Here is a 55,156-nt window from a genome sequence, read left to right on the forward strand (position 1 = left end):
CTGCTCACCTGAAAGGTTGGTCGCGACCTTTCGAATCGTACAAAAGCAAACGCCCCGAACAATGTCGGGGCGTCTGATGGGATCACTACCTGCATCAGCGACTTTTCACACGCTCTGAAAGGCCGCGATTTTATTATGAGCGGAGCGGGCTCGACCAGGTTGCTGCGGCCGAGCCTGGCTTGCGTCAGAAGCGGTAGGTCAGAGAAGCGCCCAGACCATGGGCACTGTTCTTGTAGGTGGCGTTGTAGCTACCGCGAGCCGGGCTCGCGCGGTTGATCTCGACTTCTTCTTCCTTGAGGTAGGAGTAGGCCAGGTCGATGGTCATGTCGTCGGTCGGGCTCCAGCCGGCGCCCAGGCTGAAGATCGTCCGGTCGCCGGATGGGATACGCGGCGAACGATCGGTGTTGTTGGTCGGCGTCTGATCGATGGCGATACCGGTGCGCAGCACCCACTGCGGGTTGACCTTGTAGGACAGGCCGACGGCGTGAGCCCAGGTATCGTGCCACTCCTGCTCTTCGACGATGGTGCCGAGCGAGCCGGCAAATGCACCGCCTACGCCTTCGTTCTCGATGCGCAGCTCCTTGAAGCGGCTCCAGCGCGTCCAGGTGCTACCTGCGTAAAGCGTCCAGGCATCGTTGAGTTCATGAGTGAAGGACACATCCACCGACTCGGGGGTCGTTACATCCAGCGACGCATCATACTTGCCCGCCGATGTACCGATTGCCGGGCCTGGTCCCGAAACACGGGTGTCACCTTCCAGTTCATATTTGACCCGCGAGCGATAGGTCACGCCAACGCGGGTTTGCGGGGTGAATTCGTAGAGCACGCCGGCGTTGAAGCCGACCGCGGTATCGTCACCCTTGATCTTGACCTTGCCGTCATTGGCGCCGGCCGGGCCGAACGGATTGGTCAGCGAGGAGCTCAGTTCGCCTTCGATATGGTTGAACGTCGGGCCGAAACCTACCGACAGCTTGTCGTTGAAGCGATAGCTCAGGGTCGGTTGTACGGTGATGACCCGTACATAACTCTTGTCGGCAAAGTAGCGGCCCTGAAAGCCGTTTTCATACTCGGTGGCGAGGCCGAACGGGACGTAGACGCCAATACCGAATGCCACTTTTTCATCCAGTGGTTTGACGTAGTAGCCCATGGGTACGCCAGTGGTGGGGACCATGTCGCCATCGTTACTACCGCCATTTGCGCCACCGCCGCCCGCAGCCGGTGCGGTGGTGCTGCTGGTGTTGCTGATACGGCTCTTGGCATGAATGGCTGCGACGCCGAAATTGACCTGTTCGCGCTGGATGCGCGCCATGCCGGCCGGGTTGCCGAATACCGTACTGGCGTCTTCCGCCGAAGACGAACGACCGGCGAACGACATGCCCATGCCGGCGATGCTTTGCTCGTTGAGCGCGAAGCCGCTGGCCAGGCCGTAGGTGGAGGTGGATGCGATGGCGATTGCCAGACCGGTTCTTAGGATTGTTTTACTCACGGGGTGCTCCATGGCTGGGTCGGGGAACTCTCGCTTGCTGACTAAGCGGCAATTCGGAAAGTTCAGGGTAAACACGATCCTTCGAGGTTGATGCTGTCCCTGAAATGCAGGATATAGAGCCTTTCGTGACTTGGCACCTGTGACTCTGCAGTCATTTTTTTCAGGCGACGGCTGCCAGTTCCAGGATGCAGCGTTGCCAGGCGCGGACGAATTCGCTCGGTTGGCGACAAGGCGCGAAGACCTGTTGCCAGATCAGCGCCTGGGCGCCCAGATCATCCGCGGCGGGCAGTTCCTGGTACCGTTGCTCGATAAGCAGCCAGGCGATGGCCGTGGCGTAGCGCAGGTTGACGGTCAGCTCGAAGTGCGGTGCGCCGAGAAACGCATGCTGGCTGGCCAGGCCACGGACCCGACTGGCGAGGTCAGAGCTGCCGGCCAGGTGGTCGTCCCACAGGTGCTGGTGGTGGCGCGCCGAAATTCGGTACAGGCCGTAGCCGTTGTGGTTGTCCAGTTCGGCGCCCAATGAAGACTGACACGCGGCAATGCCCAGCAGCAGCGCTTCGGCGGCGACGGACTGACTGTTCAGATACAGCAAGGTCGGGCGGATCACATGTTGGTTCAGGTCACTGGCGGCGATTCCCATACGAGCCTCTACGGGGGAGGTGACCGGTGGGGGAGGGCGCGGGTAGCAGGGCGATGGCTGCCAGAGGCGTCGTTGTTCAGATTCGATGACCGAAAATCCCACTGGGAGCAGCGCTTAGCCGCCCAACTTGAAGCGTAGTGGGATATTCATGCTGTAAAAGGCTGTTTTTAAATCGTTTGAGGATTTAGCTCGGCCTGCATATAGCCAATTGGAACTGCCAGGCCTCCTGAAGCTGCGCTGCTGCGAGATTGACACCGTTGCTTCGGGTTCGGCAGTATCGGGGCCTGATCGCCTTGCCGAGCGCCCCATGTTCACCATCTCCCCGCCCATGCTTGCTGCCCGTAGCCTCGTCGCTACGGCTCAGTGCGTGTGCCTGGACGCTGGCAAGTCGAAGAAACAGTCGCTCATTTGACCGGGGCGCGCTGTCCCGTCAGATGGGCTGACAGGACAGAGGCGCTGAGTCGAAGCATCCCTTCGCTACACTCCCTTCCCGCGCTCCATCGACGGTGACCAGACGGTCTATACCGAGGAGTTGCAAGCATGTCTACATTTTCTGGTATCTGGGTTGCGTTGGTAACGCCGTTTCGCGGCGGGCAGGTGGATCTGCCGGCATTGCGATCCCTGGCCGCGCACCTGATCGAAAGCGGTGCGGCCGGGCTGGTGGTCTGCGGCACCAGCGGCGAGGCGGCAGCCCTGGATGAACAAGAGCAGTTGGCGGTGCTTGATGCGGTGCTCGAAGTGGTACCGGCCGGCCGCGTGGTGATGGGCCTTGCCGGCAACAACCAGGCGGCAGTGCTGGCCCGCCTGCAGCGGATTCAGCGTCGCCCGCTGGCCGGCATCCTGGTGCCGACACCTTATTACATAAGGCCGTCGCAAGACGGCTTGCAGGCGTTCTTCCTGGCTATCGCCGAGGCCTCGCGGTTGCCGATCATCCTTTACGACATTCCCTATCGCAGCGCCGTGATTCTTGAACTGCAGACCCTTCGGCAACTGGCCCGGCACCCACGCATCGTGGCGATCAAGGATTGCGGCGGTGATAGCCGCAAGACCCAGGCGCTGATCGCCGATGGCGTGCTCGATGTGCTCACCGGCGAGGACGAGCAGATCTTCGCCACCCTGTGCCTGGGCGGCAGCGGCGCCATTTCCGCAGCCGCGCACCTGCGTACCGGCGACTTCGCCAGAGTGGTCAGCCTGCTGCGCAAGGGCAACCTGCTTGCCGGGCGTGCGCTGTTTGTTGAGCTGTTACCGTGGATACGCCTGGCCTTCAGCGAGCCGAACCCCGCGCCGGTCAAGGCCGCGTTGGCGTTGCAGGGCATGATCGCGGATGAACTGCGCGAGCCCATGCTGTGCGTTTCCGATGGCTTGAGGGCGCAGTTGCGCGATGAATTGCCATGAGCGCACGGCAGGGGCTCACGGGATATACTGCGCAGCAATCTTTACGGGAGAGCCGCGTGACCATCGAAATTGTCTGGATTCGAGACGACGCCAGCCTGGCAGCGCAGTGCGCTGTCTGGCGCAAACAGCCCTTTGTGGCGCTGGACACCGAGTTCATGCGTGTCGATACCTTCTACCCGATCGCCGGTCTGCTGCAGGTCAGCGAGGGCGAGCGTGCCTACCTGATCGATCCCTTGCTGATCGGCGACTGGGCACCATTCGCCGCGCTGCTCGAAGACCCGCAGGTGATCAAGGTAGTACACGCCTGCAGCGAGGATCTGGAGGTGTTCCTGCGCCTGACCGGCAGCCTGCCGGCACCGCTTTTCGACTCGCAACTGGCCGCCGGCTACCTCAACCTCGGTTTCTCCATGGGCTATTCGCGTCTGGTGCAGGCGGTGCTGGAGATCGAGCTGCCCAAGGGCGAGACCCGCTCCGACTGGTTGCAGCGTCCGTTGTCCGAGACCCAGGTCAGCTACGCCGCCGAAGATGTCGTGCACCTGGCCGAACTCTATCGTCGCCTGCAGGCCAGGCTGTCCGCCGAGAAGAACGCCTGGGTGCTCGAGGATGGCGCTGAGTTGGCCGCCGGCTTGCGCCGCGAGACGTTGCCCGAAGACGCATACCGCGAAGCCAAGCTGGCCTGGAAACTGTCCCGCGCGCAACTGGCCGTATTGCGTGCTTTGTGTGCCTGGCGTGAGCGTCAGGCGCGGGCGCGCAATCAGCCGCGCAACCGTATCCTGCGCGAGCATTCGCTGTGGCCGCTGGCGCGCCATCAACCGAACGACCTGGTCAGCCTGGCGCGCATCGAGGACATGCACCCGAAAACCGTGCGCCAGGACGGTGAGACCATCCTGCAGTTGATCCGCGAGGCCGCCGCACTGCCACCGGCCGAGTGGCCGCCGGCGATGCCCGAGCCGTTGCCGATCGAAGCCTCGGGGCTGCTCAAGAAGCTGCGCGCGATCGGCCAGCGTGAAGGCGAGCGCCTGGAAATCGTCCCCGAACTGATGCTGCGCAAGAAGACCCTCGAGGCGCTGCTCAAGAGCGGCTACCCGAACGGCCCCTACCGCCTGCCCGACAGCCTGCGCGGCTGGCGTCGCGAATTGATGGGCCAGGCGCTGCTCGACTGCCTGGCCGATGAAGGAGAAGCTGCTTGAAACGTATCTGCTCGATCTACCGCAGCCCGCGCAAGCACGAGATGTACCTCTACGTGCTGCGTGCCGACGCGCTGAGCCGGGTGCCCGAGCCGCTGCTGAATGCCTTCGGCGCGCCCGTGCATGCCTTCGACATGGTGCTCACGCCCGAGCGCGTCCTGGCGCGCGAGGACATCACCAAGGTGCTGGAGAACCTCGACAACCAGGGCTATCACCTGCAGATGCCCCCGCCGGAAGAGGATTACATCCAGCATCTTCCTGAGGAACTGCTGCGCCGTAACGATCCGGTCTGACGGGAGAACGATGCCATGCGCGTACTGATCGCCGAGCAGGATCACGCCGAGTACCAGCGGTTGCTGCGGCAGGCTGCGCCACAGCTCGAACTCGTCGTGGGCGAGGGCGCGGCGCTGGCCGAGCAGGCCGCCCGTTGCCCGGTCTGGCTGGGTGAACCCGACCTGTTCGCCAGCCTGCTGCGCGCCGGCCACAAGCCGGCCTGGCTGCAGTCGACTTGGGCGGGCATCACACCGCTGCTGGCGGACGATCTGCCCCGCGATTATCGGTTGACCCGTGCGGTCGGCGTGTTCGGGCAGATCATGGCCGAGTACGTGTTGTGCCATATGCTCGCCCATGAGCGCGAGCTGGTCGCCCGCCAGCAGGCGCAGCGCGAACGACGCTGGGATGGCCGCCTGCCGGGCAGCCTGGCAGGGCGCCGGGTGCTGATCGTCGGCACCGGCGAAATCGGCGCGGCGGTCGCCCGCTTCCTGCAGCCGTTTAACGTCGAATTGAGCGGCGTTGCCAGCAGCCCGCGAACCCTGGCGCCGTTCACTGAAGTGGCTACGCTCGAGGAATTGCCGCGGCTGGTGGCCCAGGCCGATTACGTCGTCAACCTGCTGCCCAACACGCCCGCCACCCGGGATATCTATGACGCCGCCTTGCTCGCTCGCTTCCAGCCCTCGGCGGTGCTGATCAACGCCGGGCGTGGTACGTCGGTGGTCGATGAGGATCTGGTCGCCGCGCTGGCTGCTGGCCGACTGGCCGCGGCGGTGATCGACGTCTGCCGCGAAGAACCGTTGCCGGCCGGCCATTCGTTCTGGAATGCGCGCAACCTCACGCTGACCGGGCACAGCGCAGCGCCGACCCTGCCGCACCTGCTGGTCGAGTTGTTCCTGGCCAACCTGCAGCGTTATCAGGCTGACGCCGAGTTGCATGGTCTGGTGGATTTCGCCCGCGGCTATTGAGCGCGCCGTCGCGCGCGGCTTGTACTGTGCGGTCGGCAGACCTAGACTGCCGGCCTTTTCGTGCCCTCCCTGCAAGCTCGACCATGGCCGCACCTGCGTATCCCTTCTGGCAACACAAGACCCTCGATCAGCTCGACCATCAGGAGTGGGAGTCGCTGTGCGATGGCTGCGGCCTGTGCTGCCTGCAGAAGCTGGAGGATGAGGACGACGGCGCGGTGTATTACACGCGCATCGCCTGCAAGCTGCTCGATCTGCAGACCTGCCGCTGCAGCGACTACCCGAGCCGCAAGACCTTCGTGCCCGACTGCATCCAGCTCACCCCGGCCCAGGCCGATCAGTTCCAGTGGCTGCCGCCGACCTGCGGCTATCGGCTGGTCAGCGAGGGCAAGGAGTTGCCGTCCTGGCATCACCTGGTGTGCGGTGACCCCGATGCCGTGCACCGCGAGCGCGTTTCCCAGGCCGGGCGCATGCTCAGCGAAAACGCCGTGGCCGAGGACGATTGGGAAGATCACCTGATCTTTCGCGCCGGCTGAGTGTCTGTGATGAGCCGTTAAGGCTCGTTTAAGCACGCTGGTGTTTGATGACGCCATTGCGCATAGTCTTGTGCGCTGATCCCCGTGACGCATCGCTTGCCCGTTCTGGAGTCTCCCGTATGTCGATTCGCTGCCTGCTGCTGTCCGCTGTTCTGTTGAGTACCGGCACACCCTTGTGGGCCGCCGAGAAGGTCGATCTGGATTACAAGGTCAAATTCCTGCCGCAGAGCGACGAGGCAGAGGTGAGCATCACCCTGGAAAAGGGCGAGCGTGTGCGCGGGCTGAATTTCAACCTCGGCGACGAAGGTTATTACCGCGACTTCAAGGCCGACGGCGAGTGGAAGCCCGAAGGCGATAACCGCGGCCTGTGGGTGCCCGGCAAGGGCAAGCGCACACTGAGCTACAAGGTGCGTGTCGATCACCCGCGCGGGGAAGGCCGCTTCGATGCACGCATGGCCGAAGACTGGGCGTTGCTGCGCGGTGACGACCTGATTCCCAGCGCAGTCCTCAATCAGATCGATGGCACCGACCTGGTCGCACGCCTGGAGTTCGACCTGCCCAAGGGCTGGAGCAGCGTCGAGACCGGCTGGCCGCGGGTCGGCAAGAACAAGTTCCGCATCGACAACCCGCAGCGCAAGTTCGACCGGCCCACTGGCTGGATCCTGGCCGGCAAGATCGGCACTCGCCGGGCCAAGCTCGGCGAAACCCAGGTGACCATCGCCGCGCCAGTGGGCGAGGGCATGCGCCGGATGGATGCGCTGACCCTGCTGACCTTCGTCTGGCCGGAAATGCAGGCAGTGTTCCCGCGCGATCCCGCCAAACTGCTGGTGGTTGGCGCCGGTGACCCGATGTGGCGCGGCGGCCTGTCGGCGCCCAACTCCTATTTCATGCATGCCGATCGCCCGCTGGTCAGCGAGAACGGCACCAGTTCACTGGTACACGAGCTGGTGCATGTGTTCAGCCGCATCAGCGACACCGACAAGAGCGACTGGATCAGCGAAGGCATCGCCGAGTACTACGCCATCGAGGTGATGCGTCGCGCCGGTGGGCTGAGCGAAGACCGCTACCAGAAGGTTCGTGAGCACCTGATCAAATGGAGCAAGCCGGTCAAGTCGCTGCGTACCGAAAACTCCACCGGGCCGGTTACCGCCCGTGCGGTGTTGTTGTTGCAGGAGCTCGATCGTGAGATTCGCCAGGCCACCAAGGACGGCCAGCAGCGCTCTCTGGACGACGTGGCCCGCGGCCTGATGCGCCTGGACAAGGCCAGCACCAAGGACTTCATCGAAATCACCGAGAACGTCATGGGCCGCAGCTCCAAGGTGCTCGATACACGCCTGCTGCGCTGACCGCGCAGTCCCCTGCGCGGCGCTTGCGCAGGGGGCTTCGCGATCCTAAGCTCGCGAAAATTCTGCCGCGAGTACCCTGCATGTTTGGTATCGAACACTTCGCCCTGTTTCTCACCGCCACCCTGGCGCTCAACCTGACGCCAGGCCCTGACATGATCTATATCGCGTCGCGCTCCAGCGCCCAGGGCACCACGGCGGGCCTGGTGTCCAGTCTCGGGATCGGTGCAGGTTGCCTGGTTCATGTGCTGGCCGCTGCCTTCGGCTTGTCCGCCCTGCTGATGATGTCGGCGGTGGCGTTCAGCGTGGTCAAGTGGGTCGGCGTGATCTATCTGATCTGGCTAGGCCTGCAGTTGATCCGCTCCGGCTGGCGCGCGCAGGAGCAGGTGAGCCTGCAGCCGGTGGGGCTGCGCCAGGTGTTCGTGCAAGGCGTGCTGGTCAATGTGTTCAACCCCAAGGTGGCATTGTTCTTCATCGCCTTTCTACCGCAGTTCGCCCATCCGGAATCCGAGTCTTTCGTCTGGGAAGTGCTGTTCCTGGGGCTGATCTTCAGCCTCTGCGGCATCTCGGTAAACGCCGGTGTGGCGGTGCTGAGCGGGCATTTCGGTGGCCGGCTCGGCCACAACCCGACGTGGCGTCGCTGGCAACAGAGCCTGTCGGGCAGCGTGATCATGGCAATGGGCATCGGCCTTGCGTTCAGTGAGCGAAAAGCCTGATCTATCGACTTTATAGATAATTTATCATCGAAGTGAAAACACCCGGCACGGTATCTAAACCGACCGGGTGTTTTGCTTGTAAGCCCCGTCATTGCTGGATTTGGTTGAGATATCAATAGAGTCGATCTTTACTATTCTCGCGATCGAGTTTTTCATCAAATTTTCTTGAGTAACATGAGCCCCATACCCACTTATTGCCTCCCAAGGAGCTCATCATGAAAACTGAATTCATCGCCAGCCTGTTCATCGCCACGCTTGCCAGCGCCGCCTTCGCCTTGCCGCAAGGCCCGATAGAAGCCACTACTTCGCATTCGATCAGCACTCAGAAAGTGGCTGAAGACGGTTACAAGCGTACCGGGGGCAAAATTGCCGAAAGCGGTTTCGAGCGCGTTGGTGGCAAACTGGTCGCCGAAGATGGCTACAAGCGTACTGGCGGCAAGATCGCCGAGAGCGGCTACGAGCGTGTCGGTGGCAAACTGGTCGCCGAAGATGGCTACAAGCGCACTGGCGGCAAGATCGCCGAGAGCGGTTATGAGCGCGTCGGTGGCAAGTTGGTTGCCGAAGATGGTTACAGCCGTACAGGTGGCAAGGTCGGAATGTCCTGATCGGTCAGCCGCGAAACGAAGCCCGGCGTCGTCCGGGCTTTATTTTGCCTGAGATTCAGTACTTGGCGCCGGTGCGGGTGTTGCTGCCTTTGGCGAGGCGATCATAGAGCACCACGTTGACCGTGGCCGCCAGATTCATGCAGCCCTCGGTGGGGATGTAGACCACTTCCTCGCACCAGTCGCGGATGCTCTTGTCGAGCGAGCCGTCTTCGGGGCCGAAGATGTAGAAGGCGCGATCCGGGTGGGTATAGCTGGGCAGGGGTCGTGCGCCATCGACCAGCTCCACGGCGACCGGCGTACAACCCAGGGGGATGACCTTTTGCAGGTCGTCGATACCGATCAGCGGAATGTCCAGGTGCACGCGTTTGGTGTCGGTGACGAAATCGCGGGCACGCTCGTAGCGTTTACCGGTGTAAAACACCGAGGCCACGCCATAACAGCCGGCGGCGCGCATCACGGCGCCGACGTTTTCCGGCGATTTGGGGTTGTAGAGACCGATGCAGCTGTATCGTTTGTTGCCCACGGATCAGGCCTCGAGAAAAGGGCCGGCATTATACGTTCTGTGGACCCCGTGCGCTGCTCAGGACTTTTTCTGCAGCAGCTCGGCCAGGTTGGCGAACGCCTTGTGGGTGGTCTTGGGGCCGGTCTGGCTGGCCGTGGAGCCTTCGCTGAAATACTGTTGATCGGTGTAGCGCGCGTGTTCGTTGTCGTGACAGAACAGGCACAGCAGTTCCCAGTTGGAACCGTCTTGGGGGTTGTTGTCGTGGTTGTGGTCGCGATGGTGCACGGTGAGTTCGCTCAGGCGCTTGCCGGAAAATTCGCGAGCGCAGCGACCACAGACGTGCGGATACATGCGCAGGGCCTTGTCCCGGTAGCCTTCTTCACGGCTGCGTTGGGCCTCGGCGAGGATGCGGTCGAGTTTGGAGGTAGGCGTGGACGGGCTGCTCATGGTCGTTCCTTGCTGGTGGACCTGGGCAGTATATAGGCAGGGCTGCGGATTCAGTCTGCACTTTCCGTCGGCATGCGCTGCCCAATGCAGCACGTCCCATTGCCTCTTGGAGTACAGAGCATGCGCACACCGTCACTCTTGCTGATCAGCCTGCTGTCGCTGGCCGGTATCGCCCAGGCCCAGCAGCAACAGCTGGCATCGTCCGAACCCGCTGGCGCCGTCCAGACGCCGCAGGTGCCTGACCCGTCCAAGGTCGACCCTGAAACGCCGCCGGTGATCCGTGATGGGCGTGACAACGATGAGTCCACCAAAGAGGCCGACGATGCCGCCGAGCATCAGCAGGAGCTGACGCCCGAGCAGCCGGGCGAGCAGATTCCAGACTGATACTTGTGCGTTGTCTGCGCCGGCAGCTGGCTAATGGCCTGCCGCGCGCAGGCCGAGCACCTTGAACACGAAGGCATATTCCAGCGCCACATCGCGGATCGCCTGGTAACGACCGCTCATGCCGCCATGGCCTGCGCCCAGGTCGGTCTTGAGCAGCAGCAGATTGTCATCGGTCTTCAGCTCGCGCAGCCGCGCCACCCATTTGGCCGCCTCCCAATACTGCACCCGGCTGTCGTTGTAACCGGCTACCGCCAGGATCGCCGGATAGCGCTGCGCGCGCACGTTCTCGTAAGGCGCGTAGCCCTTGATTCGCGCGTGCACCTCCGGTTGGTTGGGGTCGCCCCATTCGTCGTATTCGGTGACCGTTAGCGGCAGCTCCGGGTTGAGCATGGTGTTGAGCACGTCGACGAAGGGCACCTCGGCAATGGCCGCAGCGAACAGCTCCGGTCGTTGGTTGAGTGTCGCGCCGATCAGCAGGCCGCCGGCGCTGCCGCCGCTGATGGCCAGTTGCGACGGGCTGGTGAAGCCCTGGGCGATCAGGTGTTCGGCGCAGGCGATGAAGTCGCTGAAGCTGTTCTGCTTGTGGGCGAGCTTGCCGGCGCGGTACCAGGCTTCGCCCAGCTCGCCGCCACCACGAACATGGGCGATGGCGAACACCACGCCGCGATCGAGCAGGCTTAGCCGCGCGTGGGAAAACCACGGGTCGAGGCTTTCACCGTAAGCGCCATAGCCATACAGATAAAGCGGCGCTGCCTGGCCCAGGGCGTCACGACGTGCCACCAGGCTGATCGGCACCTGGGTGCCATCCGCCGCGGTCGCCCACAGGCGCTGGCTGAGGTAGTCGTCGGCGGCGAAGTCGCCGAGCACCGGGGTTTCCTTGAGCACCCGTTGAGTGCCATCGGCCAGATTCAGTTCGCGGATCTGCGCCGGACGATTGAGCGCCTCGTAGCGCAGGCGGATCACCGGGCTGGTGAACGCCAGGTTGTCCTGCACGTACAGGCTGTAAGCCGCATCCGGCAGGCTGACCCGGTAGCCGGCCATGGCCTGTGGGCGCACGTCGATCACCGGCAGGCCGCCTTCGCGCAGGCTGAGCACCAGCGCCGACTCTGCCAGGCTGACGCCTTCGAGCATGATGTGCTCGTCGTGTGCCACCAGCTCCTGCCAATCGGGCCGCGTGGGCTGCTCGGGCGTCGCGCTGTACAACGCGAAGTTGATGCCGCTCTGGTTGCTGCGGATCAGCCAGGCCCACTGGCCGTCCAGTTTGCCGTGGTCGGCGTAGTACTCGTGGCCTTCCTCGCGCGGGGCCAGGCACTGAAAGGCCTGGTCGGGGGTGTCGGCATCCAGTACCCAGGATTCCGTGGTGGTCTTGCTGCCGAGCAGCAGCACCAGTTGGCGCTCGGAACTACTGCGATAACAGCTGAGAAAGAAGCGCTCGTCGGCTTCGTGGAAAACCTGGGTGCTGCGCCCATCGCCGAGACGGAAGCGGTGCAGGGTGGCAGGGCGGTGCGTGTCGTCCAGCTCGCCGTAGAACAGGGTCTGGCTGTCGTTGGCCCAGGTCATGCTGCCGTCACAGTCTTCGAATGGCAGCTCGGTGACGGCGCCGCTGGCCAACTCCTTGACGAACAGCCGATAGATCTCGTCGCCGCTGGTGTCCAGACTATAGGCCAGGCGCTGCTGATCCGGGCTTATGCTGAATGCACCGAGGGACAGAAAGCCACCGGCGGCAATCTCGTTGGGATCCAGCAGCAGCTGCTCGGCGTTGTCGTCGAGGTTCAGGCTGCCATCGGTCGGGCGAGGGCAGCGATAATGGCGGGAATACTCGTCGCCAGCGGTGGTGCGCTGGTAATAGAGGTAATCGCCCCAGGGCGTGGGCAGCGACAGGTCGGTCTCGCGGATGCGCGCCTTGATTTCCTGGAACAGCTGTTCGCGTAGCGGCAGGTCGTCCAACTGGCTTTCCAGGTAGGCGTTCTCGGCACGCAAGTGCTCGAGCACCTCGTCGCTGTCACGCGCTTCGAGCCAGTGGTAGGGGTCGCGGCCAGGGGCCTTGCGGGCGATAGGGGCGGTGGTCATGGGCGTCTCCAGAGCGCGGGGCGGCCGACGGGTGCACTTCGAAAAGCGTTGGTGTGCGCTCGTTTAGAAATGTCCCGAAGGCGCCTAACCGGGTAAAAGCCGTTATCATAAGCGTCTTTGCCGTTCGGCAAGCGCGCAAATGCGCACGCGTCCGCACGAGCCCAGTCAAGCCAGGGAACACCGCCCGCATGATCGAAAACGACTATTTACTTGCCTGGGGCGCCTATGCAATAGCTGCGCTGGGCTGCCTGCTGGTGTGGTTCAGGATTACCAGCTGGATGTGGCGCTACCTGCGCGAGCCATTGCGGGTACTGGTGGCGATCCTGTTGTTCTGCCCGACCATCGTCGACCCGGCCAAGGAGCTGTTTGCCCCGGCCGTGGCGATCGTCGCTCTCGACCTGTTGTTCAAGGTCGGCAGCAATGCCTGGCGCGCGGTGGCGGATCTGGCCATGTACGGGATGATCGCGTTCGCCGTCTACCTGGTGTTCGTGGCCATTCGCTGGCCGTTCCTGAGCCGCGCGAAGGCGCGCAAGGCAGCGCGTGAAGAGCAGCAGGGCGAGGACAGCGACCTGACCCTGCGCGAACGCCTGCAGCAGGAACAGGAGCCGACTTATTCGGCGCCCCGCAGCAATCGTGGCACGCGCGTCGGACCGCGTCTGTAAGCCCGATCAACCGAGAACCCGGCCATGTGTGAATTGCTCGGCATGAGCGCCAACGTCCCCACCGACATCGTCTTCAGCTTTACCGGGCTGATGCAGCGGGGCGGGCGTACCGGGCCGCATCGCGATGGCTGGGGTATCGGCTTCTATGAAGGGCGTGGCCTGCGCCTGTTCCAGGATCCGCGAGCGAGCAGCGAGTCGGAGGTGGCGCAACTGGTGCAGCGCTACCCGATCAAGAGCGAGGTGGTGATCGGCCATATCCGCCAGGCCAACGTCGGCCGTGTGTGCCTGGCCAACACCCATCCTTTCGTACGCGAGCTGTGGGGGCGCAACTGGTGTTTCGCCCATAACGGCCAGCTGGCCGACTTCCGCCCGGCCCTGAGCTTCTACCGTGCAGTGGGCGACACCGACAGCGAGTCGGCCTTCTGCGACTTGCTCAACCGTATTCGTAGCGCCTTCCCGGAAGCGGTGCCGGTCGAGGTGCTGTTGCCTGAACTTGTCGCGGCCTGCGCGGCCTATCGACAGCATGGCGTATTCAACTGCCTGCTCAGTGACGGCGATTGGCTGTTCAGCTTCTGCTCCACCAAGCTGGCGCACATCACCCGGCGCGCACCCTTCGGGCCTGCGCACCTGCGTGACGCCGACATGAGCGTGGATTTTCATGCCGAAACCACGCCCGACGACGTGGTTTCGGTGCTGGCGACCGAGCCGCTGACCGACAACGAGCAGTGGTCGCTGTACCAGCCGGGCGAATGGCGCCTGTGGCGCGGGGGCGAATGCATCGCCCAGGGCCTGAGCAACTGACTGATGTCCCGCGTGGCGGGGCCACGAGGGAAGGATGATAAGAAGCTATCTGCGTCTGGCGTTGTTCGCCCTCGGCCTGTTGCTGGGCGTTCAGGTGCCGGGGTTCATCGACGATTACGCCAAGCGCGTCGAGGCCCATCGTCTGGAGTCCGAGCAGAGCCTGAGCGGCTTTCGCGACACCGCCCGGCGTTTCTTCGATGGTGATTTGCAGCGGCTGGTCGGCCATTACCGCAACAGCAGCGACCCGGTGATGCAGAGCGATGCACGCAGCGTCGGCCTGCTGGTCGAGCGCTCGGCGCTGCTGGAACAGGAATCGTTGGCCATGCAGGGGGCCTGGTACCGGCAGGTCTGGCACCTGGCGACCGCGGCCGATGCACAGTTGCTGGCAGAAACCCGCGCCGCTTATCGCTACCAGGTGCTGCTGGCGCCAGAGGCCATCGCCTGGGGCATCGCTTGCGCGCTGTTCCTGGCCTGGGTGGTGGAAAGCATTCTGCTATTGTTGGCTTTACCGTTCCGCCGCCGCGAACGCCGCCGCGTGCCCGAGCGGCAGACGCCGCGCATGCGCTAAGCGCTTGAATCCTGGGGTGGGTTAACGACGCTATACCCTGAAGGTCAGGGCGCATCTTTTTCGGCGCGTCGCGTAACCCAGCAAGCGACATTCGGCATTGCCTAAGATGCGTAGCCTGGGTTGAGCGAAGCGATACCCAGGTTGCCAATCTCCCGGGTGTCGCTGCGCTCGACCCAGGCTACAGACGGCCAGTTACTTGGCCAGAAAGCGCATGCCGTCTTCCAGGCCCTGCAGGGTCAGCGGGAACATCTGGTCGCTGATCAGATCGCGGATGATGCGCGTCGAGCTGGTGTAGTCCCAGGCTTCACGCGGGTAGGGGTTGATCCAGATGAGCTTCTTGTAGGTTTCCATGAAGCGCTGCAGCCACAGGTAACCCGCTTCCTCGTTCCAGTGCTCGACGCTGCCACCCGGCTGGGTGATCTCGTAAGGCGCCATGGCCGCATCGCCGATGAACACCACCTTGTAGTCGGCTCCGTACTTGTGCAGCAGATCATGGGTGGAAACGCGTTCGGCATTACGGCGCAGGTTGTTCTTCCACACCGATTCGTACACGCAGTTGTGAAAGTAGAAATACTCCATGTGCTTGAACTCGGTACGGCAGGCCGAGAACAGCTCCTCGCAGACCTTCACGTGGGCATCCATGGAGCCGCCGATATCGAACAACAGGAGCAGCTTGACCGTGTTGCGACGCTCTGGGCGCATCTGGATGTTCAAAAGCCCGCCATCGCGGGCGGTGTGGTCGATGGTGCCGTCCAGATCCAGCTCCTCCTGGGCGCCCTGGCGGGCGAACTTGCGCAAGCGGCGCAGGGCGACCTTGATATTGCGCGTGCCGATCTCCACCGAGTCGTCGAGGTTCTTGTACTCGCGCTGATCCCACACCTTGACTGCCTTGCCCTGGCGCTCGCCGGCATCACCCACGCGGATGCCCTCGGGGTTGTAGCCGCCCGAGCCGAAGGGGCTGGTGCCGCCGGTGCCGATCCACTTGTTGCCGCCGGCGTGGCGTTCCTTCTGTTCTTCCAGGCGTTTCTTGAATGCCTCGATCAACTTGTCGAGGCCGCCTAATGACTGAATCTGCGCACGTTCCTCGGCGCTCAGCGAGCGTTCGAACTCCTTGCGCAACCAGTCCTCGGGAATCAGCGCTTCGAGGTGCTGATCGAGGTTTTGCAAACCGTCGAAGTAGGCGGCGAAGGCCCGGTCGAACTTGTCGAAATGGCGCTCGTCCTTCACCAGAATGGCGCGCGCCAGGTAATAGAACTCGTCCATGTCGGCGAACACGACCTTGCGCTCGAGCGCACTGATCAGGTCGAGCAACTCGCGCAGAGATACCGGCACCTTGGCCGCGCGCATTTCGTTGAACAGGTTGAGCAGCATGGCTGCACCCTCGTTTGTTAATCAGCCCTGATGCATTGCGTCAGCGCCATTTGCCGGTAACGGCTATTGGATCACTCGGTGCAAGGGCTCGCGAGCTAGAGCCAGGCAAGGCGGAATCAGGTGAGCAAGCGGAGTGTACTTTTGTACATGAGCATTGCGAACCTGATTCCAACGCAGCATGGCCGACGCGCAGCAGCCCGGTTTTTTACCGAGAAGTGCGGCGGGCCATGAAGGCGAGACGCTCGAGCAACTGCACATCCTGCTCGTTCTTCACCAGCGCGCCGGCCAGCGGTGGAATGGCCTTGGTCGGGTCGCGCTCGCGCAGCACCGCCTCGCCGATGTTGTCGGCCATCAGCAGTTTGAGCCAGTCGACCAGCTCGCTGGTCGAGGGCTTCTTCTTCAAGCCCGGCACCTTGCGTACGTCGAAGAACACGTCCAGCGCTTCGGCCACCAGGCTGTTGCTGATGCCGGGGTAGTGCACGTCGACGATCTTCTGCAGGGTCTGGCGATCCGGGAAGGCGATGTAGTGGAAGAAGCAGCGGCGCAGGAAGGCGTCCGGCAGCTCCTTTTCGTTGTTCGAGGTGATGATGATGATCGGCCGGTGCCTGGCCTTGATCGTCTCATCGGTCTCGTAAACGTAGAACTCCATCTTGTCGAGTTCCTGCAACAGGTCGTTGGGAAACTCGATGTCGGCCTTGTCGATCTCGTCGATCAGCAGGACCACGCGCTCCTCGGCTTCGAAGGCCTCCCAAAGCTTGCCCTTCTTGATGTAGTTGCGAACATCGTGAACCTTGTCGGCGCTCAATTGCGAGTCGCGCAGGCGGCTGACCGCATCGTACTCGTAGAGGCCCTGGTGCGCCTTGGTGGTCGACTTGATGTGCCAGGTGATCAGCCGTGTGCCGAAGGATTCGGCCAGTTGCTCGGCGAGCAGGGTCTTGCCGGTGCCCGGTTCGCCCTTGACCAGCAGCGGGCGCTGCAGGGTGATGGCGGCATTGACCGCGAGCTTGAGGTCATCGGTGGCGACATAGTGCTCGGTGCCTTCGAACTTCATCGGGAATCCTCACGCGGCAGGCAAATGCGAAAGAGGCGACTATAGCGCGCCCGGCGCATGGGTGTGAACGCGCCTGGGGTATTCAGTCATTGAATGGACGCGCTCAGGGTTCTTCAGCAGCGTCGCGTTCGAAACCACTGTTGAAGGCCTGCACGAAGCCGTTGCGCAGAATGCCGATGAATGCCTGGAAGGCGCTGACGTCTTGCTGTTTGGTGCTGCCGCGTAGCTCCACGCGGGTGGCGATCTGGTCCTGCGGGCGATTCTTCAGCACCTTCTCGCTGCCAGCGACCACCGCCTCCCAGATCGAGCGGAAGAAGCCCTTGTCGGCGTTCTCGACATCCTGCTGCCAGTCGAACACTTCGACGTTGCGCAGCAGTGGTTTGATGTAGCCGCTGAGCTGGGAGTCTTCGGCAAAGGCCTCGATGACGATATCGCCGGTGCCCGATTTGAAGTCGAACTTGCCGTACGCGTTGGCCAGGTCGTTCAGGCGCGGCAGTTCGATATTGGTGGCCCGCACGCGGAACTCGAAATCCTGGAAGTTGTGGAAGGGGTCGAACACCGCACTGGCTTCCAGCGGCGCCTGATCCATCAGCTTGGCCTTGCCCTCGAAGCGCGCCACGCGATCGCCCTGTTCGTCGGCCACGTTGGTCAGGTTGTAGAGGCTGGCCTGGATATCGTTGGCCTTGAGCTTCACTGGCGGCGAGGCGTTGAAGTTGTAGAAACCCAGGGTGCCGTCGTTGACGCGTACCTCGTTGAGGGTGATGGGCAGCAGCTTGTCGAGCTGCTCGCGCCAGTCGGTGCCTTCACCGGTCTGCGAGTCTTCGCGGCTCTTGCCGTCGACGAAGTTCACCGCTGGCCGTTCGAACACCACTTGAGCAACCACGGCCCGTTTTTCCAGCAGCTCGTTCCAGCTTACCGAGATATCGATCTGCGGGGCGTCGACGAACGGCACCGGCAGCTCCTGGGTGACCTTGACGATGCGCAGGCCATTGATGCGATAGCCGCCGCGCCACAGCGCCACGTCGATATCGTCGATATGCCCACGGTAGTCGCCCATCTCGGCCAGCTTGTCGTTCAGGTAGTTGCGCACCATGTAAGGCAGGGCGATGTGCACGACCAGTATCAGGGCGAGCAGGCCGAGGCAGATCCACAGGGGCAGGCTGTAGCGACGTTTCATCATGGGCGTCCGGTTACACGGTGTGTGGAGTGGACTGCTGCCGATCCGCCGGAGTTCGAATTTCCAGACGCTGGACGCGCCTGGGCTTGAGGCATAGGCTGACGAGCTCAGTCATGACAAGGAACCGATACACCATGAGCCGCATATACGCAGACAACGCACAGGCTATCGGCAACACGCCCCTGGTGATGATCAACCGCCTCGGCCCCAAGGGCGTGACCATTCTGGCCAAGATCGAAGGCCGCAACCCGGCCTATTCGGTGAAGTGCCGGATCGGCGCCAGCATGGTCTGGGACGCCGAGTCCCGTGGCGTACTCAAGCCGGGCATGACCCTGGTCGAGCCGACTTCCGGCAATACCGGCATCGGTCTGGCCTTCGTGGCCGCCGCCCGGGGCTACAAACTGATGCTGACCATGCCGGCCTCCATGAGCCTGGAGCGTCGCAAGGTATTGAAGGCGCTCGGCGCCGAATTGGTCCTGACCGAGCCGGCCAAAGGCATGAAGGGCGCGATCGAGAAGGCCGCCGAAATCGCTGCTTCCAACCCCGAGCAGTACTACATGCCCCAGCAGTTCGAGAACCCGGCGAACCCGGCGATCCACGAGAAGACCACCGGCCCGGAAATCTGGAACGACACCGAGGGCGCCATCGATGTGCTGGTGTCGGGTGTCGGCACGGGCGGCACCATCACCGGTATTTCCCGTTACATCAAGCGGACCCAGGGCAAGGCGATCCTGTCCGTGGCGGTCGAGCCGGTTTCCTCGCCGGTGATCAGCCAGACCATCGCCGGAGCTGAAGTCAAACCCAGCCCCCACAAGATCCAGGGCATCGGCGCCGGCTTCGTACCGAAGAACCTCGACCTGTCGCTGGTCGATCGCGTCGAGCAGGTCACCGATGAGGATGCCAAAACCATGGCCCTGCGCCTGATGCGTGAAGAAGGCATTCTCTGCGGGATTTCCTGCGGCGCGGCCATGGCCGCAGCGGTACGCCTGGCCGAACAGCCGGAGATGCAGGGCAAGACCCTCGTGGTGATTCTGCCGGACTCCGGCGAGCGCTACCTGACCAGCATGCTGTTCAGCGACCTGTTCACCGAGCAGGAGTTGCAGCAGTAGATTTGCGCGACCAGATCGTTCCCGGTGCTCCGCGTGGGAACGCCTTACGGGACGTTGGGTGGTCTGCCAATTGGTGGGCTTCAGCCCACCAAAACCGCGCCTGCATCAAGCCGGCACCTTTGCTCCAGGTCGAACCACCAGCCACAACGCGATGGCGATCAGCACACCGCCGTACAGGTGCGCCCAGGACAGCGGCTCGCCGAGCAGCAGCGCACCCCAGAGCACGCCGAAGATCGGGATCAAAAAGGTGGTGGTCGACGCTTTGATCGGCCCGATGTCGTTGAGCAGGCGGAAATACAGCACATAGGCGAAGGCCGTGCAGCCCAGTCCCAGGCCCAACAGCGATGCCCATTCCAGCCAGCCACCCCAACTGTGCGGAGCCTGCAGCGCCAGCGAGCCGGCGAACAGCGGCAGCAGAAACAGGCTGGCGCCCAGCAAACTGCCGAACGCGGTTAGGCGATTGTCCAGGCGTCCCGCTATCCAGCGCCGCGTCAGAAAACCCGCCACGCCGTAGCAGGCGGTCGCCAGCAGGCAGGCGAGGGCGCCCAGCAGCAAGCCCGTGTCCAGCTCTGCCGGCCCGCTGCGGGTCAGCACGGCGACACCGAACAGGCCCAGGGCGACACCGGCTGCGCGGCTCATCGTCATCGCTTCGGCGAAGAACAGGGTGCCGATCAGCACGCCCATCATCGGCGTGGTGGCATTGATGATCGCCGAGTAACCCGCCGGCAGCACCAGCGCGGCCATGCTGTACATGGCCGATGGAATGCCGGCATTGATTATTCCGAGTATCAGGCACAGGCCCAGCTTGCCTTGGAAATCCCACTTGACCCGCATCAGCAACAGGATCGCCAGCAGGCCCAGCATGGCGATCGAGGCGCGAAAGAACGCCGTCGGCATGCTGCCGATGACCGGCGCGACGATCCGCATGAACAGGAAGCTGGCGCCCCAGATCGCAGCGAGCAGCAGGAGGCGCAGCATGTCGGCAGGGCGCAAGGCAGGCTCCCATCGAAGAATGAAGGGCGGCAGTGTTGCTGGATGATGCACGCAAGGCAAGCTCACCGTTGGCCGGTATGGGCTGACCGTCGCACTGCGCGGCGTGCCCAGGGTTGCGCGTCCGGGCGTGCGGCAGTCATCCGGCACTACTGTTTGAACGACCGCGTTGGCCTACGGGTCGCACCTCAGGCCTGCAACGGTCACAATGGCGGACTTTGCGACCGTGTGGCTGAGCTGGCCAGCGGTCAGGTCTCCCGCCATGCCCGGACCATCCGATCCGGGTTACTGCGCCACGGGGTACCGAGTCGAACTATTAAAGGATCTTCCATGAGCTGTAGCCCCCCATCGCGCACCTTCGAACTTTCCCGTCTGAGTAGGGCCATCGTGCTGTGCAGCTGCGCGGCTGCTGGTACAACGCAAGCGCAGGAGGCTGCTGGCAGCCTGGTGCTCGAACCCAGCGTGATAAGTGGTTCGCGCAGCGCGGCGCAGCGTTTCGACCTGCCGTTCTCGGTGGACAGCATCGACCGCGAGCAGATCAGCGACGGCCAGTTGGGCATCAATGCTTCCGAGGTGCTGACGCGGGTGCCTGGGCTGGTTGTGCAGAATCGCCAGAACTATGCCCAGGATCTGCAGATATCTTCCCGTGGTTTCGGTGCGCGCTCGGCCTTTGGCGTGCGTGGGCTGAAGTTGATCAGCGACGGCATTCCCGCCAGCACCCCGGACGGCCAGGGCCAGGCGGCGACCTTCAACCTCGACACCGCAGAGCGCATCGAGGTACTGCGCGGGCCGGCTTCCACGTTGTACGGCAGTAACGCCGGTGGGGTGATCCAGGTGTTCTCCAGGGACGGTGTCGGCCGACCGCGGGTGGGCGCCGAGACATTGATCGGCAGCGATGGCATGACTCGCAATCATCTTACCGCCGAAGGCGAGGCGGACGGCGTCGGCTTCGTGCTCGATGCCTCGCGCATGGACACCGATGGCTATCGTGACCACAGCTCGGCGCGCCGCGATCAGACCTTCGCCAAGCTCAACTTCAAGCCCGATGAAGACAGCAAGCTGGCGCTGATCTACAGCAGCCTGGAGCAGAACGGTACGCAGGATCCGCTTGGACAGGCTTGGGAGGCTTACAAGGCGGATCCGCGGTCGGTTGCTTCAAATGCTACTCGGTACAATACGCGTAAGAGTATCGATCACCAGCAGATGGGCGCGAATTATGAGCGCTATTTTGATGACTCCACATTGCAACTAACGGCGTATGCAGGTAAACGCCGTGTCGTTCAATATCTGGCCATTCCGATCGAACTCCCTTCTGGGCCGGGTGCAAACCCCGTCAATCCGCAAGCCAATCCTCGTCATAGTGGTGGGGTCGTCGGTTTCGAGCGGGAGTTTCATGGTGGCAGCGTACGCTGGCTTCAACCAGTGGACGGCGTTACCGGCAACCTTCAACTAGTCTTTGGTTTGGACTACGACCAGAGTCGGGATGATCGAAAGGGCTACGAAAACTTCGTTGGCACCCTGCCTGATGTCACTCGTGGAGTTAAAGGCAACTTGCGCCGCGATGAAGTGGATACCGTTACCAGCCTGGATCCCTACGCCCAGGCCACCTGGACCATCGGCGACTGGACCCTGCAGGGTGGCTTGCGCTACAGCACCGTTGAGGTGGATGTCGATGACAAGTACATCGTCGGTGCCAATGGTGACGACAGCGGCACCAGGCGTTACGAGAAGGCCACGCCATCGGTCAGCATCGGCTACGCCTTCACGCCTGACCTGAACGGCTACATCAGTGTCGGCAAGGGCTTCGAGACGCCCAGCCAGGCAGAGCTGGCCTATTCCCAAGGAAACGCAGGTTTCAACTACGGCCTCGAACCTTCGGAAAGCACCCAATATGAAGTCGGCCTGAAGGCTCGCGTCGCAGGTGATACCCGTATCAACGCTGCGATCTTCCAGATCAATACCGATGACGAGATCGTCGTGCTGGAAAACAGCGGCGGCCGCACCAGCTACCAGAACGCCAGCAAAACCCTGCGCCGCGGTTTCGAGCTGGGCGTCGAGAGCCAGCTCAATGAGCAGTGGTCGGCAGCACTGGCCTACACCTATCTGGCTGCGACTTATGATTCGCGCTTCGTCGCAGGGAGCAACACCATCGACAAGGGTAACAACCTGCCCGGCGTGCCGCGCACCACGTTGTTTGGCGAGCTGGCCTGGAAGCCGGTCGATGGCATCAGCACCGCGCTCGAGGGGCTTTATCGCAGCAAGGTGTATGTGGAAGACACCAATACCGAAAGAGCTGCGCCGAGCTATGCGGTATTCAACTGGCGGACTCGCTTCGAGCAGCGCTTCGGCCCCTGGAAGACCCATCAGACCCTGCGGTTGGACAACCTTGCCGACAAGCACTATGTCGGCTCGGTAATCGTTGGTGACGGTAATGGCCGTTTTTACGAAGCAGCGCCAGGGCGCTCCTGGTACGCCGGTGCTGGCGTCGAGTATCAGTTTTGAGTACGGCGGCGCGAGCATCCCGGTAAGGCGACGCCGCTGCGTTCGCGGCGTTCCTTAGGAGATTAGGCGACGGTCGGTAGCGACTTGCAACGCTTTGAGGTTGCCTGGCTCTCCACTCCCGCTCAGGTTTCAGCTACTCTGAAATCAAGCGGTCACCATAGCCGCGCGTAGTTCGAGGAAATCCTTATGAAAGCCTGGTTCGAAAAGATCACTGCCCAGCTCAACGCGCTGTCCGCCCCGCGCATGCAGCCCATCCCAATCCGTAGCGACCAGCAACGCCGACTGGCCGAAGAGCGCCGTCGCCGCCGCTGATTACCTGCGCGTACCCCTCGATGAGCGTCATTCGCGACGCTCGTCATAGATCGCCACGCACTCGAGGTGTTTGGTGCTCTTTTTCTTTTTTAGCGAATAACCTGTCTAACAGGCCTTTGTTCATGCATTGGCCGGTTTTTGCGTGTGTTGCTAATTTCTCCAGATCCTTTTTCGAATAGTGCCCGTCAGGCGCATTAGTGGTCTGCGCCCGGTGACTGCAAAGCTAAAACGAAATTGGTTCGCGCCGCCTCAAGTCATCGGACCTCTTGCCGACAAAGTGAATAGTCCTGTTCTTGGGCGGAGGCGGGGGTGTGGCAAGGTGCCGTCGGGCCAAATTCCATGCCTTCTCTCCATGCTTCGAGCGATTGCAGACCAACCGCTTTCCCGTGCTGCCACAGTAGTTTGCTGTGCTAGACATCGTGGAGTGGCAAGGACGTACCCTTCACGTATCAAAGGATCGCAACCATGCGTCAGAATCTGCCGGTGACTCAACGGGAAAGGACTTTTCCCGGCAATGAGCGGTTGATTTCCACCACTGATCTGAACAGCAAGATCACTTACTGCAACGATGCTTTCGTGGCCATCAGCGGGTTCACCCGCGAAGAGTTGATCGGCCAGCCGCACAACCTGGTACGCCATCCCGATATGCCACCTGCGGTGTTCGGCCATATGTGGGACACCATCAAGCAGGGCAAGCCCTGGATGGGTATCGTCAAGAATCGCTCGAAGAACGGCGACTTCTATTGGGTCAGCGCCTATGTCACGCCGATCTACCAGAACGGCCAGGTTGCCGGTTACGAGTCGGTACGTTCGTTGCCCACCGAAGAGCAGAAACGTCGCGCTGAAGCCTTGTACGCGCGGTTGCGCGCTGGCAAGCCGCCGGTGCCGAAAATCGAGCATCTTACTTACGATTTGATTCGTTCCTGGCCGCTGATCATCGCCGCGCTGATTATTCTGGCCGCCCAGACCATGCTTTCCGGGATATGGCTGGCGCTGTTGGTGGCTGCGGTAATGGCCGCGCTGGGCTCCTATCAGCTGTACAGCAAGCGCGCGTTGATCCGTCGGACCCTGGGTGAGCACCCCAAGGCCTTCACCAGCGGCCTGGTGGCGCTTACCTACAGCGACAACCGCGGTGCTCAGGCGCTGCTCGACATGGCCATGATCAGCGAGGAGGCCCGCCTGCAGACGGCCCTTACGCGCCTCGAGGATGCCGGTGTCAACGTCAAGCGGCAGGCGGCCCAGGCTGCCGGCTTTTCGCGCGCCGGGGCGGAGATGCTCGACCAGCAGCGCAGCGAAACCGACCAGTCGGCGACAGCCATCAATCAGATGGCCGCCACCATTCAGGAAGTCACTCAGAACGTACAGAGCACCAGCCACGCCGCCGAGGAGGCGGATCGCCTGGCCAGGGAAGGGCGGCAACTGGCGGGCGGCAGCCTGGAGTCCATGCAGCACATGGCCAAGGCCGTGGTGGATATCGGCCAGGCGGTAAACGATCTGGCCAACTCGACGCAGTCGATCGGCAGCGTAGCCGATGTGATCACCTCGATTGCCGAGCAGACCAACCTGCTCGCGCTCAACGCAGCCATCGAGGCGGCGCGTGCGGGCGAGCAGGGGCGTGGTTTTGCCGTGGTGGCCGATGAAGTGCGTTCGCTCGCCTCGCGTACCCGAGAGTCGACCCAGCAGATCCACCAGATCATCGCCTCGCTGCGGGCCGGTGCCGAGCGTGCCGTCGTCACGGCCGGGCGGGGCGAGGAAATTTCCCGGGAAAGCGTACAGAGCGTGGAGGCGGTGCGTATCGCCCTGGATGGCATCAGCGAGTCGGTGAGCCGCATCAGCGGCATGAGCCAGCAGATCGCGGCAGCCTCCGAAGAGCAGGGCCAGGTGGCGGACGACATCAGCCGGCAGATCACCCGCATCGCCCAGCTTTCCGAGCAGGGCGCCGAACAGGCCCATCAAGGGGCGGCGATTGGCAAGGAGCTGGAAAGCATGGCCGATTACCTGCATAGCCTGGCCGAGCGCTTCAACCGCTGACCTACTGCCTCGGCTGCGCGGCGTGTGCTGTGGCACACTGCGCGGCCGAGGAGACCCGCCTATGCCACGCCCCCGTTGTAGCCGCTGCAGGCGCCCAGCCAGCCACTGCCTGTGCACCTTGATTCCCGACTTGCCGAGCCGAACCGAGGTGCTGGTGCTGCAGCACTCCGATGAAGTCGATCATGCGCTCAATACCGCGAACCTTGCGGTGTTGGGGCTGCGCAATGCAGCGTTGTGGGTGGGCGAGGTATTCGCAGCGCTACCGGATTGGCTGGCGGAGCCCGGTTATCGCCCCTGCCTGCTGTTCCCAGGTGAGCAGGCGCGCCCGATCAACGAGCTTTGCGCCGATGACGACCGACGCCCCATGCGCGTGGTGGTGCCCGATGGCACCTGGCGCAAGGCACGCAAGCTTGTCTACCTGAATCCGGCGCTGCAAGCGTTGCCGCGGGTGACCCTGCTCGATGCGCCGCCATCGCGCTACCGGCTGCGCAAGGCGTCGATGGAGGGATCGCTGTCGACCCTGGAGGCGATAGTCGAGGTGCTGAACGTCCTGGAGGCGCCTGGCGATTATCGTGAATTGCTCAAACCCTTCGATGCATTGATCGAAGGGCAGATCGCGGCGATGGGCGAGGCCACCTTCCGACGCAACCACTCACGCTGAGCGGCGATAACCGCTCAGGCGAAGCTGCCGTCACGGAAGTCGCGCAGCGCCTGCTCGATCTCTTCCCGGCTGTTCATCACGAACGGGCCGTACTGCACGATCGGCTCACTCAACGGTTTGCCTGCGATCAGCAGCACGCTGGCGCCGCTGGCACTGCTGATCGACAGCTCGCCTTGGTCGTCCAGGCGCACCAGGCGGCCGGCTTGTACCTCATGGCTCTCTTGAATGTGTGCCTCACCCGCGTAGACGTAAAGCAAGGCACGGTGACCCGCGGGAAGTTCCGGGCGCACACGGCTGCCGGCAGGCAGGCGCAGGTCGAGAATATGCGGCTCGGTATGGGGACGCTGCACGGCGCCGACCTGGCGGTGCTCGCCTTCGACGAAGGCGCCAGCGATGGCCACCACCTCGACGCCCTGATCGGTGTGCAGGCGCGGAATCTGCGCGTTGGGAATATCGCGATAGGCCGGATCGGCCATCTTGTCGCGGCCCGGCAGATTCAACCAGAGCTGGAAGCCGCGCATGGCGCCCCGTTCCTGTTCGGGCATCTCGCTGTGAATGATGCCCCGGGCGGCGGTCATCCACTGCACGTCGCCGCCTTTCAGCAGGCCCACGTTGCCAAGGTGATCCTCGTGGCGCATGCGGCCCTCGAGCATGTAGGTGATGGTCTCGAAGCCACGGTGCGGGTGGGGCGGGAAGCCAGCGATGTAATCGTCGGCATTGTCGGTGCTGAATTCGTCGAGCATCAGGAACGGATCGAAACGTTCGATGCCGGCGCCACCAATGACGCGATTCAGGCGCACGCCAGCACCATCGGAGGCAGGCTGACCGGGTTGAACGGCGAGAGCGCGGCGTAGCGGGTTCATCTGGCTGGCTCCCGTTGAAAACGAAGTGTCCATGGTAGGCCAGCCCAACTGTCGAATGGTTGGGAAAAGATCAACTCATCTATCGATAAAGTCGATATAGCGAGCGGCGCCAAGGGCGCCGCCTGCGCGCGTCACTCCGCGATCTGCAGCTTGCGCGACTCGGTATAGAAGAAACGCAATTTCTCGTACTCGAACGGCGAGTTCAGCTGGCCGTAGCGGAAGCTGGTGGTCGAGCGCTGGTCGATGCCTCTGACCACGATGACTTCCGGGTGGCTGCTGCTGACCTTGGCAACGTTGAGGTAGTTGATCTCCTGGGCGACGCCGAAGTCCACGACCAGGCCCGTGGTGTCGCGCAGGTTGGATGGGCCGAGAATCGGCAGCATCAGGTACGGGCCGGCGGGTGTGCCGTAGAAACCGAGGGTCTGGCCGAAGTCTTCGCGGTGCTTGGGCAGGCCCATGAGCGTGGCTGGATCCCACAGGCCGGCCACGCCCAGCGTGGTGTTGAACAACAAGCGGGCAGTGGTGTTCAGGGCCCGTTCGCCTTTGAGCTGCAGGACGCTGTTGATCAGGTTGGGCACGTCGCCCAGGTTACCGAAGAAGTTGGTCACGCCTTTTTGCACGAAGCCTGGGGTGACGTAGCGGTAACCGTCGACCACGGGCAGGAACACCCATTGATCGAAGCGGTAGTTGAAGTGATAGACGCGGCGGTTCCAGGATTCCAGCGGGTCGTGGATCTCCAGCGCCGACAGGGTCGAGCGTTCGAACTCGCGCTGGTTCAGGCCCGGGTTGAACGTGAGCTTCCTGAGCGGCTGTTTGAAGCCATCGTCATCGACGGGGGCGGTGGTTTGCGCGGAGGCGGTGCCGCAACTCAACACGGCAGCGAACAATGCGAGAGTAGGAAAGGACTTAGCCACGGAAGAACTCCAACATGTCGTTGCTGTTGACGCGGTAATTGAGGTTGCCGCAGTGGCCGCCGTAGGGGTACACGGTCAGGCGATCGCCCATGGTGCGGCGCAGAAAGCCCAGGTCGCCAGGGCCGAGAATCACGTCATCGGCGTTGTGCATCACGGCGATTTTCGGGCTGTTCTTCAGGTAATCCTCGATACCGTACAGGCTGACCTCGTTGATCAGTTGATGGATGCTGCCACCGCCATAGCGGGCACGCCACATGGGGATCAGTTGCTCGGTCATGTAACAGTCGAAGTCGCACTGCAGCGCGCGGCGGAAGAACGGCGTCAGGCTGGTGCCTTCGCCGATCGGGTAGTCGACGGGCGTGACCAGACCACGGCGGTTGATCAGGTCCGAGGTGAAGGTGATGTCGGCGGCCGAGAAGCGGAACGAGGTGCCGATCAGCATGGCCAACTGTTCGTTGGTCAGCTGTTCCTTGGACTGCTGGAAGTCGTAGAGCAGGGCGTCGTTGATGTCCACGTAACCCTTCTGCTGGAAGTAGCGGGTCAGTTTGGCCAGCACCAGCTCGTAGAACGTCGTGCGGTTGGTGATGCCCTTGACCTGGGTCTGTACCAGGCGATCGAGGTTGGTGATCGAGGTGTACAGGTTGACCGGCGGGTTGAGCATCAGCACGCGCTTGAAGTTGAAGCTGCGGCGGGTCTCGTCCAATTGGCTGACGAAGGCGGCGTGCAGGGCGCCGAGGCTGTAGCCGGTCAGGTAATAGTCGGTGACCTGCAGGCGCGGGTGCTGGGCGCGCACGGCCTGCATGGCGCGGTACATGTCTTCGGCATCGTCGCGGCTGATGCCGGGCGTGGCGAAACGCGAGGCGGAAGTCATGAAGTCGTAGCTGGTCGGCGACGAAAGCTGCACGACGTGGTAACCGGCCCCATAGAAGAGTCTCTTCAGGTACTCGGGCGTGCTGCTCGAGTAATGGGCGCCGGTTCCGGCGATGATGAAGATCAGCGGCGCTGGCCCATTCTGCTCGGCCAGCCGGTAACTCATCTTGGTCACCGCCCAGAAATTGTCGGGCAGCTGGAACTGACGCTCCGGACGCAGGCGAACCTGATAGTCACCCTGCTTGATGTCCGCGTCTTCGGGCAGCTCGGGGCGCAGGTCCGGCGGCGTGGTGGCAATGGTGGCTTCGAACGGGTTGGTCAGCGGGTAGCCGTAGGTCTGCGCATCGATGTCGGCGGCCCACAGGGGCGCGCTGAGCAGCAGAGTGCCGAGCAGAGCTGCAAGACGGGGAATGAAAGACATACAAGATCCCTTTGGAAGAGAACATTCTTTTCAGAGGAGGGCCGGCAAGCCGGTGCTTTCGGCATCAGCCGCGATGGCTAGGACAACCGCCGTTGTATCAAAGTGCCATAGGAAATTCTGCCATACCGCAAGTGCGGTATACCAGAGCGCGATCAGGCTGCCAACGCCCTTGTCCACGGGGCTTTACGCCGTATTCGATCAGCAGAGATTTGCCGCTTGCATCCGCCTGCCGGGAGATTATGCTGAGCGCCGTTTTCAAACCCTCTGGAGCGCAACATGCCTCGTCGTTTACCCATCGTCGCCTTGGTGATCGCAGCACTCGTCTGCGTGATCGCCAGTTACGCGTTGCGCTACCTGCTCATGGAGGGGGGTCAGTGGGTTGGCCGCTGCGTCGAAGACCCGAGCATCCTGGCTTGTCAGGTGCGCGCCACCCTTGGCTGGATGATTCATCTGCGTGTCATCGCCTGGGCAGCGCTGGGCTGTGCGCTGCTGGCATTCGTTCTGCCTGGTGCCTGGGGCTGGCGCCTGGCCGTGCCGGGACTGCTGCTCGGTTTGCCGGCGCTGGCGCTGTATACCGCGAGCCTCGCGGTGTTCGCAGTCGTTCTTGCTTTGCTTCGTCTGGTGCGCGCGCCCGCGGTGGTGACGCGCTGAGAGCCTGTTCACGCCCTTTCGGCTCGGTTTCGGCGCGTTGACTGCAAAGTGGCGGGGGCACCTAGTCCATGCCCGCGATTTTTCGCGCGCATGGCGCGTTCCCATAGTCGGTCGGCGAACGGCTGCCATTGCCTTGTAGCAGTTTCTGCAATATCGCCTGGAACCATCGTGAACAGGCTCCAAGACGCATGCCCTTCGACGTCTTGTCCGTTGTCAGCAATCGGGTGCATTAGCCGAAGGCGTAATGCGCCGAACGATGACCGCCACATCACGAAAACCAAAAAGCGCAAACACCCGGCGCGAGGCAGAACGTTCGGTGTTGCACAGCATGTCGCCTTTCGCGATGAACGGCGGATTACGCTCCCGGGTTTCGCCCACCGGATAACGCCTTCGGCTAATCCAGGTTACCGGTGATCCATCCGCATCAGGGATTTGCTCGAATACGTTGGAATACGTGGCTCCAGGACGTCGGGCGCTGCGCGGCAAGCGCAGCGCCCGCAGTGGGGGCTACTGCTTCGAGTGGCGTACGCCGCGCCATAGAGCCGCTGCCAGCAGGGCGCTGGTGACGGCCCAGCCGATGGCCTGCAGGTTATCCAGGGTTTCCTCGTAGAGCTGCGGCACGATGCCGGCAGCGATCAATACCGCCAGCAAGGTGATTTCCCGGCGCGGCCCTGCCACCGGGCGCAGCAGATACACCAGTGCCGGCAACAGCAATGCGGCACTCGGGAAGCTGCGGTAGCGCGCATCGGCGACCATCGCCAGCATCATCACCGCACCGGCAAAGCCGGCTGCCGCCAGCCACCAGCCGGCACGGCGCTCCAGCCAGCCAAAGGCCTGGGCCCGCCAGCCCTGCGCCGTGGACAGGGCCAGCGCGGCATGGGCCAGTACCAGCAGGTTGAGGGCGAGCAGGGCGCCTGCCCACAGCCATTCGCCGACATAGCGGCTGGTGACCCAGGCCAGCTCCGCCCACAGGCCGATGCAGGCGGCGCCCAGTGCGGCCAGCAACGGCAACAGCACGGCGCTGCGCGTCGAACTCGGGCGGCCGCCGACCAGCAGGCCGAAGGCCAGAACACCCGTGCTGATGGCCAGCCACAGAGGCCAGTGCGGCAGGTTGGAAACCGGGCCGGCGAGGATCGACTTGTCCTGGCGGTCAGCGTCGTACAGGCCCCAGAAACCGCCCACTGCACCTTCGCTCACGCGTTTCCAGGGTTGGTCGAAGGCTTCGATCAGGTTGTAGCGCCAGCCGTGCTGTTCGGCCAGGGCGACGAAGCCGCGGATGAAGGTGGCCTGGTTGACGCGGCTGGGCACGGCGGTCTCGCGCTGGCGGCCTTCGCTGGGCCAGCCGGTCTCACCGATCATGATGTCCTTCGGTGCGAACTGCTTGCCGAACAGCTCGCGCACCTCGGTCACTTCGTGCAGGGCCGCGTCGATGCCGGCCGGGTTGTCTTCCCAGTACGGCAGCAGGTGAATGGTTATGAAGTCCACCGCCGGCGCCACTTCCGGATGCTTGAGCCAGAACTCCCAGACGTCGGCATAGGTGACGGGTTGGCTGATCTCGGCCTTGACCTGGTTGATCAGCTCGACCAGTTGCCCGCCGGTGACTTCCTTGCGCAGCAGTGCTTCGTTACCAACGATGACCGCCTCGACCACATCCGGATTTTCCTTGGCCAGCTTGATCAGGCCCTGGATCTCGATGGCCGTGTCATGGGGGTTACGGCTGACCCAGGCACCGGTGATCAGCTTCAAGCCGTGCTTGCGGGCCAGTTCCGGCAGCGCCTCCAGGCCGGTGACCGAGTAGGTGCGGATGCATTGGAAGCGCTCGGCCAGCAGCGCCAGGTCGGTGTCCATCTGCTCCGGGTGGATCTGCAGAGGGAGATCGAAGGGCGACTGGTCCTTGCCGAACGGCGTGTACGACGCGCATTGCAATTTGTGGGTCGGCGTGGCCGCGTCGGCCAGCACCACCGGCTTGCCGATGATTTGCCAGAGGCTGCCCAATGCGAGAAAACCGACGATGCAGGCACAGAGGTAGGGGAGCAGAGGAAAGCGGGCGGTGGCGGGCATGGTCGAACACGCATGGTAATGGAGACGGCGCATCTTAGCGGCGAGCAAGGCCTTTAGATAGACGGGAAAAGGTAGTTACAAAGGCTCCTTTGACGGGACGTTCAGACTGGCTATTTTCATCGTGCGGCGTGAGGAACACCCGCGTCGCTCAACTCGAGTGGAACTTACAGAGGATGTTGATCATGCTGAAAGCTACCCTGCAAGCCCTGTTGTTTTCCTTGGTTGCCAGTGCGTCATGGCTGGCCAGCGCCAATGAGGCGGCGAAGGCACCCGCGTCCGAGCCTGTGGCCCAGCAAGTGGCCGAACTCAATCCCGTCAACCTCAATACTGCCGATGCCGAGACCCTGCAGCGCGAGCTCAGCGGCGTTGGTGCGGTAAAGGCACAGGCCATCGTCGCTTATCGCGATACCCACGGTGAGTTCGCCTCGGTGGACGAACTGCTCGAAGTCAAAGGCATCGGTGAAGCCTTGCTCGAGCGCAACCGCGACAAGCTGACAGTCAGCCAGTAGCGGCGGGTGTCCCGGGCCGCGCCTCCTTCGGGGGCGCGGCTTTTTCATGGGCAACAGCTTTCAGTCACCGCCGCTCCATCGCGAGCCGGGGGCAAGACTGGCGCGTTTTCTGCTTCGTCTGCCTGGTGGTCATGGATTGATGGCGGGGAGGTAGTTGGCACCCTTGTTGCAAATGCCTTTGGCAAAGCACGCGCGGCGTCAAAAAACCGCGGTCAGGTGGAGGAAAGGTCATGAGTCAGGGTGTCGCGTTCAATCGTCTAATGCTGGAAATGCGCTCGATGCAGGCCGAGGCCATGGCGCGCAAACCGGCTGCGCCCCAGGCTCAGGAAGTCGGTGCGCCGAGCTTCTCGGACATGCTCGGCCAGGCGGTGAACAAGGTCAGCGAAACTCAGCAGGCGGCCGGCCAATTGGCCAACGCCTTCGAAATGGGCCAAAGCGGCGTCGACCTGACCGACGTAATGATCGCTTCGCAGAAATCCAGTGTTTCGTTTCAGGCCATGACCCAAGTGCGCAACAAGCTGGTTCAGGCGTATCAAGACATCATGCAGATGCCGGTTTAAGGGGTAGATTTCGATCATGGCCGACGCTCTCGCCGCAAACGTACCTGCCACCGCCGCCGACAACGCGCCGAAGAAGCCGCTGTTCGGGCTGACCTTCCTGGAAAACCTCTCCGACATGCCGCTGCTGCGTCAGGCCGGTCTGCTGATCGGCCTGGCCGCCAGCGTGGCGATCGGTTTCGCTGTGGTGCTGTGGTCGCAGCAGCCCGAGTACAAGCCGCTGTATGGCAGCCTCGATGGCATGGATGCGCGTGGCGTAATGGAAACCCTGGCCGCCGCGAATATCGATTACACCATCGAGCCGAATTCCGGCGCCCTGCTGGTCAAGTCCTCCGACCTGGCCCAGGCACGCATTCGCCTGGCGTCCGCTGGTGTGGCGCCGACCGATACCAGCATCGGTTTCGAGATCCTCGACAAGGAGCAGGGCCTCGGTACCAGCCAGTTCATGGAGGCGACCCGCTACCGCCGTGGCCTGGAAGGTGAGCTGGCGCGCACTGTATCGAGCCTGAACAACGTCAAGGCCGCCCGCGTTCACCTGGCGATCCCGAAGAGTTCGGTGTTCGTGCGTGACGAGCGCAAGCCCAGCGCCTCGGTGCTGGTCGAGCTGTATGCCGGGCGCAGCCTGGAGCCGAGCCAGGTGATGGCGATCGTCAACCTGGTGGCCAGCAGCGTGCCGGAGATGGACAAGGGCCAGGTCACCGTGGTCGACCAGAAGGGCAATCTGCTGTCCGATCAGCAGGAAATGTCCGAGTTGAGCATGGCCGGCAAACAGTTCGACTACAGCCGCCGCATGGAAAGCCTGTTCACCCAGCGCGTGCACAACATCCTGCAGCCGGTGCTTGGCGTAGGTCGCTACAAGGCCGAAGTGTCCGCCGACGTGGATTTCAGCGCCGTCGAATCGACCTCGGAAACCTTCAACCCGGATCAGCCGGCCCTGCGCAGCGAGCAGCAGGTCAACGAACAACGCAGCAGCGGTAGCGGCCCTCAAGGCGTACCGGGTGCGCTGAGCAATCAACCGCCAGGCCCGGCTGCCGCGCCGCAGCAGGCCGGTGGTGTCGCTGCACCCGGCGGCCCGATCGCCCCCGGCCAGCCACTGGTCGACGCCAATGGCCAGCAGATCATGGACCCGGCCACTGGCCAGCCGATGCTGGCGCCGTACCCGGCCGACAAGCGTGACCAGTCGACCCGCAACTTCGAGCTCGATCGTTCGGTCAGCTACACCAAGCAGCAGCAGGGTCGCCTGCGCCGGCTTTCCGTCGCCGTGGTGGTCGATGACCAGATGCGTGTCGATCCGGCTACCGGCGAAGCCACCCGTGTGCCGTGGACCAGCGACGACCTGGCGCGCTTCACTCGCCTGGTCCAGGATTCGGTCGGTTACGATGCCAGCCGTGGCGACAGCGTCAGCGTGATCAACACGCCGTTCAGCAGTGAACCCGCGGAAGTGATCGAGGTACCGTGGTACCAGAGCGAACTGTTCCTGATGGCCATGGGCGGCCTCAAGTCGCTGTTTCCGGCCCTGTTGATCTTCCTGCTGGTGTGGTTCGTACTGCGCCCGGTACTCAACAACATCACCGGTGGCGGCAAAGGCAAGGAGCTGGCCCTGGCCGGCGGCGGTCGCGACGGCGACGTCGACCTCGGCGAGATGGGTGGCATGGATGGGCTGGCCTCCGATCGGGTAAGCCTCGGCGGGCCGCAAAGCATTATGTTGCCGAGCCCGAGCGAGGGGTATGATGCACAACTGAACGCGATCAAGAGTTTGGTCGCCGAAGATCCGGGCCGCGTCGCCCAGGTAGTCAAAGACTGGATCAATGCCGATGAATGAGAACCGCACCCCCACCAAGATGAGCAAGGTCGAGAAGGCCGCCATCCTGCTGCTGTCGCTCGGCGAGACCGATGCGGCTCAGGTGCTTCGCCATCTCGGGCCCAAGGAAGTCCAGCGCGTGGGTGTGGCGATGGCCGCCATGCGCAACATTCACCGCGAGCAGGTCGAGCAGGTGATGGGCGAGTTCGTCGAAACCGTCGGCGACCAGACCAGCCTGGGCGTGGGCGCCGACGGCTACATCCGCAAGATGCTTACCCAGGCCCTCGGCGAGGACAAGGCCGGCAACCTGATCGACCGTATCCTGCTCGGTGGCAGCACCAGCGGCCTGGACAGCCTGAAGTGGATGGAGCCGCGTGCGGTCGCCGATGTGATTCGCTACGAGCACCCGCAGATTCAGGCCATCGTGGTCGCCTACCTGGACCCGGACCAGGCCGGCGAAGTGCTTGGGCACTTCGACCACAAGGTGCGCCTGGACATCGTCCTGCGGGTGTCATCGCTTAACACCGTGCAGCCCGCTGCGCTCAAGGAGTTGAACCTGATTCTGGAGAAGCAGTTCTCCGGCAGCTCCAACACCACCCGCGCCACCATGGGCGGCGTGAAGCGCGCTGCGGACATCATGAACTTCCTCGACAGTTCGGTCGAAGGGCCGCTGATGGATTCGATCCGCGAGATCGACGAGGACCTGTCGTCGCAGATCGAAGACCTGATGTTCGTCTTCGATAACCTGGCCGACGTCGACGACCGCGGCATCCAGGCGCTGCTGCGCGAGGTCTCCTCCGACGTGCTGGTATTGGCCCTCAAGGGTGCGGACGAGGCGATCAAGGAAAAGGTCTTCAAGAACATGTCCAAACGGGCCGCCGAATTGTTGCGCGACGATCTGGAGGCCAAGGGGCCGGTTCGGGTCAGCGACGTGGAAACGGCGCAGAAGGAAATCCTCACCATTGCCCGACGCATGGCCGAGGCCGGCGAGATCGTGCTGGGCGGCAAGGGTGGCGAGGAGATGGTGTAATCCATGGCGGGCAAGGAACCAGTCAGCGAACTGATTCGCGCCAAGGATCTGGGCAGCGTCGATCGTTGGTCGCTGCCCAGCTTCGACGAGCATGACGACTCGCAGCAGGACGTCCCGGCCCCGGAGGCCGTCGTGCCCGAGGCGCCACCGCCGCCACCTCAGGAAAGCGAGGAAGTGGCCCTCGAGGACGTCAAACCCTTGACGCTCGACGAGCTCGAAGCCATCCGTCAGGATGCCTACAACGAAGGCTTCGCCACCGGCGAGAAAGATGGCTTTCGTGCCGGCCAGCTCAAGGCCAAGCAAGAGGCTGACGCGGCTTTGGCCGGCCGAATGCAGGCGCTCGAGCAGGTCATGGGCCATCTGTTCGAGCCGATCGCCGAGCAGGATCAGCAGTTGGAAGTCGCCCTGGTGGCCCTGGTCGGGCAGATCTCCCGCGAAGTCATCCAGCGTGAGCTGAGCCGCGACTCCAGCCAGATTCGCCAGGTGCTGCGCGAGGCCCTCAAGCTGCTGCCGATGGGCGCCGAGAACATCCGTATTCACCTCAATCCTCAGGACTTCGAGCTGGTCAAGGCGTTGCGCGACCGCCACGAAGAAAGCTGGCGGATTCTCGAGGACGACTCGCTGCTGCCGGGTGGTTGCCGGGTGGAAAGCGAGCACAGCCGTATCGATGCCAGCGTGGAAACCCGCCTGAGCCAGGCGCTCAAGCAACTCTTCGAGCAGCAGCGCGAGCACGCCACCACGCCGCGCGCTGCCGATATGGTCATCGACCTGGATGCCAGCGATGCGCCTTGAGCGCCTCAGCTTCGCCCGCCGCCTGGACGGTTACGGTGAGGCCGTCAAACTGCCGACCCAACCCATCGTCGAAGGACGTCTGCTGCGCATGGTCGGCCTTACCCTCGAGGCCGAAGGGCTGCGTGCCGCGCTCGGTAGCCGCTGCCTGGTGATCAATGACGACAGCTATCATCCGGTGCAGGTCGAGGCCGAGGTCATGGGCTTCTCCTCCGGCAAGATCTATCTGATGCCGGTCGGCAGCCTGGCCGGTATCGCGCCGGGCGCCCGGGTGGTGCCGCTGCCGGATACCGGGCGCCTGCCCATGGGCATGTCGATGCTTGGCCGGGTGCTCGACGGCGCCGGGCGCGCTCTGGACGGCAAGGGTGGCATGAAGGCCGAGGATTGGGTGCCGATGGACGGCCCGACCATCAACCCGCTCAAGCGCCATCCGATCAGCGAACCGCTGGACGTCGGCATCCGCAGCATCAATGGCCTGCTCACCGTCGGCCGCGGCCAGCGTCTGGGCCTGTTCGCCGGTACCGGGGTGGGTAAATCGGTGTTGCTGGGCATGATGACCCGCTTCACCGAAGCCGAGATCATCGTGGTCGGCCTGATCGGTGAACGGGGCCGTGAGGTGAAGGAATTCATCGACGAGATTCTCGGCGAGGAGGGCATCAAGCGTTCTGTAGTCGTCGCCTCGCCAGCCGATGATGCGCCGCTGATGCGCCTGCGCGCCGCCATGTACTGCACGCGCATCGCCGAATACTTCCGCGACAAGGGCAAGAACGTCCTGCTGCTGATGGATTCGCTGACCCGTTTCGCCCAGGCCCAGCGGGAAATCGCCCTGGCCATTGGCGAGCCACCCGCCACCAAGGGTTATCCGCCTTCGGTGTTCGCCAAGCTGCCGCGCCTGGTCGAACGGGCCGGTAACGCCGAGGCGGGCGGTGGTTCGATCACCGCTTTCTATACCGTGCTGTCCGAGGGCGACGATCAACAGGACCCCATCGCCGACGCGGCCCGCGGGGTACTCGACGGTCACTTCGTGTTGTCTCGGCGCCTGGCCGAAGAAGGCCATTATCCGGCCATCGATATCGAAGCCTCGATCAGCCGGGTGATGCCCCAGGTGGTCAGCCCCGAGCATATGCGCAACGCCCAGCGCTTCAAGCAGCTGTGGTCGCGCTATCAGCAGAGCCGCGACCTGATCAGCGTTGGTGCCTACGTACCGGGTGGCGATGCGGACACCGACCTGGCCATCGCCCGCCAGCCGGTCATGGTGCGCTACTTGCGCCAGGCCCTGGGCGAAAGCGAGAGCCTGGACAGCAGCCGCGAGTTGCTCGCCGCAGTGCTGAACCCCGCAGCGGCGTCATAACCCGTGGCCAACAGCCGAGCGGCGCGCCTGGCGCCGGTGGTCGACATGGCTGAAAAGGCCGAGCGCGAGGCGGCCCTGCAGCTCGGTCGTGCCCAGGGCCTGCTGGGGCAGGCGCAGAACAAGCTCGCCGATCTGGAAAAGTACCTGCAGGGCTACCAGCAGCAATGGATCAGCGAGGGCCAGCGCGGGGTTTCCGGTCAGTGGCTGATGAACTACCAGCGCTTTCTGTCCCAGCTCGACGTTGCGATTGCCCAGCAGCAGCAGGCGGTCAACTGGCACCGCAACAACCTGGACAAGGTTCGCGAGGTCTGGCAGCAGCGTTACGCCCGGCTGGAAGGGCTGCGCAAGCTGGTGCAGCGCTATCTGGACGAAGCGCGCCTGGCCGAGGACAAACGTGAGCAAAAACTGCTCGACGAGCTGTCCCAGCGGCTACCACGCCGCGATTCGATGGATTGATGGTTGCCGCTGACGCGGGCTAGTGCTAAATCTTCTTAAACCGAAATTCAGTACGCCGAAATGCGCGCTGGGCAGGGCCAGGAAAAACAGGTGAGACACCGCGTCACCACACGGGTCAACAAGGTATCGGCTGCTCCACGGGGCAGTCTCGGCCTTGCCGGCTCGCTTAAGCGGGCTGCGGGTATCCCGGATATCAAGGAGTGTTTCATGCCCATCACCTCGCAGCCCTCGGAAGACGGGCAAGAGTTGACCATCACCATTCAGGGTCGCTTCGACTTTGGCGCCCACCAGGAATTTCGCCGTGCCTACGAGCGCGTCGATATTCGCCCCAAGCGTTATACCGTCGACCTCAAGGGAACCACCTACCTCGACAGCTCGGCGCTCGGCATGTTGCTGTTGTTGCGCGACCATGCCGGTGGCGACCGTGCGCAGATTCGCCTGCTCAACTGCAACGCCGACGTGCGTAAGATTCTTTCCATTTCCAATTTCGAACAGCTGTTCCAGATCGACTGAGACGCGATGAACGCCTCGTCTCTCACCATCCTGATTGCCGAGGACAGCGCCACCGACCGCATGCTGCTGTCGACCATCGTCGGTCGCCAGGGGCATCGGGTGCTCGCCGCCGCCAATGGCCTGGAGGCGGTGGCGCTGTTCGAATCGCAGCGCCCGCAGTTGGTGTTGATGGATGCACTGATGCCGGTGATGGATGGTTTCGAGGCCGCCAGGCGCATCAAGGCCATGGTGGGCGAGGCCATGGTGCCGATCATCTTCCTGACTTCCCTGAGCGAGGATGAGGCCTTGGTCAGTTGCCTGGAGGCGGGTGGCGACGACTTTCTCGCCAAACCCTACAGCCGGGTGATTCTCGAAGCCAAGATCAACGCCATGGACCGCTTGCGGCGCTTGCATCAGGAAGTGTTGCGCCAGCGCGACCAGATCGCCCGGCACAACGAGCACCTGCAGAACGAACAGCTGGTCGCCAAGGCGGTGTTCGACAAGGTGGCTCACTCCGGTTGCCTGGGCTCCGGCAACGTGCGCCACCTGCAATCGCCCTACGCGCTGTTCAATGGTGACCTGTTGCTGGCCGCCTTCCACCCCAGTGGCGACATGCATGTACTGCTCGGCGATTTCACCGGTCATGGCCTGCCGGCGGCGATCGGCGCCATGCCGCTGGCGGAAGTCTTCTACCGCATGACCGGCAAGGGGCACTCACTGATGGAGATTCTCCACGAGGGCAACGCCAAGTTGCGCCGCATCCTGCCGCGCGGCGTGTTCTGCTGTGCGACGCTGCTGACTATCAGTTTCCGGCGGCGCATGGTCGATTTCTGGGGTGGCGGCTTGCCGGCCGGTTACGTGCTGCGCCAGAGCGGCGAGCGGGTGCCGTTGGTGTCGCGCCACTTGCCATTGGGCGTGCTCGATCCGGACAGCTTTCGCGACTACTACGAATCGCACTCCCTGGAACTCGGTGATCGGGTTTTCCTGCTTTCCGATGGCGTACTCGAGGCGCAGAACGAGCGCGACGAATTGTTCGGCGAGCAGCGCCTGCTCGATGTGCTCGATGCCAGCCGCGATCCGTCGCGGCTGTTCGCCGATATTCAGCAGGCCCTGCGGGCCTTCAATGGCGAGGCGCGTGACGACGTCAGCCTGGTTGAAGTGACCATGATCGAGGAGGGCGCGGTCGTCCGTCCGCCGTTGCCGGCAAGCGAATCCCAGGCCGGGCCGGAGAATTGGTCGGCGCGTTATGATTTTCGGGGTGCCACCCTGCGCGATTTCTACCCCTTGCCGCATCTGCTGGAGCTGCTGCTCGAAGTGCCGGGGCTGCGCGGCAATGGCGGTAACCTTTACAGCGTGCTGTGCGAGCTGTACACCAATGCCCTCGAACATGGCGTGCTGGCGCTGGACTCCTCGCTCAAGCGTGACGCGGCCGGTTTCGCCGAATACTACCGGCTGCGCGCCGAGCGGCTCGATGCCCAGCAGGATGGCTGCGTCAGCGTGGCGTTCGATGTGTGTCAGCAGGCAAGCGGCGGATGCCTGACCCTGACCGTCGAAGACAATGGCAGGGGCTTCGATCCGACTGCAGTGATGGCGCGACAGCGCACCGCCAGCGGTTTCAGCGGGCGCGGCATGGGGCTGATCCAGGAGCTCAGCGAGCGCTGCGAGTGGTCGCCTGACGGGCGTCGGGTCAGAGTGGAGTTTTCCTGGGCCGCGCAGGCATAATCCGTCTGCTTTCGCGTGCCGCGCATGACGGCGAACCGCCGTTCGAGGCTGGCCTGGAGTCTAGGGTGTCCGACAATCATCTGGATCGCGATGTACTGAACACGCTGCTGGACATCATGGAGGACGAATATCCGGTGCTGCTGGATACCTTCGTGACCGACTCCGAGGAGCGTCTGCGCCTGCTGAAAACCGCCGAGCACGATGGCGACGCTCAGGCCATGCGCCGTGCCGCGCACAGCTTCAAGGGCAGTTGCAGCAACATGGGCGCCAAGGTACTGGCCGATTCCTGCCGGGATCTCGAAGAGCTGGCCCGCCGCGGTGACCTCGCCGAGTCGGCGCCCCTGGTCGAGCGTATCGAGCGCGAATTCGCCATCGTGCGCATCCTGGTGAAATCCGAGCGGCAGCGCTTTCCCACCAGATAGTGTTCTTTTCCTGAATGTTGGCCCGCCCCTTGCTTGAAGAGGGCATACGTCATTATTCAAGCGGAGAGCATTCATGCCCGTTGCCCCTGATCTGTTGCTGACCCCGGCGCCGGCTGCCAAGCCCAAGGCCGCACCGGCAACCAATACGCAGAGCACCGCGCAGCCGCGCAAGCAGGAGGCTTCAAGCTTCTCGCAGGTCTACGCCAAGGAGCGCCAGGCGAAAGCTGCCGAGCGCCAGGACAATGCCGCAAAATCAGCGCGCGACGCCAAGGCCGATCCCCAGGCGCGTGCCAGCGATCCGGCATCCGCCGCTGCCGCCGAACCGGCGGTTGCCGATAGCGGCAAGGATTTGCCAGAAGAGTCGAAGCCCGAAGAAGGCGCCGTCGACCCGCTGATGTTGCTGGGCCTGTTCCAGCCGGAGCCGCAGGTCGAGGTGGGCGAAGGCGAGGGTGAGGTCGATCCCGAGGCGGCGGCCGCTGCAGCGTCGACCAGCCTGATCGGTTCTGCACCAGCGAGCATGACCGAGGCGAGCTTCGACCCGGAAATCGACGCGCTCAATCAGCAGCCAGCAGTGAAACTGGCGCTCGACGTCGGTGCTCAGGAAAAGCTTGCCGCGCAGTCGACAGCCACCGCTGGCGGGGCCGCCGCCTCGTCATCGGCCAGCAGCGGCCAGGCGTTCGCCAGCGCCATGGGAGCCATGGGCATGAAGGCCGACACCACGGAGGGTGAGCAGGGCGACGTGACCCCGCTGCCGTCCTTCGAACTGAGCAGCGAAGCCCTCGAAGCGTTCAAGGAGAGTTCGGCCGACACCGCGCCGGAGCAGTTCGTCAGCAAGCTCAGTGCGTTGAGCCAGGCGATTGGCCAGCAGGCCTCCCAGGTGGGTCGGGTTCCCGTGGTGCCTGGCCAGCCGCTGGCCATGCAACACGCCGGCTTTAGCGAAGGGGTCGTGGACAAGGTGATGTGGATGTCCAGCCAGAACCTCAAGTCCGCGGAGATTCAACTCGACCCGGCTGAGCTCGGCCGCCTCGATGTGCGCATCAGCCTGAACCAGGACCAGACCCAGATCAGCTTCGCCAGCGCGCACCCAAGCGTGCGCGAGGCGCTGGAAGGCCAGGTGCATCGTCTTCGCGAGATGTTCACCCAGCAGGGCATGAACCTGGCTGATGTGAACGTTTCCGACCAGTCTCAGGGCCGTGCCTGGCAAGGTCAGGAGGGCGATGGTCGTGGCCGCCGCATGGCCGACGACGGCGGGGCCGGTGGCGAAAGCGAGGAGCGCGTGATCGGCAGTATCGAGATCCGCGACCCGGCCCAGGGCGCTGGGCGCGGTATGGTCGATTATTACGCCTGACGCCGCGATCAAGACGCAGCCCGCGCAGCGCTGAAGCGACTGCGCTTTGCGGGTCCTGTTCTAGACTTCCAATCACCCCGCTCGATTCGTCGCGCGGGGTGATTGGCTTTCAACGCCGCGGGTCAGGCACCACGCTTTCGCGTAACATGGCGCGCTCGGTGATTGCAGCCGCGTCTATGAGCTGGCATAACACTTGCTCTTAACCTATTGAAAGCGGAGGGTTCTCCGCTCCGTGACGGATTTTTGGCATGGCAAAGAAGAACGCGCCACCCGCCGCTGCTGCCGAAGCAGGCAGCAAGCCGCCTGGCAAGCTCAAGCTCATCATCGCGATCGTACTGGCATTGTTGCTGGCCGTGGGGGCGTCGATCGGTGGCACCTGGTTCTTCCTGAGCAAGGACAGCGCCAAGCCGGATGCCGAGCATGAGCAGGCCGAGAACGCCGCGCCGACCAAGCAGCCAGCGATCTACGAAGAGCTGAAGCCGGCCTTCGTGGTCAACTTCACGCAGAACGGCAGGGCGCGTTACATGCAGGTCAGCGTGGCGCTGATGACCCGCGACCAGGCTGCTCTGGACGCGCTCAAGGTACACATGCCGGTGCTGCGCAACAACCTGGTCATGCTGTTCTCCAGCCAGGACTTCGCCACCCTGATCACCCCGGTCGGCAAGGAAATGCTGCGTCAGCAGGCGACCGCCAGCGTGCAGCAACTGGCCGAGAAGGAGACTGGCAAGGTGACGGTCGAGCAGGTGCTGTTCACCAACCTCGTGTTGCAATAGGGCGGGAGTTCACTGATGGCCGTACAAGACCTGCTGTCCCAGGACGAGATCGATGCGCTGTTGCATGGCGTCGACGACGGCCTGGTGGAAACCGAGGAATTCGTCGAGCCTGGGAGCGTCAAGCAATACGACCTGACCAGCCAGGATCGCATCGTGCGCGGGCGCATGCCCACGCTGGAAATGATCAACGAGCGTTTCGCGCGCTACACCCGCATCAGCATGTTCAACCTGCTGCGTCGCTCGGCCGATGTGGCGGTCGGTGGCGTGCAGGTCATGAAATTTGGCGAATACGTACACTCGCTGTACGTGCCCACCAGCCTCAATCTGGTGAAGATGAAGCCGTTGCGCGGCACCGGGCTGTTCATCCTCGATGCCAAGCTGGTGTTCAAGCTGGTCGACAATTTCTTCGGTGGCGATGGCCGCCATGCCAAGATCGAAGGCCGCGAATTCACCCCCACCGAGTTGCGCGTGGTGCGCATGGTGCTCGACCAGGCGTTCGTCGACCTGCGCGAGGCCTGGGCGGCGGTGATGGATATCAACTTCGAGTACGTGGGCTCGGAGGTCAACCCGGCGCTGGCCAACATCGTCAGCCCCAGCGAAGTGATCGTGGTATCGACCTTCCACATCGAGCTCGACGGCGGTGGCGGCGACCTGCACGTGACCATGCCCTACGCGATGATCGAACCGATCCGCGAGATGCTCGACGCCGGCTTCCAGTCCGACGTCGACGATCAGGACGAGCGCTGGGTCAAGGCCCTGCGCGAAGACATCCTCGACGTCAGCGTGCCGCTGAGCGCCACCGTGGCGCGGCGTCAGCTGAAGGTGCGCGACATCCTGCACATGCAGCCCGGTGACGTGATTCCGGTCGAGCTGCCCGAGCACATGATCCTGCGCGCCAATGGCGTGCCGTCGTTCAAGGTCAAGCTCGGTTCGCACAAGGGCAACCTGTCGCTGCAGGTGCTCGACCCCGTGGACCGCCAGCACCGCTAGCCCCAATCATCTGCCGCGCCGGACGCGCGGCCAAACCGATAAACGCCAGCCGAGGTCCAACGATGGCAGACGAGAACGAACAAACCAGCCCCGAGGAACAGGCGCTCGCCGATGAGTGGGCGGCTGCGCTGTCCGAGTCCGGCGACGCCGGCGGGCAGGACGATATCGATGCGATGCTGGCCGCCAGTGCAGCCAGCCAGCCGTCAGCCCCACGTGCGCCGATGGAAGAGTTCGGCAGCATGCCCAAGGCCAGCAACCCGGTCAGCCTGGACGGGCCGAATCTCGATGTGATTCTCGACATCCCGGTGTCCATTTCCATGGAAGTGGGCAATGCCGACATCACCATTCGCAACCTGCTGCAGCTCAATCAGGGCTCGGTGATCGAACTCGATCGGTTGGCGGGCGAGCCGCTCGACGTGCTGGTCAACGGCACCCTGATCGCCCATGGCGAGGTGGTGGTGGTCAACGAGAAGTTCGGCATTCGCCTGACCGACGTGATCAGCCCCAGCGAACGCATCAAGAAGCTGCGCTGACGCCATGAACGGACTCCTGCTCGCACTCCTGGCACTGCCAGGCCTGGCTTTCGCCGCCGAACCGGCTACCCAGGCGCCTGCCGCCAGTGGCGGTATCGCCGGCCAACTGGTGCAACTGGTGATCGGCCTGCTGTTGGTGATCGGCCTGATCTTTCTGCTCGCCTGGATGATGCGTCGCGTGCAGCGCCTGGGCCCCAACAACGGCAAGGTAATCAAGATCGTCGCCACCCAGGCGCTGAGCCCGCGCGACAGGCTGGTGCTGGTGCAGGTCGGCAACGAGCAGATCCTGCTCGGCCTCACGCCCGGGCGCATCAACTCGCTGCACGTGATGGGCGAGCCGGTTCACCTGGCCGACGCCGAACCGGCTTCCACGGAATTCTCCCAGCGCCTCATGGAACTGCTGGGCAAGGACCAGAAGGACAAGTCCTGATGTTGCGACTTCTGCTTGTGCTGGTGTTCGCGCTAGGAGCCTCGCTGGCCTTCGCTCAGGAGCCGCCTTCACCCATTCCGTTGATTCAGCAGGGCGGCAATCCGCTGTCGATTCCGGCGATCACCCTGAGTACCGACGCCGAGGGGCAGCAGGAATACTCGGTCAGCCTGCAGATCCTGCTGATCATGACGGCGCTGAGTTTCATCCCGGCGTTCGTCATGCTGATGACCAGCTTCACGCGCATCATCATCGTGTTCTCGATCCTGCGTCAGGCGATGGGCTTGCAGCAGACGCCGTCCAATCAGATCCTCATCGGCCTGGCGCTGTTCCTGACCCTGTTCATCATGGCGCCGGTGTTCGACCAGATTAACCGCGAGGCTCTTCAGCCCTACCTGAATCAGCAATTGCCGGCCCAGCAGGCGATCGAGCGGGCCGAGGTGCCGATCAAGAACTTCATGCTGGCGCAAACCCGTGAAAGCGATCTGGAGCTGTTCGTGCGCCTGTCCAAGCGCACCGACATCGCCACCCCGGACGCGGCGCCGCTGACCATCCTGGTGCCGGCCTTCGTGACCTCGGAGCTGAAGACCGCCTTCCAGATCGGCTTCATGATCTTCATCCCGTTCCTGATCATCGACATGGTGGTGGCCAGTATTCTCATGGCCATGGGCATGATGATGCTGTCGCCGCTGATCATTTCGCTGCCGTTCAAGATCATGCTGTTCGTGCTGATCGACGGATGGGCGCTGATCATGGGCACCCTGGCCAGCAGTTTCGGCACCTTGTAGCGAGGCTCACATGACCCCTGAAGTTGCTGTCGATCTGTTCCGCGAAGGGCTCTGGCTGATTTCCCTGATGGTCGGGCTGCTGGTCATGCCCAGCCTGTTGGTGGGCCTGTTGGTGGCGATGTTCCAGGCCGCCACGCAGATCAACGAACAGACCCTGAGCTTTCTGCCGCGCCTGCTGGTAATGCTGCTGACCCTGATCGTTGCCGGGCCGTGGATGGTGCAGCAACTGATGGAGTACACGCAGAATCTGATCATGAACATCCCGCAGCTGATCGGCTAAGCCCGATGTTCGAGTTGAGCGATGCGCAGATCGGCAGCTGGGTCAGCAGTTTCGTGCTGCCGCTGTTTCGCATCGCCGCGCTGCTGATGGTGATGCCGATCATCGGCACGCAGCTGGTGCCAACCCGGGTGCGGCTGTACCTGGCGCTGGCGATCAGCGTGGTGCTGGTGCCCACCCTGCCACCGATGCCATTGGTCGATTCGATCAGCCTGCAGGCCTTCATGCTGATCGCCCAGGAAATCCTCATCGGCGTGATGCTCGGTTTCGTGCTGCAGTTGTTCTTCCATATCTTCGTGGTCGCCGGGCAGATCCTGGCGATGCAGATGGGCCTGGGATTCGCCTCTATGGTCGACCCGGCCAACGGCATTTCGGTGCCGGTGATCGGCCAGTATTTCACCATGCTGGTGACCTTGCTGTTCTTGGCCATGAACGGGCATCTGGTGGTATTCGAAGTGCTGGCCGAGAGCTTCGTGACCATGCCGCCAGGTTCCGGTCTGCAGATCGAACATTACTGGGAAATCGCCACCAAGCTCGGTTGGGTGATGGGCGCCGCACTGATTCTGGTACTACCGGCGGTTACCGCGCTGTTGGTGGTCAATATCGCTTTTGGCGTGATGACCCGCGCGGCGCCGCAGTTGAACATCTTCTCCATCGGTTTTCCGCTCACCCTGGTGCTGGGCATGGTAATCGTATGGATTTCTCTGGCTGACATCCTGTCGCACTATCAGGCTATCGCGAGCGAAGCGCTGATCATGTTGCGTGAACTGGCGAGGGCTGGCTGATGGCCGAGTCGGAAAGCGGTGCCGACAAGAGCGAGGAACCCACGGAGAAACGCCGCCGGGAATCTCGTGAAAAGGGCCAGATCGCACGTTCGCGCGAACTCAATACCTTCGCCATCATGCTGGCGGGCACCGGCGGGCTGTTGGCCACCGGTGGCTCGATCGGCAATGCCATGCTGGAAATCATGCGCGGCAACTTCGTCCTGCCGCGCGAAATTCTCATGGATGAGCGCAACATGGCGCTATGGCTGGCCGCCTCCGGGCAACTGGCGCTGGAGGCGCTGCTGCCGCTGCTGATCGTGCTGCTGGTGATGTCCATCGTCGGGCCGATTGCCCTGGGCGGCTGGCTGTTCTCGGCCAAGGCCATGGCGCCCAAGTTCAGCCGCATGAATCCGCTGGCCGGGCTCAAGCGCATGTTCTCGATGAAGGCGCTGATCGAGCTGCTCAAGGCGCTGGCGAAGTTCATCGTCATTCTGTTGGTGGCGCTGGTGGTGCTGTCCATGGATCGCGACGATCTGTTGGCAATTGCCAACGAGCCGATCGAGTCGGCCATCATGCATTCCGCGCAGGTGGTTGGCTGGAGTGCGTTGTGGATGTCCCTCGGGTTGATTTTCATCGCTGCCGTGGACGTGCCGTTCCAACTCTGGGACAACAAGAAGAAGCTGATGATGACCAAGCAGGAGGTCAGGGACGAATACAAGGACAGCGAGGGCAAGCCCGAGGTCAAGCAGCGTATTCGCCAGCTCCAGCACGAGATGACCCAGCGGCGCATGATGCAGGCTGTTCCGCAGGCCGACGTGGTGATCACCAACCCGACGCACTTTGCCGTAGCCCTGAAATACGATCCGGAAACCGGGCAGGCGCCCATGCTGTTGGCCAAGGGTAGCGACTTCACCGCGCTGAAGATTCGCGAGATCGCCTCCGAGCACAATGTGCTGCTGCTGGAGTCGCCGGCCCTGGCGCGCTCGATCTACCACACCACCGAACTCGACCAGGAAATTCCCGCGGGGTTGTATCTGGCCGTCGCCCAGGTGCTGGCCTACGTCTACCAGATTCGCCAGTACCAGGCGGGCAAGGGCAAGCGGCCTGCGCCCTTAAAGGATTTGCCGATTCCGCCTGATTTACGTCGCGATCAATGACGTGGCGCAGCCCGTTTGAGGGCTGCGCCATCGCCAGTTACTTGATGACGCCGCAGGCCACGCGTGCGCCGCCGCCGCCCAGCGGTTTGGGATGGTCGGCGTGGTTGTCGCCACCGGCATGCACCATCAGCGACAGATTCTTGAGTTCATCCACGCTCTTGATACGCGGCGCCAGTACGGGCTGATTGGCCTTGCCGTCGGCGGTCACCAGCAGGGCGGGGAGGTCGCCCAGATGGCCTTCGCCCCAAGGCAGGCCGTGCTTGCCGGCATTTTTCGGGTCCCAGTGGCCGCCAGCGGCCTCGGCTGCCGATGGCTTGCCATCCTTGGGTGCCGGGTCGCAGCTGGGTTTGCTGTGCACGTGGAAGCCATGCACGCCAGGCTCGAGGTCGTGCAGCTCCGGAGTGAACACCACGCCGTAGGGGCTCTGGCTGATCACCACCTTGCCGACTGAGCTGCCGACGCCGTTGGCGTCCACGGCATTGAGTTCGACGGTCTTGTCAGCGGCATGCAGGCTGGCCGCGCAGCAACTGGCCAATGCGGCCATCATCCAACGTTTCATGGTGCTCTCCTTGGTGGGGGCTGGTCTGGCCGAAGCCATCGTTCACAGGCTGTGACTGGGCTTTTGCCGACGGGGTTCGTGTTTTCGTCCCGCCAGCGCCTCGGTCCGGCACAGGAATCGGCCTTCCCGCCTTCTGTTTCGCGGTTTTTGAAGAGTTGGAAAGGTTCTTGCAATACCGGCTGCAGAGACGTTCCGGACGTCAAAAGATTGAATCAGTCGGGGTACCCACGTGGCACTAAATCGAGCACAGATGATTGGCGACGTTCGCAGCAACCTCTCGGGGCTGCGTCACGGCAATCTGGGCATTCCGCTGCTGCTGCTGGTCATGCTTGCCATGGTCATGCTGCCGATCCCACCGTTCCTGCTCGACGTGCTGTTCACCTTCAGCATCGCGCTGTCCATCGTCGTGCTGCTGGTGGCGATCTACGCGCTGCGGCCGCTGGATTTCGCCGTGTTCCCGACCATCCTGCTGGCCGCGACGCTGCTGCGCCTGGCCCTCAACGTGGCCTCTACCCGGGTGGTGCTGCTGCACGGCCAGGACGGTCACGACGCCGCGGGCAAGGTGATCCAGGCCTTTGGTGAGGTGGTGATCGGCGGCAACTACGTGGTCGGTATCGTGGTGTTCGCGATCCTCATGATCATCAACTTCGTGGTGGTCACCAAGGGCGCCGGGCGTATTTCCGAGGTGAGCGCACGCTTCACCCTCGACGCCATGCCCGGCAAGCAGATGGCTATCGACGCCGACCTCAACGCCGGCCTGATCGACCAGGTGGAAGCCAAGAAGCGCCGCAGCGAAGTGGCACAGGAAGCCGACTTCTACGGCTCCATGGACGGTGCCAGCAAATTCGTGCGCGGCGACGCCGTCGCCGGCCTGCTGATCCTGTTCATCAACCTCATCGGCGGCATGGCCATCGGCATGCTGCAGCACGGCCTGAGCTTCGGCGAGGCCGGGCGTATCTACACCCTGCTGACCATCGGTGACGGCCTGGTCGCACAGATCCCGTCGCTGCTGCTATCCACCGCCGCCGCCATCATGGTGACGCGCGTATCCAGCGCCGAGGACATGGGCGCCCAGGTCAACCGCCAGATGTTCGCCTCGCCGCGTGCCCTGGCCGTCTCGGCGGCGATCATGATCGCCATGGGCCTGGTGCCCGGCATGCCGCACATGTCGTTCATCAGCCTCGGGCTGGTGGCGGCTGGCGCGGCCTATTGGATCGCCAACAAGCAGCGCAAGGTCAAGGAAGCCGAAGTCATCGAAGTGCAGCGCCAGCAGGAGCTGCTGCCGGCCCAGCGCGCCCAGGAGGTCAAGGAGCTGGGCTGGGACGATGTGGTGCCGGTGGACATGGTCGGCCTGGAAGTCGGCTACCGGCTGATTCCGCTGGTCGACCGCAATCAGGGTGGCCAGCTGCTGGCGCGCATCAAGGGCGTGCGCAAGAAGCTTTCCCAGGAAATGGGTTTCCTGATGCCGTCGGTGCATATCCGCGACAACCTGGATCTGCAGCCCAACGCCTACCGCCTGACGCTGATGGGCGTCAGCGTTGCCGAAGCGGAGGTCTATCCGGATCGTGAGCTGGCCATCAACCCCGGTCAGGTGTTCGGCACCCTCAATGGAGTGGCCGCCAGAGATCCGGCGTTCGGCCTGGAAGCCGTATGGATCGATCCGGGCCAGCGCGACCAGGCGCAATCGCTCGGCTACACCGTGGTGGACGCCAGCACCGTGGTGGCCACCCACCTCAACCAGATCCTGCACAAGCACGCCCACGAGCTGCTGGGCCATGAGGAAGTCCAGCAACTGATGCAATTGCTGGCGAAAAGCTCGCCCAAGCTCGCTGAGGAGCTGGTGCCCGGGCTGATTTCTTTGTCGACCCTGCTTAAGGTGCTGCAGGCGCTGCTGCAGGAGCAGGTGCCGGTACGCGACATTCGAACCATCGCCGAAGCCATCGCCAACGTCGCGCCGAGGAGTCAAGATCCCGCCGCCATGGTCGCGGCAGTTCGCGTGGCGTTGTCCCGCGCCATCGTGCAAAACATCGTGGGACTAGAGCCGGAGCTGCCTGTGATCACCCTTGAGCCAAGGTTGGAACAGATATTGCTAAACAGTCTTCAGAAGGCCGGTCAGGGCTCCGAGGATGGCATCCTCCTCGAACCCGGCATGGCCGAAAAGCTGCAACGTTCCCTGGTGGAAGCAGCGCAGCGTCAGGAGATGCTTGGCAAGCCGGTGATTCTGCTGGCAGCCGGGCCGGTTCGGGGAATGCTCTCGCGATTCGCCCGGTTGGCCGTCCCGAGCATGCATGTTCTGGCGTACCAGGAAATTCCGGACAACAAGCAGGTCACCATCGTTGCGACGGTGGGGCAGAACTAATCGAGGGTACGGGCCATGCAGGTCAAACGCTTTTTCGCTGCCGATATGCGCCAAGCCATGAAGCTGGTTCGCGATGAGCTGGGCGCCGATGCGACCATCATCGCCAACCGCCGTGTGGCCGGTGGTGTGGAATTGACGGCCGCGCTCGATTATCAGGCTCCGCCGGTCCCGGCGCGCCAAGCCAACCCGGCGCTGGAAGCCGAGCTGCGCAAGACCCAGTCGCGCATTGCCTCGGCTCATGCCGAACTGAGCACGCGCAACCAGCTCGACGCCGGCAAGGATCGTCAGCTGTTTGGCGCTGCGCCTGGTACGCCGACAGCCGACAGCCTGGATGCCGTGTTGCAGCGTCAGCAGCAGAAACCGGCTGCGGCCTCGGTCGACCAGTCGGCGCTGGACTCCATGCGGTCCGAACTGCATGGCCTGCGTGAGCTGATCGAAATGCAGATGGGCTCGATGGCCTGGGGGCAGATGCAGGCTCGTCGCCCACAGCAAGCCACCTTGTGGCGTCGCCTGCAGCGTATGGGGCTGCCCGCCGAGCTAGCGCGTACGCTGCTCGAGCGCGTGGCGTCGATCGCCGATCAGCGCCAGGCCTGGCGTATGGTCCTGGCGCACCTCGCGCATTCGATCCAGACCCCCAAGCAGGAGCCGATGGAAGAGGGCGGTGTGATCGCCCTGGTCGGCCCGGCGGGCATGGGCAAGACCACCACCCTGGCCAAGCTGGCCGCGCGCTACGTGCTCAAGTACGGCGCTGCCAGCATCGCCCTGGTGAGCATGGACAGCTACCGCATCGGTGCCCAGGAGCAGCTCAAGACCCTGGGGCGGATTCTTGGCGTCTCGGTGACCCAGGTCGACCCCGGGCAATCGCTGACCCAGGCGCTCGCACCGCTGGCCCGCAAACGCGTGGTACTGATCGATACCGCCGGCCTGCCGGCCAACGATCCGGCGCTGCGCATGCAGCTCGAAGCGCTGGCCAGCCGTGGCGTCAACGCACGCAACTACCTGGTGCTGGCCGCTACCAGCCAGGCGCAGGTGCTCAAGGCGGCCTATCACAGCTACAAGCGCTGTGGGCTGGCCGGCTGCATTCTGAGTAAACTGGATGAAGCCGCCAGCATGGGTGAGGTATTGGGTCTGGCTATTGGCCATCGCCTGCCGGTAGCCTACCTGGCAGACGGCCCGCGCATTCCGGACGATGTCCACGTGCCGCGCAGTCATCAGCTGGTCAGTCGCGCCGTTGGCCTGCAGGCGCCGGACGAGCCGAGCGAAGATACGATGGCCGACATGTTCGCCGGGCTTTATCAGAACCCGGCCAGGCAGGCCGGTTGAACGGGTTGAGTGTGGCGAAGCGCTGGTCGTGCTCGCCGCGACAGCGCACAATGGCCCCAGGGCCCACAGTGAAGTCAGATAAGGTGTGTAGATAACATGGGTATGCATCCCGTACAGGTGATCGCGGTGACTGGCGGCAAAGGCGGCGTTGGCAAGACCAATGTGTCGGTGAATTTGTCACTGGCGCTCGCCGATCTCGGTCGGCGCGTCATGCTCATGGATGCCGACCTGGGCCTGGCCAACGTCGACGTGCTGCTCGGCCTGACCGCCAAGCGTACGCTGGCCGACGTCATCGACGGCCAATGCGATCTGCGTGACGTGGTTCTGCAGGGCCCTGGCGGCATCCGTATCGTGCCGGCCGCTTCCGGTACCCAGGCCATGGTGCAGCTCACGCCCATGCAGCACGCCGGCCTGATCCAGGCCTTCAGCGACATCAGCGACAACCTCGATGTGTTGATCGTCGACACCGCCGCCGGTATCGGCGACTCGGTGGTCAGCTTCGTGCGTGCGGCCCAGGAAGTGCTGGTGGTGGTGTGCGATGAACCGACCTCCATCACCGATGCCTACGCGCTGATCAAGCTGCTCAATCGCGACCACGGCATGAACCGTTTCCGGGTGCTCGCCAATATGGCGCACAGCCCCCAGGAAGGCCGCAATCTATTTGCTAAGCTGACCAAAGTGACCGACCGTTTTCTGGATGTTGCGCTGCAGTATGTCGGCGCGGTGCCCTACGATGAATCGGTTCGCAAGGCCGTACAGAAACAACGTGCGGTGTATGAGGCGTTCCCTCGTTCGAAGTGCGCGCTGGCGTTCAAGGCGATTGCCCAGAAGGTCGATGCATGGCCCTTGCCGGCCAACCCGCGTGGCCATCTGGAGTTTTTCGTGGAGCGCCTGGTGCATCAACCGACTGCAGACACGGCTGTATGACGACAGCCTCTGGACTCCGAATGTACAGCAAGGCACAAGCACGAGATTCACAGCATCAGTTGATCGAGCGCCACGCGCCGCTGGTAAAACGCATCGCCTACCACCTGCTGGCCCGTCTGCCCGCCAACGTGCAGGTCGACGACCTGATCCAGGCCGGCATGATCGGCCTGCTCGAAGCATCGCGTAAATACGATGCCGGCAAGGGCGCCAGTTTCGAGACCTTTGCGGGCATTCGTATTCGCGGCGCCATGCTCGACGAAGTGCGCAAGGGTGACTGGGCGCCGCGCTCGGTACACCGCAATAGCCGCATGGTCAGCGATGCGATACGAAAAATTGAGGCCAGAACCGGTCGTGACGCTAAAGATCACGAGGTTGCTGCCGAACTCCAATTGAGTCTCGAAGATTACTACGGCATTCTTGGCGACACTTTGGGCAGCCGCCTGTTCAGTTTCGATGACCTCTTGCAGGAAGGCGAAAACGGCGGCCTGCAGGAAGACACGAGTTCCCTGCATCACGGGCCTTCGCACGAGCTGGAAGACAATCGTTTCCAGGCCGCGCTGGCCGATGCCATCAGTAATCTGCCGGAGCGTGAGCGGCTGGTGTTGTCGCTGTATTACGACGAGGAGTTGAATCTCAAGGAAATCGGCGAGGTACTGGGGGTGAGTGAGTCGCGGGTCAGCCAACTGCACAGTCAGTGTGCCGCGCGTTTACGGGCGCGGTTGGGGGAGTGGCGCGCTTAGCAAATTTGTTCAGGGGCTGGAGTTGGTCGAGCCAGCCCTTGCAGTAGATCGCAGGATTAGCAGGGCGCTGGACATACAGTGAACGCAGCAAAGCCGAGCGCAATGGTTTGCGGCGTTCTGCCAGGCCGGTTTCACGATTAATAAGCGCTGCACGTTGTAGCAGGCGTTTTAGGACTGTACGGAGGTCGACTTGGACAAGAACATGAAAATCCTCATCGTCGATGATTTCTCGACGATGCGACGGATCATCAAGAACCTCTTGCGTGATCTGGGGTTCACCAACACGGCCGAGGCCGATGACGGCACGACTGCGTTGCCGATGCTGCAGAGCGGTAGCTTCGATTTTCTGGTAACCGATTGGAACATGCCGGGCATGACGGGCATCGACCTGTTACGCGCCGTGCGCGCCGACGAGCGACTCAAGCACCTGCCGGTGCTGATGGTCACGGCGGAAGCCAAACGCGATCAGATCATCGAGGCCGCGCAAGCCGGTGTGAATGGCTATGTAGTCAAGCCGTTCACCGCTCAGGTGCTCAAGGAAAAGATCGAGAAAATCTTCGAGCGAGTCAACGGCTGATGTCTGCCGCGAGGTTGTTATGGAACACGATGATTCTAACGAGGTTGACCTCGAGTCGACCCTGAAAAGCAATGCCCGCCAACTGGTCGACAGCCTCGAACAGGGCAACTTTGGCGAAGCCGTACAACTGATCAACGAACTGAACAAGGCGCGCGACCGGGGGCTTTACCTCGAAGTCGGCAAGCTCACCCGTGAGCTGCACAACGCGATCGTCAACTTTCAGCTCGACCCGCGGGTACCGCATGCCAAGGAAATCTCGCAGATCTCCGATGCCACCGAGCGCCTGAACTATGTGGTGACCATGACCGAGCGTGCGGCCAACCGCACCATGGATCTGGTCGAGCAGAGTGCGCCGCTGGTCAATGACCTGAGCAGCGAAGCCGATTCGCTCGCCGAGGACTGGGGCCGCTTCATGCGCCGCGAAATGAGCGCCGATGCCTTCCGCGAGCTGGCCAAGCGTATCGAGCTGTTCCTGGCGCGCAGCCAACGCGACACCAGCAAGCTGTCGGGGCATCTCAACGACATCCTGCTGGCGCAGGACTACCAGGATCTGACCGGTCAGGTGATCAAGCGCGTCACCCAACTGGTGACCGAGGTCGAGAGCAATCTTCTCAAGCTGGTGCTGATGGCCAGCCAGGTCGATCGCTTCGCGGGCATCGATCACAACCACGAAGAGTTGCGTGCCGAGCAAAACAAAGAAAAAAATCCGTCCCGCGGTGAAGGTCCGCAGATTCATGCCGATAAGCGTGATGATGTCGCCTCCAACCAAGACGACGTCGACGATTTGCTGTCCAGTCTGGGTTTTTAGGAGCACGTCATATGAGCTTCGGCGCCGATGAAGAAATCCTCCAGGATTTCCTGGTAGAGGCCGGCGAAATTCTCGAGCAATTGTCCGAGCAGTTGGTGGAGCTGGAAAGCCGCCCG

At 63.1% G+C, this 55,156-nt stretch carries 59 protein-coding genes and 1 pseudogene (1 of these 60 cut by a window edge); 45 read left to right on the top strand and 15 right to left on the bottom strand.

The features are described 5' to 3' along the window. Window positions 1-184 precede the first annotated feature (184 nt). Window positions 185-1,486, bottom strand: coding sequence for an OmpP1/FadL family transporter (locus BVH03_RS02115; protein WP_083639980.1), 1,302 nt, complete (start codon window positions 1,484-1,486; stop codon window positions 185-187). A 160-nt stretch (window positions 1,487-1,646) separates the two neighbouring features. Then, window positions 1,647-2,126: a hypothetical protein gene (locus tag BVH03_RS02120; protein WP_075959656.1), complete on the bottom strand. Its 480-nt coding sequence runs from the start codon at window positions 2,124-2,126 to the stop codon at window positions 1,647-1,649. Window positions 2,127-2,666: 540 nt separating this feature from the next. Here BVH03_RS02120 and dapA point away from each other — a divergent pair. The 8 genes from dapA to BVH03_RS02160 all read left to right on the top strand — a co-directional run bounded on the left by dapA (window position 2,667) and on the right by BVH03_RS02160 (window position 9,143). Next, a complete protein-coding gene (gene dapA, locus BVH03_RS02125; protein WP_075959657.1) occupies window positions 2,667-3,521 on the top strand; it encodes a 4-hydroxy-tetrahydrodipicolinate synthase in 855 nt (284 codons plus the stop codon). 56 nt (window positions 3,522-3,577) lie between these two features. Beyond that, window positions 3,578-4,711 (top strand): ribonuclease D, encoded by a 1,134-nt coding sequence (gene rnd / locus BVH03_RS02130; RefSeq protein ID WP_075959658.1) that lies wholly within the window; start codon window positions 3,578-3,580, stop codon window positions 4,709-4,711. Next, window positions 4,708-5,001, top strand: a complete 294-nt coding sequence (locus BVH03_RS02135) for a YcgL domain-containing protein (RefSeq protein ID WP_075959659.1) — start codon at window positions 4,708-4,710, stop codon at window positions 4,999-5,001. The genes rnd and BVH03_RS02135 overlap by 4 nt, the downstream gene beginning before the upstream one ends. Before the next feature lie 15 nt (window positions 5,002-5,016). Further along, on the top strand, window positions 5,017-5,946 hold the full coding sequence (locus BVH03_RS02140) for a D-2-hydroxyacid dehydrogenase (protein ID WP_075959660.1): 930 nt from the start codon (window positions 5,017-5,019) through the stop codon (window positions 5,944-5,946). 83 nt (window positions 5,947-6,029) lie between these two features. Then, window positions 6,030-6,479, top strand: a complete 450-nt coding sequence (locus BVH03_RS02145) for a YcgN family cysteine cluster protein (RefSeq protein ID WP_075959661.1) — start codon at window positions 6,030-6,032, stop codon at window positions 6,477-6,479. Window positions 6,480-6,598: 119 nt separating this feature from the next. Further along, a complete protein-coding gene (locus tag BVH03_RS02150) occupies window positions 6,599-7,825 on the top strand; it encodes a hypothetical protein (protein WP_075959662.1) in 1,227 nt (408 codons plus the stop codon). Between the two features lie 80 nt (window positions 7,826-7,905). Next, window positions 7,906-8,538, top strand: a complete 633-nt coding sequence (locus tag BVH03_RS02155) for a LysE family translocator (protein ID WP_075959663.1) — start codon at window positions 7,906-7,908, stop codon at window positions 8,536-8,538. A 215-nt stretch (window positions 8,539-8,753) separates the two neighbouring features. Then, a complete protein-coding gene (locus tag BVH03_RS02160; protein ID WP_075959664.1) occupies window positions 8,754-9,143 on the top strand; it encodes a hypothetical protein in 390 nt (129 codons plus the stop codon). A gap of 55 nt (window positions 9,144-9,198) precedes the next feature. On the opposite strand, the gene BVH03_RS02165 is transcribed toward BVH03_RS02160, so the two are convergent. Together BVH03_RS02165 and BVH03_RS02170 are read right to left on the bottom strand one after the other, a co-directional pair. Continuing rightward, complete coding sequence (locus BVH03_RS02165; RefSeq protein WP_075959665.1) at window positions 9,199-9,666, bottom strand: RNA methyltransferase; 468 nt, start codon at window positions 9,664-9,666, stop codon at window positions 9,199-9,201. Between the two features lie 57 nt (window positions 9,667-9,723). Then, a complete protein-coding gene (locus BVH03_RS02170; RefSeq protein ID WP_075930688.1) occupies window positions 9,724-10,092 on the bottom strand; it encodes a YajD family HNH nuclease in 369 nt (122 codons plus the stop codon). Window positions 10,093-10,212: 120 nt separating this feature from the next. On the opposite strand from BVH03_RS02170, the gene BVH03_RS02175 reads away from it, so the two are divergent. Further along, entirely contained in the window at window positions 10,213-10,476 is a 264-nt protein-coding gene (locus tag BVH03_RS02175) for a hypothetical protein (RefSeq protein ID WP_075959666.1), read from the top strand. A gap of 30 nt (window positions 10,477-10,506) precedes the next feature. Here the strand turns inward: BVH03_RS02175 and BVH03_RS02180 are convergent, their stop codons facing one another. Further along, window positions 10,507-12,546 (bottom strand): S9 family peptidase, encoded by a 2,040-nt coding sequence (locus tag BVH03_RS02180; RefSeq protein WP_075959667.1) that lies wholly within the window; start codon window positions 12,544-12,546, stop codon window positions 10,507-10,509. A 188-nt stretch (window positions 12,547-12,734) separates the two neighbouring features. Here BVH03_RS02180 and BVH03_RS02185 point away from each other — a divergent pair, with 188 nt between their 5' ends. Genes BVH03_RS02185 through BVH03_RS02195 form a run of 3 tightly spaced genes read left to right on the top strand, consistent with a single transcriptional unit; the run spans window position 12,735 to window position 14,577 of the window. Continuing rightward, window positions 12,735-13,208, top strand: a complete 474-nt coding sequence (locus tag BVH03_RS02185; RefSeq protein WP_075959668.1) for an MFS transporter — start codon at window positions 12,735-12,737, stop codon at window positions 13,206-13,208. A gap of 24 nt (window positions 13,209-13,232) precedes the next feature. Next, window positions 13,233-14,009 carry a class II glutamine amidotransferase gene (locus BVH03_RS02190; protein WP_075959669.1) on the top strand — a complete coding sequence of 259 codons (777 nt, stop codon included), beginning with the start codon at window positions 13,233-13,235 and terminating at the stop codon, window positions 14,007-14,009. Window positions 14,010-14,043: 34 nt separating this feature from the next. Beyond that, window positions 14,044-14,577, top strand: a complete 534-nt coding sequence (locus BVH03_RS02195) for a DUF2937 family protein (RefSeq protein WP_075959670.1) — start codon at window positions 14,044-14,046, stop codon at window positions 14,575-14,577. A gap of 192 nt (window positions 14,578-14,769) precedes the next feature. Here BVH03_RS02195 and BVH03_RS02200 read toward each other — a convergent pair whose 3' ends face one another. The 3 genes from BVH03_RS02200 to BVH03_RS02210 form a co-directional block, all read right to left on the bottom strand. Continuing rightward, complete coding sequence (locus BVH03_RS02200) at window positions 14,770-15,948, bottom strand: VWA domain-containing protein (protein WP_075959671.1); 1,179 nt, start codon at window positions 15,946-15,948, stop codon at window positions 14,770-14,772. A gap of 205 nt (window positions 15,949-16,153) precedes the next feature. Continuing rightward, window positions 16,154-16,999, bottom strand: coding sequence for a MoxR family ATPase (locus BVH03_RS02205; RefSeq protein WP_075959672.1), 846 nt, complete (start codon window positions 16,997-16,999; stop codon window positions 16,154-16,156). Between the two features lie 103 nt (window positions 17,000-17,102). Then, window positions 17,103-18,176, bottom strand: coding sequence for a DUF748 domain-containing protein (locus tag BVH03_RS02210; RefSeq protein ID WP_075959673.1), 1,074 nt, complete (start codon window positions 18,174-18,176; stop codon window positions 17,103-17,105). A gap of 134 nt (window positions 18,177-18,310) precedes the next feature. On the opposite strand from BVH03_RS02210, the gene cysK reads away from it, so the two are divergent. Beyond that, entirely contained in the window at window positions 18,311-19,285 is a 975-nt protein-coding gene (gene cysK / locus BVH03_RS02215) for a cysteine synthase A (protein ID WP_075959674.1), read from the top strand. A 105-nt stretch (window positions 19,286-19,390) separates the two neighbouring features. On the opposite strand, the gene BVH03_RS02220 is transcribed toward cysK, so the two are convergent. After that, the gene (locus BVH03_RS02220; protein ID WP_075959675.1) at window positions 19,391-20,278 is read right to left on the bottom strand and encodes a DMT family transporter; all 888 of its coding nucleotides are present in this window, start codon (window positions 20,276-20,278) and stop codon (window positions 19,391-19,393) included. Window positions 20,279-20,605: 327 nt separating this feature from the next. Between BVH03_RS02220 and BVH03_RS02225 the strand changes: the two genes are divergently transcribed. From BVH03_RS02225 to BVH03_RS02235, 5 genes and pseudogenes are all read left to right on the top strand, one after another. Continuing rightward, window positions 20,606-22,777: a TonB-dependent receptor gene (locus tag BVH03_RS02225; protein ID WP_083639981.1), complete on the top strand. Its 2,172-nt coding sequence runs from the start codon at window positions 20,606-20,608 to the stop codon at window positions 22,775-22,777. A gap of 186 nt (window positions 22,778-22,963) precedes the next feature. Then, window positions 22,964-23,089 carry a PA1414 family protein gene (locus BVH03_RS26715; protein WP_256574596.1) on the top strand — a complete coding sequence of 42 codons (126 nt, stop codon included), beginning with the start codon at window positions 22,964-22,966 and terminating at the stop codon, window positions 23,087-23,089. A 465-nt stretch (window positions 23,090-23,554) separates the two neighbouring features. After that, window positions 23,555-23,836 (top strand): annotated as a pseudogene (locus tag BVH03_RS27130) (PAS domain-containing protein); the annotation flags it as partial. Between the two features lie 264 nt (window positions 23,837-24,100). After that, on the top strand, window positions 24,101-25,120 hold the full coding sequence (locus BVH03_RS02230; RefSeq protein WP_371915333.1) for a methyl-accepting chemotaxis protein: 1,020 nt from the start codon (window positions 24,101-24,103) through the stop codon (window positions 25,118-25,120). Window positions 25,121-25,181: 61 nt separating this feature from the next. Further along, window positions 25,182-25,781 (top strand): tRNA-uridine aminocarboxypropyltransferase, encoded by a 600-nt coding sequence (locus BVH03_RS02235; RefSeq protein ID WP_075959677.1) that lies wholly within the window; start codon window positions 25,182-25,184, stop codon window positions 25,779-25,781. 14 nt (window positions 25,782-25,795) lie between these two features. Here BVH03_RS02235 and BVH03_RS02240 read toward each other — a convergent pair whose 3' ends face one another. The 3 genes from BVH03_RS02240 to BVH03_RS02250 all read right to left on the bottom strand — a co-directional run bounded on the left by BVH03_RS02240 (window position 25,796) and on the right by BVH03_RS02250 (window position 28,849). Then, window positions 25,796-26,644 carry a pirin family protein gene (locus BVH03_RS02240; RefSeq protein WP_075959678.1) on the bottom strand — a complete coding sequence of 283 codons (849 nt, stop codon included), beginning with the start codon at window positions 26,642-26,644 and terminating at the stop codon, window positions 25,796-25,798. A 131-nt stretch (window positions 26,645-26,775) separates the two neighbouring features. Further along, window positions 26,776-27,558 (bottom strand): VacJ family lipoprotein, encoded by a 783-nt coding sequence (locus BVH03_RS02245; protein WP_075959679.1) that lies wholly within the window; start codon window positions 27,556-27,558, stop codon window positions 26,776-26,778. Next, window positions 27,551-28,849, bottom strand: coding sequence for a serine/threonine protein kinase (locus tag BVH03_RS02250; RefSeq protein ID WP_075959680.1), 1,299 nt, complete (start codon window positions 28,847-28,849; stop codon window positions 27,551-27,553). The genes BVH03_RS02245 and BVH03_RS02250 overlap by 8 nt, the downstream gene beginning before the upstream one ends. A gap of 276 nt (window positions 28,850-29,125) precedes the next feature. On the opposite strand from BVH03_RS02250, the gene BVH03_RS02255 reads away from it, so the two are divergent. Next, window positions 29,126-29,500 carry a hypothetical protein gene (locus tag BVH03_RS02255; protein WP_075959681.1) on the top strand — a complete coding sequence of 125 codons (375 nt, stop codon included), beginning with the start codon at window positions 29,126-29,128 and terminating at the stop codon, window positions 29,498-29,500. Between the two features lie 213 nt (window positions 29,501-29,713). On the opposite strand, the gene BVH03_RS26295 is transcribed toward BVH03_RS02255, so the two are convergent. Both BVH03_RS26295 and BVH03_RS02260 read right to left on the bottom strand, forming a co-directional pair. Further along, window positions 29,714-29,878, bottom strand: a complete 165-nt coding sequence (locus BVH03_RS26295; RefSeq protein WP_168175593.1) for a hypothetical protein — start codon at window positions 29,876-29,878, stop codon at window positions 29,714-29,716. Between the two features lie 129 nt (window positions 29,879-30,007). Next, window positions 30,008-31,561, bottom strand: a complete 1,554-nt coding sequence (locus tag BVH03_RS02260) for a beta (1-6) glucans synthase (protein WP_075959682.1) — start codon at window positions 31,559-31,561, stop codon at window positions 30,008-30,010. Window positions 31,562-31,743: 182 nt separating this feature from the next. Between BVH03_RS02260 and BVH03_RS02265 the strand changes: the two genes are divergently transcribed. The 19 genes from BVH03_RS02265 (at window position 31,744) to flhB (ending at window position 47,747) form a co-directional block, all read left to right on the top strand. Next, on the top strand, window positions 31,744-32,070 hold the full coding sequence (locus tag BVH03_RS02265; RefSeq protein ID WP_075959837.1) for a helix-hairpin-helix domain-containing protein: 327 nt from the start codon (window positions 31,744-31,746) through the stop codon (window positions 32,068-32,070). A 230-nt stretch (window positions 32,071-32,300) separates the two neighbouring features. Then, a complete protein-coding gene (gene fliE, locus BVH03_RS02270; protein WP_075959683.1) occupies window positions 32,301-32,630 on the top strand; it encodes a flagellar hook-basal body complex protein FliE in 330 nt (109 codons plus the stop codon). Between the two features lie 16 nt (window positions 32,631-32,646). Then, a complete protein-coding gene (fliF, locus tag BVH03_RS02275; protein WP_075959684.1) occupies window positions 32,647-34,449 on the top strand; it encodes a flagellar basal-body MS-ring/collar protein FliF in 1,803 nt (600 codons plus the stop codon). Then, window positions 34,442-35,458, top strand: coding sequence for a flagellar motor switch protein FliG (gene fliG, locus BVH03_RS02280; protein ID WP_075959685.1), 1,017 nt, complete (start codon window positions 34,442-34,444; stop codon window positions 35,456-35,458). Before fliF ends, fliG begins: the two co-directional genes overlap by 8 nt. A gap of 3 nt (window positions 35,459-35,461) precedes the next feature. Next, a complete protein-coding gene (gene fliH, locus BVH03_RS02285) occupies window positions 35,462-36,250 on the top strand; it encodes a flagellar assembly protein FliH (protein ID WP_075959686.1) in 789 nt (262 codons plus the stop codon). Further along, window positions 36,240-37,598 (top strand): flagellar protein export ATPase FliI, encoded by a 1,359-nt coding sequence (gene fliI / locus BVH03_RS02290; protein ID WP_075959687.1) that lies wholly within the window; start codon window positions 36,240-36,242, stop codon window positions 37,596-37,598. The genes fliH and fliI overlap by 11 nt, the downstream gene beginning before the upstream one ends. A 3-nt stretch (window positions 37,599-37,601) precedes the next feature. Then, entirely contained in the window at window positions 37,602-38,054 is a 453-nt protein-coding gene (fliJ, locus tag BVH03_RS02295; protein ID WP_075959688.1) for a flagellar export protein FliJ, read from the top strand. A gap of 207 nt (window positions 38,055-38,261) precedes the next feature. After that, window positions 38,262-38,567 (top strand): STAS domain-containing protein, encoded by a 306-nt coding sequence (locus tag BVH03_RS02300; RefSeq protein ID WP_075959689.1) that lies wholly within the window; start codon window positions 38,262-38,264, stop codon window positions 38,565-38,567. Between the two features lie 6 nt (window positions 38,568-38,573). Next, entirely contained in the window at window positions 38,574-40,268 is a 1,695-nt protein-coding gene (locus BVH03_RS02305; protein ID WP_143485885.1) for a fused response regulator/phosphatase, read from the top strand. 65 nt (window positions 40,269-40,333) lie between these two features. After that, a complete protein-coding gene (locus BVH03_RS02310) occupies window positions 40,334-40,690 on the top strand; it encodes an Hpt domain-containing protein (protein WP_075959690.1) in 357 nt (118 codons plus the stop codon). A gap of 73 nt (window positions 40,691-40,763) precedes the next feature. Beyond that, complete coding sequence (locus tag BVH03_RS02315; RefSeq protein WP_075959691.1) at window positions 40,764-42,038, top strand: flagellar hook-length control protein FliK; 1,275 nt, start codon at window positions 40,764-40,766, stop codon at window positions 42,036-42,038. 248 nt (window positions 42,039-42,286) lie between these two features. Further along, a complete protein-coding gene (gene fliL, locus BVH03_RS02320) occupies window positions 42,287-42,811 on the top strand; it encodes a flagellar basal body-associated protein FliL (RefSeq protein WP_075959692.1) in 525 nt (174 codons plus the stop codon). Window positions 42,812-42,826: 15 nt separating this feature from the next. Beyond that, entirely contained in the window at window positions 42,827-43,801 is a 975-nt protein-coding gene (gene fliM, locus BVH03_RS02325) for a flagellar motor switch protein FliM (protein WP_075930659.1), read from the top strand. A gap of 62 nt (window positions 43,802-43,863) precedes the next feature. Beyond that, complete coding sequence (gene fliN / locus BVH03_RS02330; protein ID WP_075959693.1) at window positions 43,864-44,334, top strand: flagellar motor switch protein FliN; 471 nt, start codon at window positions 43,864-43,866, stop codon at window positions 44,332-44,334. A 4-nt stretch (window positions 44,335-44,338) separates the two neighbouring features. Beyond that, on the top strand, window positions 44,339-44,764 hold the full coding sequence (gene fliO / locus BVH03_RS02335; protein WP_075959694.1) for a flagellar biosynthetic protein FliO: 426 nt from the start codon (window positions 44,339-44,341) through the stop codon (window positions 44,762-44,764). Then, window positions 44,764-45,549: a flagellar type III secretion system pore protein FliP gene (gene fliP, locus BVH03_RS02340; RefSeq protein WP_075959695.1), complete on the top strand. Its 786-nt coding sequence runs from the start codon at window positions 44,764-44,766 to the stop codon at window positions 45,547-45,549. The genes fliO and fliP overlap by 1 nt, the downstream gene beginning before the upstream one ends. A 10-nt stretch (window positions 45,550-45,559) precedes the next feature. Continuing rightward, window positions 45,560-45,829: a flagellar biosynthesis protein FliQ gene (fliQ, locus tag BVH03_RS02345; protein ID WP_013791040.1), complete on the top strand. Its 270-nt coding sequence runs from the start codon at window positions 45,560-45,562 to the stop codon at window positions 45,827-45,829. 5 nt (window positions 45,830-45,834) lie between these two features. After that, on the top strand, window positions 45,835-46,611 hold the full coding sequence (gene fliR / locus BVH03_RS02350; RefSeq protein WP_075959696.1) for a flagellar biosynthetic protein FliR: 777 nt from the start codon (window positions 45,835-45,837) through the stop codon (window positions 46,609-46,611). Continuing rightward, complete coding sequence (gene flhB / locus BVH03_RS02355; protein ID WP_075959697.1) at window positions 46,611-47,747, top strand: flagellar biosynthesis protein FlhB; 1,137 nt, start codon at window positions 46,611-46,613, stop codon at window positions 47,745-47,747. Before fliR ends, flhB begins: the two co-directional genes overlap by 1 nt. 37 nt (window positions 47,748-47,784) lie before the next feature. Here the strand turns inward: flhB and sodC are convergent, their stop codons facing one another. Then, complete coding sequence (sodC, locus tag BVH03_RS02360) at window positions 47,785-48,306, bottom strand: superoxide dismutase family protein (protein WP_075959699.1); 522 nt, start codon at window positions 48,304-48,306, stop codon at window positions 47,785-47,787. 250 nt (window positions 48,307-48,556) lie between these two features. Here sodC and flhA point away from each other — a divergent pair, with 250 nt between their 5' ends. The 7 genes from flhA to BVH03_RS02395 all read left to right on the top strand — a co-directional run. After that, complete coding sequence (flhA, locus tag BVH03_RS02365) at window positions 48,557-50,665, top strand: flagellar biosynthesis protein FlhA (RefSeq protein ID WP_075959701.1); 2,109 nt, start codon at window positions 48,557-48,559, stop codon at window positions 50,663-50,665. 15 nt (window positions 50,666-50,680) lie between these two features. Next, window positions 50,681-51,988: a flagellar biosynthesis protein FlhF gene (gene flhF / locus BVH03_RS02370; RefSeq protein ID WP_075959702.1), complete on the top strand. Its 1,308-nt coding sequence runs from the start codon at window positions 50,681-50,683 to the stop codon at window positions 51,986-51,988. A 96-nt stretch (window positions 51,989-52,084) separates the two neighbouring features. Then, complete coding sequence (gene fleN, locus BVH03_RS02375) at window positions 52,085-52,915, top strand: flagellar synthesis regulator FleN (protein ID WP_177344609.1); 831 nt, start codon at window positions 52,085-52,087, stop codon at window positions 52,913-52,915. Next, window positions 52,912-53,655: an RNA polymerase sigma factor FliA gene (gene fliA / locus BVH03_RS02380; protein WP_013791047.1), complete on the top strand. Its 744-nt coding sequence runs from the start codon at window positions 52,912-52,914 to the stop codon at window positions 53,653-53,655. Before fleN ends, fliA begins: the two co-directional genes overlap by 4 nt. Before the next feature lie 202 nt (window positions 53,656-53,857). Beyond that, entirely contained in the window at window positions 53,858-54,232 is a 375-nt protein-coding gene (locus BVH03_RS02385; protein ID WP_170829026.1) for a chemotaxis response regulator CheY, read from the top strand. Window positions 54,233-54,251: 19 nt separating this feature from the next. Continuing rightward, complete coding sequence (locus BVH03_RS02390) at window positions 54,252-55,040, top strand: protein phosphatase CheZ (RefSeq protein WP_075959703.1); 789 nt, start codon at window positions 54,252-54,254, stop codon at window positions 55,038-55,040. Between the two features lie 11 nt (window positions 55,041-55,051). Continuing rightward, a protein-coding gene (locus BVH03_RS02395; protein WP_075959704.1) for a chemotaxis protein CheA crosses the window boundary here: on the top strand, window positions 55,052-55,156 show its start. Its footprint extends 2,163 nt past the window's final position; 105 of the gene's 2,268 nt are visible here — the first part of the coding sequence; its start codon is at window positions 55,052-55,054; its stop codon lies off the right edge, out of view.

The sequence above is a fragment of the Pseudomonas sp. PA15(2017) genome (assembly GCF_001945395.1).
Taxonomy (GTDB): Bacteria; Pseudomonadota; Gammaproteobacteria; order Pseudomonadales; family Pseudomonadaceae; genus Aquipseudomonas.

Excerpts from the sequence above, each read along its gene's own strand:
- BVH03_RS02120 (WP_075959656.1), bottom strand. The coding sequence starts at position 2,126 with ATGGGAATCGCCGCCAGTGACCTGAACCAACATGTGATCCGCCCGACC.
- dapA (WP_075959657.1), top strand. The coding sequence starts at position 2,667 with ATGTCTACATTTTCTGGTATCTGGGTTGCGTTGGTAACGCCGTTTCGC.
- BVH03_RS02140 (WP_075959660.1), top strand. The coding sequence starts at position 5,017 with ATGCGCGTACTGATCGCCGAGCAGGATCACGCCGAGTACCAGCGGTTG.
- BVH03_RS02145 (WP_075959661.1), top strand. The coding sequence starts at position 6,030 with ATGGCCGCACCTGCGTATCCCTTCTGGCAACACAAGACCCTCGATCAG.
- BVH03_RS02150 (WP_075959662.1), top strand. The coding sequence starts at position 6,599 with ATGTCGATTCGCTGCCTGCTGCTGTCCGCTGTTCTGTTGAGTACCGGC.
- BVH03_RS02155 (WP_075959663.1), top strand. The coding sequence starts at position 7,906 with ATGTTTGGTATCGAACACTTCGCCCTGTTTCTCACCGCCACCCTGGCG.
- BVH03_RS02160 (WP_075959664.1), top strand. The coding sequence starts at position 8,754 with ATGAAAACTGAATTCATCGCCAGCCTGTTCATCGCCACGCTTGCCAGC.
- BVH03_RS02170 (WP_075930688.1), bottom strand. The coding sequence starts at position 10,092 with ATGAGCAGCCCGTCCACGCCTACCTCCAAACTCGACCGCATCCTCGCC.
- BVH03_RS02175 (WP_075959666.1), top strand. The coding sequence starts at position 10,213 with ATGCGCACACCGTCACTCTTGCTGATCAGCCTGCTGTCGCTGGCCGGT.
- BVH03_RS02180 (WP_075959667.1), bottom strand. The coding sequence starts at position 12,546 with ATGACCACCGCCCCTATCGCCCGCAAGGCCCCTGGCCGCGACCCCTAC.
- BVH03_RS02185 (WP_075959668.1), top strand. The coding sequence starts at position 12,735 with ATGATCGAAAACGACTATTTACTTGCCTGGGGCGCCTATGCAATAGCT.
- BVH03_RS02190 (WP_075959669.1), top strand. The coding sequence starts at position 13,233 with ATGTGTGAATTGCTCGGCATGAGCGCCAACGTCCCCACCGACATCGTC.
- BVH03_RS02195 (WP_075959670.1), top strand. The coding sequence starts at position 14,044 with ATGATAAGAAGCTATCTGCGTCTGGCGTTGTTCGCCCTCGGCCTGTTG.
- BVH03_RS02200 (WP_075959671.1), bottom strand. The coding sequence starts at position 15,948 with ATGCTGCTCAACCTGTTCAACGAAATGCGCGCGGCCAAGGTGCCGGTA.
- BVH03_RS02205 (WP_075959672.1), bottom strand. The coding sequence starts at position 16,999 with ATGAAGTTCGAAGGCACCGAGCACTATGTCGCCACCGATGACCTCAAG.
- BVH03_RS02210 (WP_075959673.1), bottom strand. The coding sequence starts at position 18,176 with ATGAAACGTCGCTACAGCCTGCCCCTGTGGATCTGCCTCGGCCTGCTC.
- cysK (WP_075959674.1), top strand. The coding sequence starts at position 18,311 with ATGAGCCGCATATACGCAGACAACGCACAGGCTATCGGCAACACGCCC.
- BVH03_RS02225 (WP_083639981.1), top strand. The coding sequence starts at position 20,606 with ATGAGCTGTAGCCCCCCATCGCGCACCTTCGAACTTTCCCGTCTGAGT.
- BVH03_RS26715 (WP_256574596.1), top strand. The coding sequence starts at position 22,964 with ATGAAAGCCTGGTTCGAAAAGATCACTGCCCAGCTCAACGCGCTGTCC.
- BVH03_RS02230 (WP_371915333.1), top strand. The coding sequence starts at position 24,101 with ATGGCCGCGCTGGGCTCCTATCAGCTGTACAGCAAGCGCGCGTTGATC.
- BVH03_RS02235 (WP_075959677.1), top strand. The coding sequence starts at position 25,182 with ATGCCACGCCCCCGTTGTAGCCGCTGCAGGCGCCCAGCCAGCCACTGC.
- BVH03_RS02240 (WP_075959678.1), bottom strand. The coding sequence starts at position 26,644 with ATGAACCCGCTACGCCGCGCTCTCGCCGTTCAACCCGGTCAGCCTGCC.
- BVH03_RS02250 (WP_075959680.1), bottom strand. The coding sequence starts at position 28,849 with ATGTCTTTCATTCCCCGTCTTGCAGCTCTGCTCGGCACTCTGCTGCTC.
- BVH03_RS02255 (WP_075959681.1), top strand. The coding sequence starts at position 29,126 with ATGCCTCGTCGTTTACCCATCGTCGCCTTGGTGATCGCAGCACTCGTC.
- BVH03_RS02260 (WP_075959682.1), bottom strand. The coding sequence starts at position 31,561 with ATGCCCGCCACCGCCCGCTTTCCTCTGCTCCCCTACCTCTGTGCCTGC.
- BVH03_RS02265 (WP_075959837.1), top strand. The coding sequence starts at position 31,744 with ATGCTGAAAGCTACCCTGCAAGCCCTGTTGTTTTCCTTGGTTGCCAGT.
- fliE (WP_075959683.1), top strand. The coding sequence starts at position 32,301 with ATGAGTCAGGGTGTCGCGTTCAATCGTCTAATGCTGGAAATGCGCTCG.
- fliF (WP_075959684.1), top strand. The coding sequence starts at position 32,647 with ATGGCCGACGCTCTCGCCGCAAACGTACCTGCCACCGCCGCCGACAAC.
- fliG (WP_075959685.1), top strand. The coding sequence starts at position 34,442 with ATGAATGAGAACCGCACCCCCACCAAGATGAGCAAGGTCGAGAAGGCC.
- fliH (WP_075959686.1), top strand. The coding sequence starts at position 35,462 with ATGGCGGGCAAGGAACCAGTCAGCGAACTGATTCGCGCCAAGGATCTG.
- fliI (WP_075959687.1), top strand. The coding sequence starts at position 36,240 with ATGCGCCTTGAGCGCCTCAGCTTCGCCCGCCGCCTGGACGGTTACGGT.
- BVH03_RS02300 (WP_075959689.1), top strand. The coding sequence starts at position 38,262 with ATGCCCATCACCTCGCAGCCCTCGGAAGACGGGCAAGAGTTGACCATC.
- BVH03_RS02305 (WP_143485885.1), top strand. The coding sequence starts at position 38,574 with ATGAACGCCTCGTCTCTCACCATCCTGATTGCCGAGGACAGCGCCACC.
- BVH03_RS02315 (WP_075959691.1), top strand. The coding sequence starts at position 40,764 with ATGCCCGTTGCCCCTGATCTGTTGCTGACCCCGGCGCCGGCTGCCAAG.
- fliL (WP_075959692.1), top strand. The coding sequence starts at position 42,287 with ATGGCAAAGAAGAACGCGCCACCCGCCGCTGCTGCCGAAGCAGGCAGC.
- fliM (WP_075930659.1), top strand. The coding sequence starts at position 42,827 with ATGGCCGTACAAGACCTGCTGTCCCAGGACGAGATCGATGCGCTGTTG.
- fliN (WP_075959693.1), top strand. The coding sequence starts at position 43,864 with ATGGCAGACGAGAACGAACAAACCAGCCCCGAGGAACAGGCGCTCGCC.
- fliO (WP_075959694.1), top strand. The coding sequence starts at position 44,339 with ATGAACGGACTCCTGCTCGCACTCCTGGCACTGCCAGGCCTGGCTTTC.
- fliP (WP_075959695.1), top strand. The coding sequence starts at position 44,764 with ATGTTGCGACTTCTGCTTGTGCTGGTGTTCGCGCTAGGAGCCTCGCTG.
- fliQ (WP_013791040.1), top strand. The coding sequence starts at position 45,560 with ATGACCCCTGAAGTTGCTGTCGATCTGTTCCGCGAAGGGCTCTGGCTG.
- fliR (WP_075959696.1), top strand. The coding sequence starts at position 45,835 with ATGTTCGAGTTGAGCGATGCGCAGATCGGCAGCTGGGTCAGCAGTTTC.
- flhB (WP_075959697.1), top strand. The coding sequence starts at position 46,611 with ATGGCCGAGTCGGAAAGCGGTGCCGACAAGAGCGAGGAACCCACGGAG.
- sodC (WP_075959699.1), bottom strand. The coding sequence starts at position 48,306 with ATGAAACGTTGGATGATGGCCGCATTGGCCAGTTGCTGCGCGGCCAGC.
- flhA (WP_075959701.1), top strand. The coding sequence starts at position 48,557 with ATGATTGGCGACGTTCGCAGCAACCTCTCGGGGCTGCGTCACGGCAAT.
- flhF (WP_075959702.1), top strand. The coding sequence starts at position 50,681 with ATGCAGGTCAAACGCTTTTTCGCTGCCGATATGCGCCAAGCCATGAAG.
- fleN (WP_177344609.1), top strand. The coding sequence starts at position 52,085 with ATGGGTATGCATCCCGTACAGGTGATCGCGGTGACTGGCGGCAAAGGC.
- fliA (WP_013791047.1), top strand. The coding sequence starts at position 52,912 with ATGACGACAGCCTCTGGACTCCGAATGTACAGCAAGGCACAAGCACGA.
- BVH03_RS02385 (WP_170829026.1), top strand. The coding sequence starts at position 53,858 with ATGAAAATCCTCATCGTCGATGATTTCTCGACGATGCGACGGATCATC.
- BVH03_RS02390 (WP_075959703.1), top strand. The coding sequence starts at position 54,252 with ATGGAACACGATGATTCTAACGAGGTTGACCTCGAGTCGACCCTGAAA.